Consider the following 57671-nt stretch of genomic DNA (forward strand, 5'->3'; position numbering starts at 1 on the left):
TGTTAAAGGCCTGGAAACCATAGTTTCTGAAACCACTATAGTCGGCATCAAAAGTTACTTCTTTGCCCTTATCGTTGAAGTTATGTTTGATATTGAAGTTTCCGGTTACATTCCAATTGTCCATGTCTCGATTTGAGTATGGCTCTAAAGAACTTCTAACCTGATTTCCTTCACTAATTTCCAAGATTTCAGTAAGACCGGTGTTGACCATACTCCCGTTCCAGTTATTGGCGTCCAGCATAATACCGAAGGTGGTTTTGTCGCTGGCGAAATAGTCCATACCTAGTTTTCCGGAGGTATAAAACCCTTTTCCAAAACGTTTTGAAGACTGATCAAATTCACTTCTCAGGCCTTCGAAATTGGTGCTTCTGATCAGCGTATTGTCATTATACCAAGTATTTCTACCCACATTCAGGTTGCCGAAAACGTTAACCTTTTCATTTCTGTGGTTCAGGCTCAGGTTTGAGCTGGCACGGTAAAGGTCATCTGTACTGTTCGGAATATACGCATCACCTACCGATACAGAGAAGGTTCCGTTGGTACCAAAGGCTTTATTTTTCTTCAATTTAATGTTGATGATTCCTGAATTACCTGAGGCATCGTACTTTGAAGAAGGGTTAGTAATTATTTCAATCGATGAAATCTGATCACTGGTCATATTGCTCAGCATTTGCATCAGAGCTTCATTTGAGAGATAGCTTAAACGGCCATCAATCATAATTTGGACGCCATTTTTGTTTTTCAGTTTCAAAGCGTCGTTTTGGCGATCAATAGTCACGCCCGGAGCTTTCTCTAAAACTTCCAATGCCGTATTTCCGCTGGATACAATGCTATTTTCAACATTGACCACTGTGCGGTCTACTTGCTGCTCTATGAATGGTTTCTTGGCCGTAACCGTTACTTCAGCCAGCTCATTGGTATTGAGTTGTAGTTTCAAAGGTTGAAACTGAAAGTCAGGTTGAGCATCGCTCAATTGAAATTTTGGCGAGTTGAAATCCTGATAACCCACCATGCTGATTTTTACAAAATAAGAGCCCATTTTCAGGTCTTCTAAAGCAAATGCTCCATCCATATCAGAGGCCGTGGCTTTAACCAGGCTTGAATCTGATGTGCTAAGCAAGAGGATGTTGCTGAAAGGCATGGCTACTGAGCTTTCGTCGAGCACTGTACCTTTTACGGTTCCGGTTTGTTGTGCTTTGGCCATAGCCGACAGCATAACAGTAAATGTTAAGAGTAATAGCTTTTTCATTTTTGTTTTTGTAAGTAATAGTTTTTGCTTTTGACAGTTCAAAGGTAGAGGTATTATGCATTGCAAGGTAATTGATAATACACAAGTGGTTTGAATGTCATGTTGAGTGGTTTATGAGAGTAGATGGGTAGTTGAGAAGAAACGTTGCAGCCGGGATTAAAATTAAATGTTAAAAAACGTAAAAGCCCCTGAACGGGGCCTTTGATTACGATTTTAAACTCTTCTGCTGGAAATTCCGCAGAAGCCTGTGGGTGTTTTTTCGAAGTTTTTCTTTGAAAAAAGCGGTTCCGCCGAATACTAATCCCGTGAAACCCATGGCCTGTTTTGCCCAGACTTTCAGATTAAAGCTGTCTTCGTGGTTGATAATCAACCCATTTCTGATTCTGAATTTGGCCAGAACCTTATTATGGACTTGTCGGCCTGTTCGACTAAAGGTGTATTTGGCTTCCCATTGAACAATACCTTTGTGTTCATCTTCCTGAATAATCTCATAAGTTACTTGTAGGTCTTTACCATTTTTGCACAGCATTCTCCACATATCTGCGGCATCTTTGCCGTGCAAAACACCAAATGCCGGATCCTCAAAGCGGATATCGGGATGATAATTGTCCACCATCTCTTCAGCATCTTTCTCTATGAACGCATCATAGAATTTTTGGAGCACGCTACTCATGAATTCATTAATTCGTTGGTTTCTGAAGGGCTTAGCTTTAATTGGGTAGCCAGCTTCTCTTTGGTCGGAATACCGATGATCATGACAATAACCAGAGCTAATGCGATAAACAAAAACTGGATTTCACCAGTCAAAAGAGCTGCGGCAACGGCCAGTAAACCGGGAGCCTCAAGCAAAGCCAGTTTGACAATTGAAAGGCTCTGAAACTTTTCCATTTTATTTTTAAAGCCCTTCTCTTGTTGTGCTTTCCGGAGAAGCTTGTTGCCAATCATATAAGAAGCTCCAATACCCAGAACGATGGCAACGGGCACCATTGTCTTGAAAATTTCCATAGAGCTGGTTCGCTCGGGTGTAATAACCTGATTGCTTAGCAAAAAGAAAACAACGGCCGAAAATAGGAATAGTCCGCCGGCAATGGCTAATGATATGATTCTGAATGTTTTATACATAAGGGGTTTGGGTTTTAAGACTAACCTGATTTTTAGTAACGTTCAATTCCATGACTTCTCCACAACGAACGGCTCTGTTTTCATCTTCATGACCTATGGGGAAATCATAGCAAACAGGGTAAATATATTCAGCGGTGTGTTCCTGAACAATTTCATTTGCAGTTTTTCCGAAAAGTGTGCTGTTTTCTTTAGAATTTGAAAATTGGCCTACAATTAATCCTGAAAGTTTTTCAAGCTTTCCTGCTCGCTTAAGCTGTACCATCATTCGGTCAATATTGTAGTAATACTCTCCAATGTCCTCGATAAACAAGATTTTTCCCTCAAAATCAAGATCTGCTGAAGAACCCACATTATGGGCAAGCAGACAAAGGTTACCACCAATAATTGCCCCCTTGCAGTTCCCTTCTCTGTTGAAGGAGTGGCCTCTTTCAATATAGTCTAATGGCTCTCCGAAAAGAGCATTTTTTAAGGAATCTGTAGAAAGTTGTTCGTTGGTCATTGTAACCATCATGGGGCCATGAATGCTTTGGTAGCCAATAGATTGTATTTTGGCATGAAGAGCTGTAATGTCAGAAAAACCTACCATCCATTTTGGATTTTTTTTGAAAGAAGTCCAGTCGACCTGATCAATAATTCGGGTGGTTCCGTATCCTCCTCTGCCAGCAATTATGGCTTTGATATTCGTATTATCCAGCATTTGCTGGAGGTCCTTCAAACGGACTTCGTCTTCGCCGGCATAATTGAAATGATGATCAAAAATGTGATCTCCAGCCTGTACTTTAAGGCCAAATTCTTCTTCAACAATACTTTTTCCCTGCTCAAAACGCTCTCTATCAAGCTTTGAGGCTACAGAAACTACCCCTATGGTATCACCGGCTTTTAAAAAAGGTGGGGTTTTGAAAACTTCAGTCATATCAGGAAAGAATTTGATAGAATAAATAGAGACCAATGACTACGGCGGAGCCAAAGCTTAACATAGTACCAATCAAAACATATTCTGTTTTAAGGGTATCTGTGTCTTTATATCTTAAAATAGATTTGGCCGCAATCAAAAAACCGATGGCCTCAAAGTGTTGAGTCAAAACAAAAATAAGGACAAGCCAGCGTTCAAGAGTTCCTATAAGTCGGCCACCTTTGGGTAGCTCATCGGTATCAGCGGTAGCTTCTATTTCAAAGATTTTGAAGAGCTCTCTGATGTAAACATTTGTTGGCTTGGCAGCAAAAACAAAACCTAAGGTAAGGGCTAAAATATCAGGGGAAAGTGCCCAAAGAAGCTTATCGGGCCAGAAATATTGATAAATAAGTCCAATTATGGCTATGCATAGCAAATGCAAAAACTGATCAATAAAGAAGGCATGCTTTACAAAATGTTTCCTTTGGGACCAAAGGGGTTTAAAGCCGTCTATCAGATAGTGAAGTAGGCCAATGCCCAGTGCACCAGGTATAAAAGCGAAAGAAGGAAAAAGTAGCCAGGCCAGGGCGGCAGCAATAAGAGCATGCCAGACCAGAAAACCACTTTTAAAGCCTTTTGTATTTTTATCTATCGCCAGTCTGTCATTCTGAAAAATGAAATCAGCAAGAACGTGAGCCAGCAGTTGCGACAGTATAAAATACGTAATGGTCATTGAATCAGGTTTTCAAAGTAAATAACAGCTTTGTCAATGGCATTCCAGCCTGCGGAAGTTGAATGTTGATTTACTACTGACTGGGCGACGCCGAGCTTTTTGGAAATCTCTTTTTCACTCATGCCCAGTAATTTGAAATAAACGACCTGACACTGTTTTCCTGTGGCTTTATTGAGCAAAGCGTCTATCAGGTCAATCACAGGGCTTATCTGATTTTCCCATTTTTCATTTTCTGAGACAAAAAACAGCGAGTTTTTGATGACAATACGATCTTTATTAAATGTTTTCTGATTGGCGATTTCTCTGCCCGATAGGAAAATGGCTTCGCCATCAACTCGTCCGGTTTCTCGGTCAAATTCATCAAGATTACCCACACCAATGGAAATTCGGAGCCCAATTTCTTTCAGGTATTTACTTCTTGTGCTATCCTCCGTGTATTTATCAATATCAATTTCGGTGGCTTTTAAGCCTGTTTTTAGGAGTAGGCCCAGTCGTAGTCCAAGCTCAGGTTTTTCAGAAATACATTCGATATAGTCTCCTTTGATAAGGCGGCAATAGGCCGAAAAGGCTTTTTCTAGGTCAGAAAAAAGATGCCTGACCTGACTTTCTAATTGTTGTCGACCTTCCTGATTCAGGCTGGTGTAGGCTACGATATCCCCGGAAATTGCTGCTGTAAGCATGCTGTTCTTAAATTTCTCTCCACAAATATAGGTTTAAAAACCTATAAACCATATTTATAGCCTTAAAAGACTATAAAATATATTTATAGTATTAAAGAGCTATAAATGGTTAAGTTAGAGAAGAGAGTTCAAACTTACCCACTTTGGAGAGGTCAATGCGGTATTCGCCATTTACGGCTTCCAATAAGGGTACGAATTTAGCTCCCCAAACCAACTCATTATACATATAGGATTTTTGAGAATGAACGGGGTCAGACATCGTGTCGTTTGTTGCCTGAACCGAAATCATAAATTCGCCATCACTGGCCTCCAGGCTTTCCGGAGTTTCATTAAATAGTATACTATCAGTGGTAATGGGATGTACAACAGTCCAGTCTGTGGCCATATACTTTATCTTATTTCTTTCCAGCGGTAGGGTATAATATTTCCGTTTTATTTCGCCCTTAACTTCTTCATTTCGAGTGAAAATAATGTTAACCTCTACATCCATCAGCTGGTTTGTTTTTTCATTGGCCATCCTAAACATAAAGCCGGTGATGTCTAAATAAGGGGCAATTAATGCCCGCTCTGAATACCTTATTCTAGGATTTGGCTTTGAAAATCGACCATATAGAAGGCCTGTCATAATGGCGAAGGTCATTAGTCCAATAAGTGCCTCGAGAGCAGCTACAAAACTTGTCAGATATCCTTCCGGACTGATTTTTCCATAACCAACGGTTGTTAAGGTCTGGCTTGAAAAGAAGAAAGCTTCCCAGAATGCATTCATGCCATGATTGGTAGAAATACCCTCAAGATGCTCCACACCGATGTAATAATAAATAGCAGCAAATAGAAGATTGAGCAAAAAGTAAAACAGTAGGATAAACAAGCCAAACCTTATCCAATGCATATTGATAAGCCTATGATAGATATTGAGCTGAGACTCAAAAGACTGATTCAGTTTTCTGACATTAAAACTGCCATCAGACCGAATAAGACGAGCAGTGGTACTGGTGGCTCTTGTACCAAAACCACTGTCTTCGCGGCTTCTTTCCTGTTCTACATTATTGTTTTTGGATGCCATGAGGTGAAGTTATCAAATATTTCCAGATCATAAAGCCACAAAATGCATCTGAACCATCCCGTTATCATAACTCTTGCAGCTTAATAACCTGAACCAATTTTCAAGCTGGCTGGTATCGAAAATCCGGATACCCTCACCAAGGGTTACGGGTATTATCGTAAGGATTAATTCATCAATCAGCTCTGCTTCAAGTAAAAGGCCATTAATTTGTCCGCCGCCGATTAGCCAAATGTCTTTACCTTCTTCTACTTTAAGTTTTTTGACAAGACTTGCTGGGTTTTCGTTCGTGAAGGTTGTCGATTGATTGCTTAGCAAACCTGTTTTTCTGCTAAACACATAATTCTTTTTACCTTCGTATGGGTTCTCAATTCCCATATCTTCAATAAGTTTATACGTGCTGTACCCCTGAAGTACCGTGTCTATTGACTCATAGAATTGAGCATAGCCATAATCCTGACCTTCCAATGTAAGCCTTTCGTCATGAAGCCAGCCAATATTACCATCTTTTTTGGCGATGTAGCCATCAAGACTTTGGGCAGAATAAAGGATAACCTTACGCATTGGCCTAAAAGAATATGACGTCTTCAACGGGGTAATTTCCCATTTCCTTATTGATAAGTTTGATCAGCTTTGATTTCGCCATTACTAGTTCCTGGCGAAGAGGGGAGGAAGAGATCTTAAGAAAGAGTTTGTTGTCTCTGATGTAGATTTTTTCAGTCCGAGAAGCGATTGTCTTCCCCATAAGCTTTTCCCATGATACAATGAGGTGGGTTTCACTGTACTTGGTTTGTAAATTGAAAGATTCCAGAAAACCATCAATGGCATCTTTCAACGAAACGGCTTTTGTTCTTCTGCTTGTAGGTTTCACAATGGACTCACTCAATGTCTGAAATTACAAAATTAATAGACGTGTAAAAAGAAAACCTGCCCCTTGCGGAGCAGGTTTTTCTTCATGCAGGATTAATTATGCTTTTTTTGCGATAGCAGACTTCTCAAAAGTGAGTTTAGCTCCTCCACCGGCTGCTATGGTTACTGTGGTGTCATCAGTGCTCACTACTTTACCATGAAGGCCACCAGCTGTAACTACTTCGTCTCCGGCTTTAAGCTCAGAGACCATTTTCTGCTGGTCTTTCTGCTTTTTTTGCTGTGGTCTGATCATGAAAAAGTACATGACCGCAAACATCCCGACCATCAGAATCAGGAAACTCATATTGCCGCCACCAGGGGCTGCTTGTAATAATACCATTGTATTAGGGTTTAAAGGTTGTATTAATGTTATTCTGCTTCAGCCGGTTTAACCGTGGCTGTAAAATTAAGGGTAGAAGGTACATCTTGGCCGTTTGTGATCACACCGACAGACTTACGATTTTCTCCTACCTTCCCCTTACTATTAAATTCTATGACTATTTCGTCTTCCTGGCCAACACCCACTGAGCCCATTGGCTTAGAGGCTACCGTACAGCCACAGCTTACATTCACTGAAATAATATCAAGTGGGTCTGTACCTGTATTTTTAAACTTGAAGGCATGGGAAACCACTTCACCTTCAGTGATTTCACCAAAGTCGTGACTCATTTCTTCAAATTCAATTTTTCCATTTTGTAACCCGGCGGCAGACATGGCTCCCTGCGTTTCTGATTCAGAACTATTGCAGCTCATAGCCAATGCTGACAAAAACAGAATGCTTAAAATACGCTTCATTTATGCTTTTGATTTAATTTGAGACATTAGATTTTCAACATCTTCAAGTAATTTTTCAGCCTTTTGACGGGCCTCGTTTACCACTTTTTTACCTTCAGCTTTGGCTTTGCTGTCCACGTTTTCTCCTCCGGCCATTTCTACAGCCACTTCATCGCCTCGCTCTATTAACTCAGCAATAAACTCTTCTAATTGTTCGCGGTATTTCCCAAGTTTCTCGCCCAATTTATCACGTGTAACTTCACCTTTGTCAGGGGCATATAAAATTCCTAAAACTGCTCCGGTTGCTAAACCAGCCAGAAATGAGAAAAAAGAACCTGTTGATCTGCTCATTGTGTTTTTGTTTTATGGCTTAAAATTATCTTAAAATGCCGTATTCGTCAATAAAACCGCCTATTTATTATCCAGCATTCCACGGCCGGATTTTCTTATTTCACCCGACTTTACCAATTCTTTTGAAAGGGCATCCAATACACCATTCATGAAGGTCCCGCTTTTGGGTGTACTGTAGTTTTTAGCAATTTCTATGATCTCATTGATCGTTACTTTGACCGGAATTGAAGGAAACTCCATAAACTCTACCAAAGCCATTCGCATTAAAATTTTGTCTGCATCAGCCACGCGGTCATACTCCCAGTTTTTTAGCTTTGGAAGAATGTACTCATTCAATTCGTCTTCTCGTTGAATACTTTGTTTGAAAAGCTTAGAAAGAAAGTCTTTCCTTTCCTGCCATTCTTCGTTTGCTTTAGCAACTTCCAATCCATACTCTTCATCATAGTTTTGGAAAGTGTGCGAGACCATGGCTCTCAGTGTTTCTTTATCCTCTGAGAAATAAAGGTGATAGCGTTCAAAATAGCCTCCTACAAGGTCATTTTTGAGGAAAATGTTTTTGACAAGATATTTCAATATCCCTATTTCATCCTCCAGGGTATGGTTGATTTTAGAACAATACTCCAGGTAGCGGGCATTGTCTTTCAGTACTTTTCGATAGGCTTCTTTGACAAAGTCTTTTTCGTCTTTCCAGGTGACTTCAGCTTTGAGAGAAAGGATCTCAAACTCTTTATGCTCAGCCAGTTCTTTCAGAAGTTTATTGTCAGATAACCTGCTTTTGCCTTCGTGAGAGGGGTCGTTTTGAGCCATTTCGGCCAAGGCCAAATACAGATTCAGCATTTTGAGGTAAACCACAAAAACCTTGTCGGCTTCTCTGATGGCACGCAGAGACATTTGATCAAAATCCTGCTTATTCTTATTGTTATACAGAATTTTGGCCTCTTTAACGGCTTTTTGGACAGCAGCCGGTGCCTCAAAATCTTCAGTTTGTTCTTCGATAGCCAGTTCTTCGTGAAGTACTTTAATGCTGAGTTCGGTCAAACCTTTCAGTTTGGGTCTGTCCTGCACCTCCATGGAGTTAAGGTCGGGTAAAAATGTCTCTTTTATCAGGTCCTCTGCCAGTAGTAAATTGGCTTTTCTGGATTGCTCGTAGGCGTAAAGAGCCTGCATTGCTCTTATTCTGATGAGTCTTCTATTCAGCATTATCGACAAAGAACTTTATGAATTGAGCCGCAAAGATAATTAAAAGCATCCTGAAATCAGGTTTTAAAAGGAATGGATTCCGTTACTTTGAACGTTTAAGTTCAAAAGATTCTTAAAAAAAGAATGAAGAGACTCTTTCTCATTTTTGTGGTTCTGTTTCCTTTTGCTTCATCGGCTCAGAAAAACCTTAGTGTAGAGCAAGCAAAAGAGGATGTTGCCTTCCTTTACAAACGAATGCTTCAGGTGCATCCTGGTCTTTATGCTTACCAGGATAGTAGCCATTATGCTGAAATCTATCAATCCATCTACAACTCATTTGATAGCGAAGTGGAGTATCTTACTTTTTTTAAGAGAATAGCTCCGCTAATCACTGAAATTCAGGATTTACATACCTCATATCGTCACAGCAAAAAGTGGAGTAAAACGCATCAGCAGGTTTTGCCTTTTGTACTACAAGAGGTTGAGGGTCGTTTTTTGATTCAATACAATGGTTCCTCAGATTCAACGCTGCAAAGAGGCCTGACGCTCAAAGAAATTAACGGCAAGCCTGTTGAAGAAGTTATTGACGAGGTCAAAGGATATCTGGGCACGGATAATAATAACGATCTGGCAAAAGGCTTATATGCCTCGAGGAGTTTATATGCTTATTACGGGAAATTACATCCGTTGAAGGATAGTGTTACCGTTGTTGTGAAAAACGACACATTGAATGAGTTGGAAACTCACAAATTAGCCACCTTAACAAGAAAGGAGCTAATTCCTACGGTTTTACAACGATACCCTGATAAAGCCAGAGTTAATCTTAATTACTCGGTAATCGATAGTACCAGAGCCGTTTCAGAAATAGATATTAGTTCATTTTCGTACAAAGGCGGTCCTTTGGATGTTTTTCAAGGGAAATTCACAAGAAAGCTTCGCCAAAGCTTTAAGAAAGTGGCCAAAGACAGTGTGCAGCATCTTGTGCTTGATTTAAGGCAGAATGGTGGTGGGTATATCCCAAATGTTAAAAAAATACTTAAATATGTTTCCAAAGAGCCTTTTGCAATGATAGATACGATGGCTTTCAGGCAAAGTGCCTATTTCAGGTTGTTTCCGGTGCAAGCAATTCTACCACCGCTAATGGCTCCGATCTACTTCAATAAAACTGAAGACGGTTACCGTTATCATGCCAGCGAGAGGAGGAAGAAGCCAAAAGAAAATAAGTGGCATTATGATGGTCCGCTCTATGTTTACATGGATGCCAACAGCTACTCGGCTACCGTTTTTACTATAGCCCTTTTGAAGGACATGGACCGTGCTACTTTTTTGGGTACTATACCAGCTGGTACAACCTGGGGTAGTTATGCCGGCAGTTTTCACCTTCCAAAACTACCGAACAGTAAAATTCAATTACGAATCCCTTTCTATAAAGTAGTTCATGGCCTGCAAAAAAGGCCCCAAAAATTATTTTTGGAGCCTGATATTAAAGTTGATATTTCAAAAGAGCAATTTCAAAAAGATATAGATCCCTTTGAGGAAGCTCTGCTAAATCTTATTAAAAACCAAGGTCAATAATTGACTGATTGTCATTATTAGGGAAAGCAAGACCAGTAGGCAGTTGTTCAGGCACATAGCGATCCAGATTAGGGTCCCGTAACGCGTGGTCAATAAATTCTGTCAATTGATCAATTTCCACTTCTGAAAGTCCCAAAGGTTTAAATTGACTTGAAAGTTTGTCAACAGGTACATTTGAGTTCTGTGCTACCGCTGCATTTTTATATTGAATGACTTCTTTTACACTTGTAAAAGAAGCACCATGTCCATAAAAAGGAGAATCTTTCAGGTTGTATAGCTGAGGTACTTTGAACTTGTACATATCCTCATCTCTTCCCGTAAAGCCTCCGCGACCTTTATGTTCAGGGTTCGCATCGGTAACATTAATTACCTCGTTATTCCCATAACTACCTGTCGTAAGATCGGTCATTCCTAAGGCATGGAATTCCATATTGGCCAGCGAAGGGCCATTGTGGCAAGTCGAGCATTGTCCTTTCCCAAAAAACAGTTTAGCACCCTCTTTTTCGTTGTCTGTCATGGCTCCATAATTACCTTTTAGCCACATTTGGAAAGGGGCCTGGTTTGAAAGCAATGTTCTTTCATAAGCCGCAATCGCGAGAGCACCATTATTTTTTAATTTCACGGGGTCGTTTAGACTAGCCGGATCAAAAGCCTTTTGATAAAGATCTTTGTAAGTGCTGTAATTGGTCATGAAAATTTTGTCAATGACCAATCTATGAACATCACGACCAGCGATAGCCTGAGTTTCTATACCCTCAAAGCCAAGTCTGTTGGTACCAGTTGGGTGACCATTATCTTTCCAGCTCGCTTCTGTACCAATATTGAGATGGGTACCCCCAAACTGACCGTTCCATAAAACATTGGTCTGGTATGCAATGTTCATGGCAGAAGGAGTTCTGATCGGCTGAACGTCAACATCTTTCATGTCATACTGTTCGCTTACATGTCTTGATTCTCCATTAATACCAAAACCCGAACCGCCTTCTCCCATACCTTGAGGCATGCAAGCCTGAAAACCTGCTTTAGCATGGTGGCAGCTGGCACAAGAATACGTGTTCATACCAGCTTGGTTTTTCGGGTTTTGAGCCAAACCCGTTTCGTGATAAAGCAATTTGCCGAGTTCAACTTTTTCGGTGCTTAGCGGATTCTTTGGATCCTGCGGAATGTTGCTGAAATCATTGCTCTCAGGTAACCTGTAATACTCTTTCCCAATTCCTCCTGAGGATTGAGTAAGCTGTTGTTCCAGTTCCAGGTCAAGGTTGTTAGCCTCAACAATCGGATCAGGTGTACTACATCCGCTGATAAAAGCAATTGAAGAAACGGCTAATAAATTGGTTAAATTCTTGACTTTCATTCGTAAAAAATAATCCTTTGAGGTTAGAATTGTACTCTGAACAAAAATCACTCCAAGGCGTTTTTAAACGCTTTTTTCTTATCGGGCGGTGATAAATCCTTGTTTTAGTGGTTCTCTGTTCAATCTTCGGTAATTTATTGATAGGATTTAAAATTTAGTGCCAAATTCGGTATTTCATGATTAAAAACATAAAAAAGCTTTAGTTCTTACTTCTATTAATTTATAGTTTTGTGTTTTACGAAGTTTAGTTTGGCTATTCGCAAGACCATATCACTCTTAATGTTGACACTCTTTGTTTGTCAGCTTTTCATCTATCCTCTGGTTTTATCCAAACGGTTAGATGCGGAGAGTAATATCCATACCTCTTCAATCGCCGATCAGGAAGAAGCTCCTGAAACCCTGGAAATAAAGCTTGGAATGGCTCTCCCTTACTCGTCTGATTGGGTTGAGCCTAAAGAAAGTGAAGGTCTTCTGGAACATAATGGTGCTTTTTATACCCTTGTGAGCCGTGATTACCAAAACGACTCCCTGCATTTTACGTATGTGAAAAATAGCAACGCCAGAGAAATATTCAGCTTGCTTTCAGACCACGTTGATCCTGATCAAAATAATTCGGATAAGGAAAAACCTGCCAATACTTCAGTCTTGAAATGGGTTTCGGCCAAATACTTAAAAAACAACGATCCCGAGTTGAATCCAGACTTTAGCCTTTTTGCTTTGAATGGTGCTGAGTTTAACTATTGCAATTTTTATTCTTTTGACTTCACAAGTTTGGTGTCACAACCACCACGTTTGTCATAATTCTCCTTAAAAACCCCTTTGTTTTTGAGTTGAAAGACTGAAAATGTCTGTCATCTATATACGTCTGTTTCATTTTCTGAAATCGGCGAACAGGATCATGCTTTTGGTGGACCACAAACTGGGCTATTCCTGGGTTAACCATCAGCTTATTAGAGAATTATAATCAAACGAAAAATGAAAAATTTTACAATAATTATGATTGCCTTTTTGGCAATCAGTCTGATCAACAATACGAATACAAATGCACAAGGTTGCGTAGCCATTCGTCACTTTTCAACGTGTAGCGGAAACCCAAATGCCTCTATGCAAACTGGCAAAGGTGTCACTATTCTGAGTACAAACTATCGTTATTTCAAGTCATTCAGGCATTTCAGAGGCACTCATGAAGAGCCGGATAGACTGGCGAATAACTCAGAGGTGATCAATAAATCACATTCCCTGGATATCAATCTGAATTATGGTTTAAGTAATAAGGCGTATTTGACGGCCACTCTTCCATTTGTTTATAACGACAGAAGTTCATTATATGAACATGGCCGTACCGAACGACATAATTCTTATTCAAAAGGACTGGGTGACGCCCGGGTGGGAATGGGTTTCTGGCTGAAGGATGTTACCTCCGCTCATTCAGGCAATGTATCCTTAAATCTTGGTCTGAAATTGCCGACAGGTAATTATAACGCCATGAGCACATTTTATAATGTGGGTGAAAATGGTTCTCCTGAAGAAAGACCCGTCGATCAGTCAATTCAACCTGGAGATGGCGGCTGGGCTTTGACTACTGGCTTCCTTGCTTTTAAGCAAATTGGTACAAGGTTGAGTTTCTATGGCTCTGGGTTTTACATGTTTAATCCTAAAGAAACAAACGGTACCAGAACCTACAGAGAGACGCTAAGTCCGATTCTTCAAAATGAGGCCATTATGGCTGCGACAGATCAGTATTCCATAGCTGCTGGTTTCAATTATTCTTTCTTCAAACCTTCTTTGAGTCTTGGATTAGGTGGCCGTTTTGAGGGTATTCCGGTGAAAGATGTCATTGGAGGTGATCAGGGTTTTCGTCGTCCGGGTATGGTTGGTTCTGTTGAGCCAAGTCTGATGTACATGAAAGACAGAGTCATGCTAAGTGTTAGTGTTCCTATTGCACTTTATCGTAACAGACCGCAAAGTGTAACAGATCTGGAAACAGAAATAGCGACTGGTAATCCAAGAAATGGTGATGCCGCTTTCGCAGATTACCTCATTAATGTAGGGTTGTCTTTCAATTTGACGAAGAGAAAAAATGACCTTATCGATAACCAATAGTCATAGAGGAGCCTCTTTTTGGGGGCTCCTCCTTCTGCTTTCGGTACTATTATCTTCTGTGGCTTGTGCTCAAAACAGGAGTATAGTTGTGGGAAAAGTTATATTGGAGGGTGAACCGGTGAATGGAGCCACAGTTTTAATTAAATCTTTCAAGAAGAAGACGAGTAGTAAAGAAAATGGTCAGTTTGTTTTGAGAGATGTTCCTGCCGGGGAATATGAGCTGATTCTTTCTCATGTGGGTTTAATTCCGACTTCTTTACGTTTTAAGCACGAGGGAGAATTGACCGATTTGGGTGTTATTTCTCTTAATGCGGATGTGAATCAACTCTCTGAGGTAAGTGTGAGATCAAAAACACTGCCTGAGGTTCAGGATTTAGATCCTGTAAAACAGGATTATCTAATCCGAGGAAAAAAGACTGAAGCGATTGATCTCAAACATATTGACGCTGATATTTCCCAGAAGAATGCCCGTCAGATTTTTGCCCGTATTCCCGGCATTTTTGTTTACGACATGGATGGAAGTGGCAATCAGGTTAATATCTCTTCCCGAGGACTAGACCCTCACCGAAGTTGGGAGTTCAATGTAAGGCTTGATGGAAGTATCACCAACTCTGATATGTACGGTTACCCGGCTTCTCACTTCAGTATGCCTATGGAGTCCGTTGAACGTATTGAAATGATTCATGGCACCGGAGCTTTGCAATACGGTGCTCAGTTTGGTGGCATGTTGAATTATATCTCAAAAAAAGGAGATTCTACCCGTAAAATTGGTTTTGAATCAATCAATTCAATCGGTTCTTTCGGCTTGAAAAGTACCTATAATGCCATTGGCGGTAAGGTGGGAAAACTTCAATACTATGCGTATTTCTCAAAACGTGTTTCCGATGGTTTCAGAGATAACGGATCCTCAAATTACGAATCGGAATACCTGAATCTGGAATATGCTCTCAGCTCCAGGGTAAAACTTGAAGGGGGAGTGGCCCGTTCTGTCTATACCTATGGCATTCCGGGGCCATTAACTGAGACTCAGTATTTGAATAATCCAAGACAAAGCACTCGCACCAGAAACTTCTATTCACCCGATATTTTCATCCCTTCGTTTAAGGTCTATGTAAATCTGAAAAATGGTGGATTGTTAAAATGGCAAACTTCAGCGGTTTTAGGTGAGCGAAAGAGCGTTCAGTTTACTGGTATCTCTGGAGTTCCTGATTTTCAGGGTGATGATGGACACTGGCCTGCAAGGCAGGTAGATATAGACAATTATCATTCGTATACTTCTGAGTTTTTGTATCGTCAATCCTATGACTTTTTTGGGAAGGGAGCTCAGGTTAATACCGGGGTCAGACTGATTAAAAACAATCTCTACCGCCGCCAGAAAGGTGTAAGTGCAATAGATTTTGATGCGGTTTATGAGGTGACTCAGGCTGGGTTTGGTCGTGATTTAAACTATTACACGGATAACGTTGCTGTTTTTGCTGAGCAGTCTGTAAATCTGTCGGATAAGCTTACGCTTAATACCGGTCTTCGGGTAGAGAAGGGATTAACACGAATGCGAGGAAGAATCAGAGATTATGCCGAGAACGAAGTACCGAATGATATTTCCCATTATTTTCCACTTTTGGGAGTAAGTTTTGAGTATCACATCAATGAGCGTTCCCGTTTTTATGGTGGCTGGTCACAATCGTACCGTCCGGTGATATTTGCGGATATAATTCCTGCTAATCCATATGAAAAGGCAGATAAAAACCTTTCAGATGCTCATGGTCATACTTCAGAACTGGGCTTCCAGGGGAAAAGTGTTGATGGTAAAGTCAGATTTAGCGGGAATTTATTTGAAATGCTATACCGCAACAGAATGGGGAAACAAGTTATTCAGCAAAATGGTGAAACTTTCGTTTATCGAACAAATATCGGAAACAGCATAACCTACGGGCTGGAGACATACGCCAGCTTTGGAACACGTTTCATTAGACAGACTAACCTTTCCCTGTTTAATTCAACTTCTTTAATGAGAGGGGTTTATCTCAATGGTCAGGTGACAGATGGTACCCGGAATGTCTCTATTGATGGTAACTTGCTGCAGACTGTTCCTCAGGTAATTTCAAGGAGCGGTGTAACATTGACTCGAGGAAAGTGGAGTAGTACTCTGCTTTACAGTTTTACATCTTCATTCTATTCTGATCCGCTAAATACGGAATTTGTAGAAAACGGAACGGTAGGTCTAGTCCCCTCAAATGCTATTATGGACTGGAACAGCTCAATACAATTTAACAAAACTCTGGGTGCAAGGCTCAGCGTTAACAATGTTTTCGATACCAGTTATTTCACAAAAAGGCCATCAGGCTATCCCGGTCCCGGAATTTGGCCATCAGATGGCAGGTCTGTTGTACTTACGCTATCAGTTAATTTATAGCTGAGAAAGCTCATATTTAACAAGAGTAGCTTTATCTAATTTTGACTTTAAACATTGAATAAAATGAATACTCAACATATCAACTCCTTAATTCAAAGAGCAACATGGTTTAACCGAATTTCGCTTTTTGTAGTTTATTTCTGGTTCGGCTTTTTGAAAATTATTGGAACCTCACCAGCCGAGGGTCTGGTGGCGAAGCTTTTTGATGAAACACTGGCAGGTTTCATGCCTATCGAGGTGTTTTTACCAGCCTTTGGTGTTTTTGAATGTGCTTTAGGCCTGTTTTGGCTTTCCCCAAGATTAACCAGAATTGCATTCTGGGGGATGTGCTTTCACATGTTCAGTACTTTTCTACCGATGGCCCTCCTGGAAGGAGACACATGGCAAAGTTTCATGACCCTGACGCTTACAGGGCAATATATTGTAAAGAACCTTGTCCTGATCGGTGCATCCTGGTTTGTCTACCAATTGTATTATCAAACTAATCCGGAGCCGGAGTCAACTCAGGAATTGGAGTCTGAAAGACAATACGCGAACGCTTAAGTTTTCAGTTTCTTTTTCTTGGCTGCAGGGAAAAGAACATTATTAAGAATCAGTCGATAGCCCGCAGAATTTGGATGTAGATTCAAATCTGTGGGCTCTTCGCCTACATAGTGTTGATAATCTTCTGGATCATGGCCTCCGTAAAAAGTCCAAAAGCCTTTTCCGGCTGTTCCGTGAATATATCTTGCTTCTTCCTGTTCTCTGTTCTCAGCTAAAATAACGACTTCAGGCTTTATTAAGTGCTTTTTGTAAGCAGTGGTTTGCCCCATAAAACCTTGGATCAGGTTTTTATGGTTTTGAGTTAACATAGTTGGTACCGGATCCCACTTAGCTGAGAATTCAAAGAGGTTAAAATAATCGTTTTGTTGAACAAGGCCTCTTTCCTGACCTGTATGATCAATATTGGAGAATTCCACAACGTATGGGTCATAAACCAATGAAAAGTCCTTGAAAGCGAAGGTTTGAGAATAATCCAGTTTGCTATCCGCATTTACATCCGCACCATCTCCATCATAGGGGCTTTCAACAATATCAAGTCCTTCAGCGGCCAGAGCAATATCATAGGTATCTGTAGCATTACACATGGCAAACATATACCCGCCACCCAATACAAACTCCTGAATTTTTTTAACAACACTGAGTTTTAGCTGACTCACTTTAGTATATCCGTATTTGGCGGCAATGGTTTCTGCCTCCAGTTTTTGCTGACGATACCAGCTTTGACCACGCATACGAATAAATTTGCCGAACTGGCCGGTAAAATCTTCGTGGTGAAGGTGAAGCCAGTCATATTCAGGTAGTTTGCCATCCAGCACATCCTCATCAAAAACTTTGTCATACTTTATTTCGGCATAGGTTAGAGCCATTGTGACGGCGTCATCCCAGGGTTGAGTGCTTTTAGGAGTATAAACAGCTATTTTGGGCGGCTTCTGAAGCTTTACCGCATCCATATTGGCATCAGGGTTTTTCACAAAAGATATAATTGATGCACCATCAGCATCTGAAATAACCTCATAGCTGATGTTTCTGATGACGCACTCATTTATATAGGCCTGAGTAACCGGAACCATAAAACTTCCACCTCTGTAATTCAAAAGCCAGTCTACCTCAGTATCATAATTACTCAAAATCCAGTAGACGAGCCCATAAGATTTCAGGTGATCTTTCTGGCTGTCATCCATTGGAATGAGTAGTTGATTTGCCTTAGCATGGCTCAAAAAGCTGAAAAATATGATAAGCGGTAAGATGATTCGTTTCATTGGTTTGCTTGGTGGCGTTACTCTGTCGAATTTTGTAAATATAACTCAAAGTGATTCGAAATAGTGTGTTATTTAACACATAGTCGATCAATCAAAGATTATTCCAGACGGACATAAGGCATGAATCTCACCGAAAATATAGCTGAAGGCCTGCGGGCAATACAAGGAAATCTTCTGCGGGCCATAATTACAGCTCTTATCATTGCTTTAGGCATTCTAGCCCTGGTAGGTATACTAACGGCTGTTGATGGTATTCAAAATAATGTGAATCAAAGTATGAGTGGTCTTGGTGCCAATACCTTTGATATAGTAGTAGATCAGCGTCAGGGTAGAAGGCAGGGAATGCGGGAGAAACCTAAGCCTCCGGTAGTTTACAGAGAGGCCAAGCAATTCAAACAAATTTTTACAGAACAGGAAGAGGCCGTTGTGAGTTTGTATACTTCCGTTTCAGGAGCGGTGGAGGTAAAACACGGGTCTGAGAAATCAAACCCGAATATCCAGGTTGTGGGCGTAGATCCAGATTATATTGGAATAAAAGCCTATCAACTTCAAAACGGGAGAAATATCAATGAGTCGGATATGAGTCTTTCCAGCAATATAGCTGTGATCGGTTTCGAATTAGCCACAAGACTATTTCCAAAAACCTCACCAATTGATAAAGAGATTGCCATGCTGGGCAATCGCTATAAAGTAGTTGGGGTTTTGCAGAAGAAAGGAAGCCTTAGTGGTGGGGGAGATGATCGGGTGGTTCTTATTCCTTTGTCAACCGGTCGGGAATTTGATACCCGAGGAAGATTCTCCTATGAGATAACTACATCGGTAACAAGTGTTGAAAATATAGAAGAAGCCATCGGAGAAGCGACGGCGGTGATGCGAAGAGTCAGAGGAGATGAAGTGGGTGAGGACGACAGTTTTATGGTAGAAAGAGCAGATGCTTTAATTAGAGAAACCGAAGAGGTGACCGGTGCCATGCAAATGGGCGGTTTGGTGATTGCTGTGATCACACTTCTTGGAGCTTCCATTGCTTTGATGAATATCATGATGGTATCTGTAACCGAACGTACCCGTGAAATTGGAGTGAGAAAAGCTTTGGGTGCAAGTCCGTCAAAAATCAGGCTCCAGTTTTTGATTGAGGCTATCGTGATATGCCTTTTGGGCGGTGCAGCAGGTGTTTTACTTGGGATAATCGGAGGAAATACTGTTTCTTCATTGATGTTTGATCAGTCGAGTTTTATTATTCCGTGGGACTGGATCATCGTTGGACTAATCGTATGTATCAGTGTAGGGCTTTTGTCCGGTTTTTATCCTGCCTACAAAGCAAGCAAACTAGACCCGATAGAGTCTTTACGTTACGAGTAAAAAATTACAGGAAAGTATTTGGGATTATTAAGCGTTCTTCTACTTTTGCACTCCCAATGTAAAAGACGCCCGGGTGGCGGAATTGGTAGACGCGTTGGTCTCAAACACCAATGATAGCAATATCGTGCCGGTTCGACCCCGGCCCCGGGTACACTAGCCTCCAGAAATGGGGGCTTTTTTTTGAATCTTTTCTTTGATTCATTTCTGGTTTATCGATCGCATATCCATCCTAAGTTATTATCACTTTTTGACGAGTTGTCAGGATTGTCTGTTTGAAATAAACTTTCTGTACCAGAGGTCTGTTTGTTAGTAAAAATGGAGATGCTTTGAAAGGGTTTAAGTTTACAGAATACATTCCGGATGTCAAGGGTGGGGCAGACTTTGAGAAATTGTTTGAGATTTTTCAGCAGTTGCTTCTGATTTTTGCCGGTAACGTCGCAGAAGCACTTGATTACATGAGTGAGCTTGATAGAAGGTATAACCTTACTTCCGACACCTATGCCATGGCTGACTTTATTCAGGATCTGAAAGATAAAGGCTATATCAAAGAAGAACCGGGTGAGGATGGAGGAATGATGATGACGCCAAAGTCTGAAAAGAGTATCCGTAAAAGCAGTCTCGACGAGATTTTCGGTAAACTTAAAAGAAGTAAAACTCACGGGAATCATAAATCTCCCTACACAGGTCAGGGTGGTGAAAAATCTCCGGATATAAGATCTTTCCAATTTGGAGACAGTCTTGACCAGATCAGCATGACTGAAAGCCTAAAAAATGCTCAGGTGAATAGTGGTTTGGGAGATGATTTTAGATTGACCGAAAACGATCTTGAGGTCATTGAAACCGAAAGAAATCTGCACACAGCGACAGTTTTGATGATTGATATCAGTCACTCCATGATTCTTTACGGAGAAGATCGAATAACCCCCGCGAAAAAAGTGGCTCTGGCTATGGCGGAGCTTATTAAAACCAGATACCCAAAGGATACGCTGGATATCCTTGTTTTTGGGAATGATGCCTGGACGATTCAGCTGAAGGATATCCCTTATTTGGAAGTAGGGCCATACCACACCAATACAGTGGCAGGTCTTGAGTTGGCTATGGATCTATTGAGGAGAAGAAAGACCAAGAATAAACAAATCTTTATGATTACTGACGGCAAGCCCACATGCCTGAAAGAGGGTATAAATTACTACAAAAATGCCTTCGGTCTTGATCGTAAAATTGTGAATAAAACGCTCACCATAGCAGCTCAGGCAAGAAGAATGAATATTCCGGTCACCACCTTCATGATTGCTACTGACCCCTATCTGAAGCAGTTTGTTCGCGATTTTACCGAAGTGAACAAAGGCAGGGCATACTACTCAAACCTTGATGGTCTCGGAGGTTTTGTACTTGAAGATTTTGAGCGAAACAGAAGAAAAAATGTGAGATAATTAAAGCTCCCGAAATACATTTTTTGTTCATCAACGTAATTGAGAAAACTAAAATCAATTCATGGATAGAATTTCTAGGATAGACTTGGGTCTGTCAGAGTTAAGAGAAGCCCTTAAAAATCACAAATTATATCAACAGCTTTCTGATCTCGAAGATATCAGAACCTTTATGGAATGGCATGTTTACGCGGTTTGGGATTTTATGTCTCTGCTAAAATCGTTACAGCAGAATTTGACCTGTACAGAAGTGCCCTGGAAGCCCGTAGTCAACCCCAAAATCGCAAGATTTATCAATGAGATTGTTCATGGAGAAGAGAGTGACCTCAATGTCAACGGTGAGCCTGAGTCGCATTTTGAAATGTACATTTCTGCGATGTCTGAAATAGGAGCAGATGTCACCATGATTTCCAATTTTTTGGGTCAAATATCAGATTTGAATGAAGTGCTTTCGATCATTGATCAAAGTTCTTTGCCTGTTGCTGTAAAGAATTTTCTCAATTTCACTTTTGAAACAATTCAGTCCAATGAAGTTCATAAAACAGCTTCTGCTTTTACTTTTGGAAGAGAAGATGTTATTCCTGATATGTTCCTTGAGATTCTTAACAAATCAGGAAAGGAAGCAGCTTTCCCGAAATTAAAATATTATCTCGAACGCCATATAGAACTTGATGGTGATGAGCATGGGCCACTTTCTCTTGAAATGATCAGTGAAATATGTGGTGGTGATGAGCAGAAATGGGAAGAAGTGCTTGAAACGGGCCGTTTCGCTTTACAAAAACGCCTGGAGCTTTGGGATGCAATTGCTGGGGCAATTGAGATGAAAGATTCAGTTTTCGCTCTTTAGTGTCCAAAATTTGTTCTGTTGATCAACGGGTGTAGCTTTGCTTCATGAAAAAACAAGAGCGGTATACTGGTATAGTAGATTACTTCTCAACGCACCTGCCTAATCCTGAGACTGAGCTTCAATACACAAATCCTTATGAGTTGATCGTTGCTGTGGTGCTTTCAGCTCAATGTACCGATAAGAGGGTGAATATGGTTACACCCTATCTTTTTGATGCGTACCCTACAGCAAGTGCTTTGGCATCGGCTACCCCAGATGAAGTTTTTCAGATCATCCGAAGTATTTCTTATCCTAACAATAAGGCAAAGCATTTGGTAGGCCTTGGTAAAATGTTGATTGATGAATTTAACAATGTGGTGCCGGGCGAAATTGATCAGTTGGTGAAACTGCCTGGAGTAGGTCGCAAAACTGCGAATGTTATTGCCTCAGTCATTCACAATTTGCCTACTATGGCAGTTGATACTCATGTTTTCAGGGTTTCTCATCGTCTGGGGCTTGTAAGTCCAAAATCAAAAACGCCATTGGCTGTGGAGAAAGAGTTGGTTAAAAACTTCACAGATGAACAGATCCCAAAGGCCCACCATTGGTTGATTTTGCACGGAAGATATACCTGTCTGGCCCGAAACCCTAAATGCGGAGAGTGCGGAATAACCGATTTTTGCAAATCATTTGAAAAGATTCAGAAACATGGAATTAAAGCAGTTGATGAAAAATTACCCAAAATCGGGTAAGGTTGAGTGGATAGGTTTGAGAGAAAAAAACTTTGATGCCCCTAAGGCGGTTAATCGGGCTTCTGTAACACCTGAAAAGGGTCTGGAAGGTGATCATTACAAAGGCAAGAGTCGTAAAAGACAGGTTACTTTAATCCAAAAGGAGCACATTGATGCAGTGAGTTCACTGATGGATAAAGCTATAGACCCGGCTTTACTCCGTAGAAATGTGGTGGTTTCAGGCCTGAATCTTTTGTCATTGAAGGATACAACCTTTCAGTTAGGTTCTGCCATTCTTAGATTCACAGGGCTCTGTCACCCTTGCAGCAGGATGGAAAAGAATCTTGGTGAAGGAGGTTATAATGCCATGCGGGGGCATGGAGGAATTACCGCTGAGGTAGTGAAAGATGGTGTCTTTGAGATAGGAGACGGTCTTATCATTTCGGATCAATAAAGTTTGTATTATTTTAGTAGAAAATCTTAGAATCTATGAATTACTGGTTAGTCAAATCTGAGCCTGATGCTTACTCCTGGGATGATTTCGTAAAACTTGGTCGCGATCACTGGGATGGTGTAAGAAACTATGCCGCCAGAAAACACATGATGGCTATGCAAACTGGCGACCTTGTACTCTTTTATCATTCAGGAGGTGCCAAAGAGGTGGTAGGTATTGCCAAAGTAGTTCAGGAGCATTACCCTGATCCTACTACTGACGATGACCGCTGGGTTGTTGTGGATTTAGTTCCAGAGAAAAAGCTTGACAAACCGGTTACTTTACAAGAAATAAAGGCTGATGATCGTTTATCAGGTATGCCTTTGGTTCGTATTCCTCGACTTTCGGTTCAGCCGGTTGAAAAAGAGGAATTTGATATCATCTTGAAAAAGGGCTGATTTAATTTGAAAGAATACAAATCACACGAAAAGTCTGAAAAGACTGTCAGTAGGAATAAGATTTAAGAACACATGAGGAAAATTGTTTTAGCGTTTTTGTTAGCTACTCAAATGCTTTATGCTCAGCTTGATAAAAATGTTGAAGTAGAAGTTGTAGGTCGGCCATCCTGGCAAATGATGATTCCTATGCAGGAAGAAGGCCTCGTTTTTTTGGTGAAATCAGACGTCACCAAAGCTATGGTGTTTCGTTTTGACAAAGACCTTAATAAAATCTGGGAGAAAGAAGTTTTTCTTGATGCGGAAGACCCGCCAAAAGCTTATACCATTGCCGATGATCATATAAGTTTAATGTTCTCAGAGACCAGTGGGATGTACTATCAGGTTTTCGAATTTGACCTTAGCACAGGAGAGGTAGATCAGGATGGTTTTGAGTTGAGAGACTTCTTTGTTGATCAGGATTACGTTTTTCTTGGAGACAAGGTGGTAATGGCCGGTTCAAACGAAAAAGGTGCTGCCTTTTTTATCCATGATTTTAAAAATGATTTAGGTGCTCTTAAAGAGCAAGGCGACATTACAGGGAAGGTGTCTGTCAACTTGTTTGAATATCTGCCAGAGTCAAATATTATTGAGAGTCTATGGGCCGTGAAAACCACAGGTTATGCCAATGAAAAAAAGAAGAAAGGTGAATTTGTGAAGGATGCTTACATCGTTCATGCCCTGCTAGACACAGCTGGTAATGTTATCTCAAAAACTAATATCAGGCAATCTGGGGGCAAGTTTCCAATCGATGCCCGCTTAGTCAGGCTGGATGGTGATAAGAAATTGGTCGTAGGTACCTATCAATCAAATGCCGGCGACAAAGGGATTTATGCATTCGATCTCAATGGTGAACAGCAATTGAAGACATATTCTTTCTCCTCCGTTTTAAGCGGACGCCAATCATTGTCAGTGGAAGACCTTCAGGCTCTAATGACTTCCTATCAGTTTATGGCTAATCAACCTGTAAAAGGTAATGGAAGCGTGTTTTTTGGTGGAACCTTCATAAAGGCTCAATTTCAGACTGTTACCGAAAACGATCCTAATTATAGTTACAGCCCATATTCCAGGGGATATAACAGATATAGCCCTTATTACAGCAACCGTAACTCAAGAACTACAACCCGTCAGGTCTTTCGGGGGTATCATTATCCTTTAGGTTTTGTACTGGAGCTTACAGAAAATGGAGACTTAATACAGTCTAACCGTATAGATATCAATAATGTCTCTTTTCAGGTAGAGCCGGCATTAGCCTTTAATGAAAGAGGAGCTGTAGCATACTGCCTGAAAGGGGATTTGGCTACAAATAATTTTGCCATTGGAAACAAGCCAATGTTGTATAAACTTTCAGAAGATAACCGAACAAATCTTGCACCTTCATCGCTTTCGGCTATACCGGCATATAACGGTGTAAAATATTGGTATGATAACTATTTTATCGCTGAAGGTGCTCGCAGCAAAGTGGAAGCAGTTTCAGTAAGTGATGATTTATTGAAAGAGCAACAAGCAAAGAAAAGAAAAGGGCTTTTTGGAAGAAAAAAGGAAAGTACACCATCCACTAATGCTCAGGTGAGAAAAATCATTTATTTAACTAAAGTTGCCAGTGGCGGATGATATGCAAAGCATATTCATAAAAGCTTCTTTTCGGTTCTTTTTTTTCGGAATTTTGTGGCCTAATTCAATCAGATGAGGCTGATCTTTTCTATTTCATTCCTTTGGCTTATACTTTTCTCCTGTGCTTCTTATGAGCGGGAGGGAGATTCTGTGCCTTCAAAACTATCGGATAATTTCAGAGAGGGCCGACTGCAGAAGACTTTGGCTTATCTCAAAGAATTATCTGATGAAGGAGATGCCGAAGCCGGTGATTATTATAAATTGGCCGAAATTTCCAAAGAATTAGGTGATGCTGAAAGTGGATTAAAATATATAACAAGGGCCCTGCAAATGAAAAGCAGTGATCCGGAATACTTCTTTCTCAAAGCCGAATTGCTCTCTAAACTTAAAAGGGAAGAAGAAGCCCTACAAGCTGCAGAGGAAGCCTCAGCCATGGAGCATGACACCCCGGAGTTTTACTCGTTTATAGCAGGTCTTTATCTCAAAAAAGATAGTTTATTAAAAGCTGAAGAGTACCTTAAAGAAAGTCTATTTATTGCTCCGGAGTGGAGGGAGAGTCTTCTGCTAAAAGCCCGCTTACTTTTAAAACAACAAAACCCTCTTGCTGCTCAGCAATACTTGAAAAATGCTTTTGAGCTTAATTCGCCATCATCAGAAGGTTATTATTTGTTGGCCAAAAGCTATTTGGAAATGGAGGGTCGACTAGATTCTGCTTTTGCAATCAACCGAAAAGGACTTGAAATTGACAATAATTATCCTGGCCTGCTTTATAATCAGGCTAAAATAATGGAGCGTTTGGGGCGGATAGATAGTGCCATTGCCACATACAGAAAAGTGACCTCCCTTGACATTGATGAGCCTGCTTTTGCTGATTTGGGTGAGCTTTACATAAAGTATGGCAATTTTACCCGGGCAGCTGAATCATTTGAAAAGCAGATTGAGCTTACTCCTGACAAAAAAAATTTTTACTTTCGTGCCGGTTTTTGTTTAGAGCGTCTCGGTCAGTATAAACAGGCACAGGAATTGTACCTGAAAGGCAAAACACGTTTTCCGGATGACGTTGAAATTCAAACTGCTTACGACAGGGTTTCTTCCGTATTAGAGCGGGTGTATCGAAGCGTTGAGATTTAAAGAATTAAAAATAATATGATCAATATTACTCTTCCCGATGGGAGTGTGAAAGAATTTGAAAAGGGCACTTCAGCTATGGATGTAGCTCTTTCTATCAGTGAGGGTTTGGCCAGAAACGTACTTTCGGCAAAAGTGAATGGTACAGTTGTCGATGCCAATCGCCCAATCGAAGAAGATTCAGATCTTCAGTTGCTTACCTGGTCAGATGCTGACGGTAAGTCAACATTCTGGCATTCGTCTGCTCACTTGATGGCTGAGGCTTTGGAGGCTTTGTATCCCGGTGTTAAATTTTGGGTAGGCCCACCGGTAGAAAATGGTTTCTATTATGATGTAGATACTGGAGATCATACCATATCTCAGGATGATTTTGGAAAAATAGAAGCCAAAATGCTCGAGCTCGCCCGCGAAAAAAACGATTATTTTCGCCAGCCAATGAGTAAAGCCGAGGCGGTGGCTTACTTTAAGGAGAAGAACGATGAGTACAAACTTGACCTTTTAGAAGGTCTTGAAGATGGCTCAATTACTTTTTATTCTCAAGGAAACTTTACCGACTTATGTCGCGGGCCACACATTCCTAATACAGGTTTTATTAAGGCGGCTAAAATTACAAATGTAGCCGGAGCATATTTTAAGGGTGATCAGAGCCAAAAGCAGTTAACGCGTATTTATGGCGTTACTTTCCCCAAACAGAAGGAACTAAAGGAATACCTTGAAATGGTAGAAGAAGCCAAGAAACGTGACCATAGAAAGCTGGGTCAGGAGCTTGAGATCTTTGCTTTTTCTGAAAAAGTAGGAAAGGGGTTGCCATTATGGTTGCCTAAAGGTGCCATGCTTAGAGAGCGTTTGGAGAATTTCCTTAAGAAAGCTCAGTTAAAGGCTGGTTATCTGCCGGTGGTAACACCGCACATTGGAAGTAAAAAGCTTTATGAAACTTCAGGACACTGGGATAAATATGGTGAAGACTCTTTTCAACCTATAAAGACACCAGAAGAAGATGAGGAGTTTATGTTAAAACCCATGAACTGTCCGCATCACTGCGAAATCTTTAAAACCAGACCGCGAAGTTATAAAGAGCTTCCCTTACGTTTGGCAGAGTTTGGGACGGTTTACCGTTATGAGCAATCCGGTGAGCTACATGGTCTTACACGAGTAAGAGGTTTTACTCAGGATGACGCTCACATTTTCTGTAGAAATGATCAGGTGGAGGATGAGTTCAAGAAGGTGATTGACCTTGTGCTTTATGTCTTTAAGTCTTTGGGCTTTGAAGATTACAGTGCTCAGATATCATTACGAAGTAAAGAAGACCGTTCTAAATACATTGGGGCAGATGGAGACTGGGATAAGGCCGAGGCCGCTATTATGAACGCTGCCAAAGAAAAAGGTCTTAGCACCGTTATCGAATATGGCGAAGCTGCTTTTTACGGGCCTAAACTTGACTTTATGGTTAAAGATGCTCTTGGAAGAAAGTGGCAGCTTGGAACTATACAGGTTGATTACCAGTTACCAAACAGATTTGAATTAGAATACGTAGGTGCAGATAATCAAAAGCACAGGCCGGTAATGATTCACAGAGCTCCTTTTGGCTCTATGGAACGTTTTATTGCGATACTGATTGAAAATACCGCCGGGAACTTTCCGTTATGGTTATCGCCTGATCAAATCGCCATTTTGCCAATATCTGAAAAGTATGAAGATTATGCCAATGAGGTTTATCTTGAATTACAGGATAAAGATATCAGAGGCTATGTAGATCATAGAGATGAGAAGATTGGTCGTAAAATAAGGGACGCCGAAGTAAATAAATTGCCGCTGATGTTAATTCTTGGCGAAAAAGAAAAGGAAGAAGGTAAGGTTTCTGTTCGTAAGAAAGGGGAAGGCGATTTAGGAGCAATGACCATTGCGGAATTTGTGGCCTACGCCGGAAAAGAGATAAATAAAAATATACCTAAGTTTGGTGAGTAAAGCTGCTTTCGTATACTTTTGATAATTCAAAAGAATTTAGTATTATTTAAGACAAATTTAGAAAAACAATAAAAACGCTGAATGGCAAAACACTTTAGAAGAAATTTTAGAAGACCTACAAGAGAAGAAGATAAGCACCGCATTAACGAAAGAATCAGGGTTCCTGAGGTTAGGCTCGTAGGAGAAAATGTAGAGCAGGGTGTATACTCGATTGACAAAGCTAAGGCTATCGCTGCCGAACAAGGGCTTGACCTGATTGAAATCGTACCTAATTCAAAACCACCTGTTTGTCGGGTTCTTGATTATTCTAAATTCAAGTACGAGCAAAAGAAGAAGCAAAAAGAGCTTAAGGCCAAGCAGCAAAAGACGGTAATCAAAGAAATTAGATTTGGTCCTAATACGGATGATCACGACTTTAATTTCAAGCTGAAGCACGCTGAGAACTTCTTGAAAGAGGGTTCAAAAGTGAAGGCTTTTGTTCATTTTCATGGCCGTCAGATTGTTTTTAAAGAAAAAGGATACGAGCTTTTGTTTAAGTTTTTAGAAGAACTTGAGGAAATTGGTAAGGCAGAAGCACCTCCGAAATTGGAAGGAAAGCGTTTGACCGTAATTCTTGCACCAAAGAGTTCCAAGAACTGAGAAGTTAAAAGAGATAAAAGTAGAACCCGAAGTATTTTAAAATGCTTCGGGTTTTTTATGTTCGGTTTGCTTGAAACAAAAAAGAGTCCGGAACTGATTGATTTCAATTCCGGGCACATAAATATTTTTGAGCTTGAAATTTATATTAAATTTCAGCTGATGGAGTTTCCTGAGTTTTATCTCTTACCAAAACCTCATCATTCATAAACTCTTCCAAAGCAACACTTGTAGGCTTAGGCTGACGCTCATAAAATTTAGAGATTTCAATCTGCTCACGGTTTTCAAAGATTTCCTCAAGATTGTCCACGTTTGACGCAAATTCAGCAAGCTTACTTGTTAGCTCATCTTTAGTAGAAGTAGCAATCTGCTTAGCTCTTTGAGAAGCAATGAAAACAGATTTATACATATTACCACTTTTGGCCGCCAATTTGTCGGTATCTCTCGTGATTATTGAAGGATTAACTGCCATGTCTTTGATATTGAATTTAAATTGAGGTGCAAAAATACACTTTTATTGCTAAACTACTGTAGGCCTGAACTTTAATTTTTGCCAATTACCGCCTCTTCCTTCTTCTCCAGACTTTCTTGCCTTAGTTTTTCTATTTCTTCTTCCTGCTCTACAACCTCTTTTAGCTTTTGCTGTGTATCGTCGTAGATTTTTACCAGTTCCTTAAGATAATTGCTTTCAGGATAGTCATCTACAAACTCTTCGTAAAGCTCAAGCGTTTTGGTATATCGCTCATTTTGTTTTCTAAAGAAAGAGTTCTCTGCCAGTTCATATTGAGATTTTACTTGTACATAACCTAGCTCTTCATTATACTTAGAATCAGGAAAATCACGCCTGAAGTTATCAATAGTGATTACCGCTGCTTTATAGTTTGCAATAGTAACGCCACTGGTTTTGTAGTACAAAAAGGCCTTTTCATAGGCTTTTCGCTCAAGTCGCTCTCTTAAATCTTTCAGGTTCTGGGTACAATTATCCGCGTAGTCGCTTCCCGGGTAGGTATTTAAAAAAGTTTGAAGAGCCTCAATAGCGGTCAGTGTAGTTTCCTGATCCAGATTATAAGCAGGAGCATCTTTAAACATGCTGTAGGCATACATATAGAACGCCTCTTCTGCATAAGGACTATTTGCGTAGGTGCTGTAAAATGTTTTGAAGTAATATGAGCTAAGCTGGTATTGCTGCTGATAGAAGTTACAGTAAGCATTATAAAACTGTGCCTTTTCAGCAGTGGAGTCTCCTTTAAGCAATGGTACTATTTCATCAAATAAGAGGTTGGCTCTGAAATAGTCAGCCTCGTTATAATACTTGATAGCAGCCTTGTATTTTGCTTCGGTAGTTCCGGTCTTCTGAAGTTTTGCGAATTCCTTATTACAAGCCATAAATATGGTGGCTGTTAAAAGAATAAGTGCAGGCTTAATCAGCTTTTTAAAATTCATTCGGCAAAGGTAGTAAAAGCAAGTAAGAGTAAAACGCAATGCTTAAGGTATAATTACTCCGAAGTCAAATTTTAAGGAGAATTAACAAAGCCTAGTTATGACGAACTAAAAGCTTTTTGGTAGCCACTTTTTTACCGTCTACCATAAGCTGGTAGAAATAGATGCCATTATCCCAAGTTCTGGTTTGAACCCTCAGTTTGGTATCAAACGGATCAAGCTCTTGCTCAGTCAGCGTTCCACCTAAAATATTTAGAAAGGAAACCTTAGCCTTTTGATTTCCTCTGATTCGGTAATCAAGAGTGGCGTACTCGTTAGCCGGATTAGGGTAGATATTTGATACATTCAACTCATCGCTAACGTAAAGTCTGTCTTCAGCTAGTCGTTCATTTACAAAAGTTGACTTTGCCTCATTGGCTTTTTCAGGAGTATTTGAAAGCAAAAGATCTCTGTAAAAAGATGTAAGTGCTGAATTTTTGTTAACACTGATTTCTGATGGCATATCTCTTCTCACAACAAGAGAAGTAACTGGTTTTGTTGTCGCTACTTTAGGAGCGTCCGAATTTTGTCCGATATTTAGTCGAGATTGAGTTTGTGCGGAAACACCCAGGCTTACAAAGAGTAAGGCCAGAAAGGAAAAAAGAATGTTGGTTTTAGAGTTCATTTTCCTTGGGTAGAGTTTCAATCATTCAGTTTGTTTTAGTTACTTTTTCAAATATACTCTTAATAGACGTATAAAACCCATAAAAGGTTGATTGATAGAGCGATTTTTTTAAAATTTTAACAATAATTTTTACAATTCCCTGTTGTCAAGGATTTGTTCCTCGGAATTTAGTAGAGCAAAATTTGAGCCAATGACCTCATTCTTTGAAGGTTTACGTTCAATTTCCCACGAAAAATTGTCTAGCTTCACTTGTTGTGCACCTATTTCATTCGGTGGTATCAGTTTTGATTCAGGGTTGCCCATAAAGGCGATTCTTTTCACTTTGCGATCAATAAAGTTTAAACGCATTTTACTGCACTCTACCCGGTTAAGTCCAATCAGTTTGTTATAATCATCCAGGGCAAAATAGATGCTCTCTCCATTACCGTCTACCACTACTGTTTCAATATTGGTCAGGCTGTCAAAATAGGCGACAATCTGACGCCCCTTAATCTGATTGTAGTTTTCTACTGAGTCAGAAGCAATGACGAAGCTATTTTGTTTCAGAAACATCTTATTGATCTTGTTGTTGACCATGAATGCCTCAATGGTATCACCTTCCATCTGATTATCGGTGCTCCAGATCATAGGGTTGCCTATGAAAGAAATCGTTGAGTCAATCAGGTTATAGTTCAGTGAATCGCACAGCGATTGAAAGTCATCCCGATAGATTTTGACATTACCATTGGCAATGATGAATTCCATTTTACTACCATCTCTTTTTTTTGCTAAACTGTCAGTTGAGGTTACACCAGAAACGGGGAGTGTGTCATTTTTACTGGTTACAGGAGCTTTTAATAACGAATCTGTAGGAATAGTTAGAATTGAGTCAGGTAAAACAAGGCTATCTTCAGGAGATTGGAGAACAGAGTCGATAGAGTTATAGGCAATAATATAGTCGGCACTCATGTAGAGCGTGTCTCCCTCGCTAATTGAACGCATCAGGGTATTCCCCATAATTTTGGTGTACCCTTTGCTGGATAGTTTCTCCCCGTAGGTACCATTTAGAATCAGGCTGTCTGTTTTACTAAAGAACTCAACATTTCCTCTTCCGAAGCCTTCTTCGATGGAGAGGTCAAAGTCAAGAGTATCGGCTGCGAGGGTATATTCTTCGTTTTCTAGGAAAGACCGGCCGTAGAATTTTGAAATTTTGGTATCCGTGAAATAATAGCCTTTGTTAGCCGAAAGGTTACCGTCAGGCGAATAAATAGTAGTGTATGAATTAAAATCAGCTCTTTTGGTTTCACTATTATAATCAAGGGTGTCAGTACACAGTGTAAAATCCGGGTGTAGAATTTCCACGTTTCCGATATACTTAAAAATCTTCGACTCGGTGTTATAATAGCCTCTGTCGCTGCTCAGCACTACAGAATCTTGATGGATTATGCCTGGTACAGGATAATAAGCCTCATCAATATTCAGATCATACTCCATTCGTCTGGACTGAATGGTCATATCATCGTCTTGGAGAATCACCTTACGGCCCTGAATTTTGGCTAGCCGGGTATTGCCATCGTAATAGAGTGTATCACCAGTTATGGTTAGTGTATCACCTTGATTGATCAAAATCTCTCCATAAGCCACAAGATTATTAGTGCCGGCGTTGTGGATTGCTTTTCGGCAGTTCAGATAAACACCGCGATGAAAAAACTGCACACGTCCATAAAATGTACGCCTGGGATCAAAGCCATTGACGCCAACCAGTGAATCTGCTTTAATGAGTTCTATTTTTGATTTCGGGCCTTTATCAACCGGCTCATTGAGCGGTCGCTGGGCGAATGACCCCAGACTTGCTAAACAGAAAATGAAGAAAATGAAATATCGGAGGTGTAGAGGCATTAATTACTGATGCTGTATTCTGCAGCAAAATTAGCTTAATTTTGTGGTAATCTACCGAGGAAACGGATGCTGAGATCATTTTTAACTTACCTTAAGAGTACGATTAAACTTCAGGAGCAGAATCGTCTGCTTTTAGCCATCAGTGGTGGTGTAGATTCTATGGTTATGCTCGACCTGTTTTCTCAATTGCCTTATTATTTTGAAGTAGCTCACGTTAATTTTTCGCTTCGCGGAAAAGACAGCGATGCGGATGAAAATCTGGTCAGGGATACATGTCAAAAATTAAAAATCCCGTTTCATGCACGGAAGTTTGATACTCAAAAAGAGGGAGAAGAAGCTGGTATGTCTACACAAATGATCGCACGGCAATTACGCTATCATTGGTTCGAGGAACTTCTCGAAACACAAAATTTAAACTTACTGGCTACAGCTCACCACGCCGATGATCATCTGGAAACCGCTCTGCTGAATCTGGTCAGAGGTACGGGAATCAGTGGTTTGAAGGGGATTTTACCGGTGAATGGTCATATCGTAAGACCTTTGCTGTTCGCTTCAAAAGCTGAAGTAATGGCCTACGCCAAGGGTAAAAAAATTAAATGGAGAGAGGATAGCTCCAATTCTTCTCGGAAATATAAACGCAACTTTATCAGACATGAAGTGGTGCCAAAACTTAAAGAATTAAACCTCTCTTTACTCACAACATTTGATGAAACTGCTCAAAAATTTGCGATGGATAACATGTTTATCCAAACCCAATTTGAGGAATTTAAAGAGCAAGTTTTAAGGAAAGAACCATTCGGATTTTCGGTTAAAAAGGATCTTCTGTTGGAAAAGACGAATGAGGCTTTGGTTTATCGACTTTTCGCTGAGTTTGATTTCGATTTCAAAACGGTAAAGAAAATACTGGTCGATGGATTAAATAAAACGGGGGCTGTTTTTGAGTCTGAAAGTTATGAGTTGGTTTCTGATCGAGATGAATTTTTGATTCAGATAAAAAGGTTTTCTATTGATTTTTCTACTGAGATAGATGAGAAGGGACTGTATGAAACTCCGGCTGGTCGGTTGAAAGTTAGTGTTGTTCAGAATTACCCTTCTTCAGAGGATTTAAAAGATCCGCAAAAAGCTTTTCTAGATTTTGATAAGCTTGATTTTCCACTGTTATTAAGGAAATGGCAACTTGGTGACAGGTTCCAACCTTTCGGGATGAAAGGTAGCAAGCTGGTTTCTGACTATCTGATTGACGAGAAAGTTTCTATCCCGGAAAAAAGGCAGCAAATGGTGCTGGTTTCAAATGAGGTGATTGTTTGGCTGGTGGGTAGGAGAGCTTCTGAAAAAGTAAAAATAGGCAAAAAAACTCTGCAAATTTTAAAATTAGAAATTGTTTAAGGTCTTGGTAATGTGAATATTGAGTACTTGGGGTATGGACTTGGTTTGAGTTTGGCACGGCTTTTGAATTAATCATGACGTGCATTATTCCTAATAAAATGCGATTAACCAAGACCTTAAAAATAACGTGCTCATTGCTAACCGGCATATTGATCTTCTTTCTGATCAGTATTGATGCTTCTGCTCAATTACGTGCAGGGAACAAGGCTCTGGAAAGGTTGAGTTATGTGGAAGCCCTCAAACATTATGAAGATTTTGTAGAAAGTGCTAAGCCAGAAGATGAAGATCTGCCGGAAGCTCTTTCTAAGCTTGCTTTCTGTTACAAACATTTGCAGGATTTCAAAAATGCCGAAAGAGTGTATCGTAAGCTCTTTGAGAAACATGAGAGTATCTTGGACAGCAAGGAGTTCTTATATTTTGCTCAGGTTTTGGCTTCCAATTCAAAATACAGAGAATCTCAACTTTATTATTCCAAATATGGGGAGCAACAGGCCTCTGATTTAAGGGCTAAAAACTTTACTGTCGCCTACATGGATAAATCACCTTTCTACCGTGATTCATCTTTGTACCGCATTGAATATGTAAACGCCTTAAATTCCGTTCAGGCTGATTTTAGCCCGATGTACCACGGAAAAGGACTCGTTTTTGTTTCAGCAAGAAATGATGATGGTATCATAAAGCGGGTATTTATGAATAATCAGACACCTTTTCTTGATTTGTTTGAATACCCTGATACCTCTTCGATTGTTGTAGGGGCATCGGGAGCCTCAGCTGCAAAAGTTCAGAGTGCTCCGAAAAGTAATGGGGTGAGCAGGCTCGAAGAAATGGAGATGTTCAGTAAGCGTCTGAACTCAAAATACCATGAGGGTCCGCTGGTTTTCTTCAATACAGAGAATCAAATTGTGTTTACCAGAAATAATCATATCAATGGTAAAACCCGTAAATCTGAAGACGGCATAAATATGCTGAAGCTTTATACAGCAAAGAATAATGGCAAAGAGTGGGACCATATCGAGGAATTGCCGTTTAACTCAGACGAATATTCGTGCGGTCATCCGGCGTTGAACCGTGAGAATACGAAAATGTATTTTGTTTCAGACATGCCTGGTGGGTATGGTGGTACTGATCTTTACGTGGTAGAGTATAAAAACGGCAACTGGGGTGTACCTGTTAACATGGGACGTGAAATCAACACAGAAGGTGATGAGATGTTTCCGTTCATTGATGAGAATAATCACATGTATTTCGCATCAAATGGTCATGCGGGTCTGGGTGGTCTTGATATCTTCTTTGTTGAACTTGAAGATGACAACGCCATGGGAACTCCTGAGAACTTAGGAGCACCTATAAACTCCTCAAAAGACGATTTTGGTTTGATAACAAATGGCGAGCGTTCAAGTGGCTTTTTCTCTTCTAACCGATTGAGAGGTTATTCTGATGATAATATTTATGCTTTCAACAGAAAGTGTCGTGAGTTAAAGATACTGGTATATGATGCCAATACTGAGGAGCCGTTGGCTGATGCCGAGGTGAGATTGATTAAATCCGGCGTCAATCAGGATTTACATATTACGGATGGTCAGGGAGAGATCAATGTGTGTATGTCAACAGGGCTTGACTTTGAGTTCAAAGCTTTCAAAGAAGGCTATGAAGCAAACTCTGTTAATTATGCGACCATGATCACCGATCAGGAATCGGGAGCTCAGATAAAAATTTACCTGCAGCCTTCTCAATTGCCGCTTGTAAAAGGTACTATTCGATCAGAGTTAACCAATGAGCCAATTGCCGGAGCTACCGTAATTCTGACCAATGAAAAAGACGGAAGTACTGAGACTGTGATAACAGGAAAAGATGGTAAATACGAATTTCAGCCTACCAAAAAGGGGAAATATGTAGTTTCAGCGGTTAAGCGGAATTATGCTACCAATACTGAAAAAGTGGGTAAAGTAAAGCCTAAAAAAGTTGATAATACTTCATATGAACAAAATCTTGGCATGATTGCTGAAGGAGATATATTTAGAATCGAAAACATTTACTACGATTATGGTAAAAGCTCGATTCGCCGGGATGCAAGAAAGGAATTATTAAACTCAGTTTTACCAGTTCTTGAAAAGTATCCACAGATCCAAATCGAGTTAAGAGCTCATACAGATAGCCGCTCAAGTGCTGACTTTAACCAGCAGCTTTCTGAACAAAGGGCTCAGTCAGTGGTAGACTTTCTTACCAAAAGAGGCATAGAGGCTTCAAGAATGATTGCCACAGGTTTTGGAGAAACCATGCTGGTCAATGAATGTGCAGATGGGGTAGATTGTAGCGAAAGCAAGCACCAGCAAAACAGGCGTACAGAATTTAAAATTACGAATGTGTCTGACGCCACATCAGTTAAGAATTAAGATTTATTTTTTCATAGTTTAGGGTTAAGGTTTATTGTAGAATCCGCAGAGATAACTTTTCTCTGCGGATTTTTTTCTTTCTGAAACCTGATGAAAATCTCTTTAGCAAAGGCGGCTTCTCCTTGCCTTATCCATACCTGCTGATTAGCTTTGCATCCGGTCATAAAATTCCTGATGCTAGCCCATTTACAGATTAAAAATTATGCGTTGATTCAGCAGCTTGAGATTTCTCCTGATGCAGAGTTGAATATTATAACTGGTGAAACAGGTGCCGGTAAATCTATCATGCTTGGAGCTCTGGGCCTTCTTATGGGTAAAAGAGCTGACGTGAAGGCTCTTTTTGATCAGGAAAAAAAATGTGTCGTTGAGGGCACATTTCAAATCGAAGATTACAAACTTCAGTCATTGTTTGAATCGCTCGGTATCGACTACGAAAACCCTTGCCTTATTCGGCGTGAAATCGCTCCAAATGGAAAGTCAAGAGCGTTTGTGAATGACTCTCCTGTTACGCTGGATATTTTGAAGCATTTAGCCGATCGCTTGATTGATGTGCACTCGCAGCACGATTCTATCATGTTGGCAGATTCATCGTATCAACTGAATTTATTAGATGCGTATGCTGAAAGTCAAAATGAACTTTCTGCTTTTGAAAAGGCCTATGGGGTTTATGCTCAATCTCAAAATGAGCTGAAAAGGCTGGAAGCAGAGTCTAAAGCTTTGCAAAAAGAGTTTGATTATAATTCGTTTTTACTGGAAGAACTCTCTGAAGCGAATCTTAAGGCAGGTGAGCAGGAAGAGGCTGAAGAGAAACTAGATGTCCTTGAAAATGCCGAAGAAGTTAAGCTGAAACTTTCACAGGTTTCAGGCATTATAAACCATCCTGAGCAGTCACTGATTTCTGCTTTACAAGATGCCCATGTTCAGCTGAATTCTATTTCAAAGTATTCGTCAGCTTATTCTGATTTGAAGAAACGCTTGCAAAGCGTTCAGGTAGAGCTTTCTGATATTGCTGATGAGGTGAGTATTGAGGAAGAAAAGGTAGAGTATGATCCTGAACAAATCCAGGTTTTGAAAGACCGGCTTGATTTAATTTTTCGCTTACAGCAAAAACATCAGGTTCAGGATATTGAGAGTCTTTTGACAATTCAAAAAGAGCTTTCAGTTAAAGTAGAAAACGTTCTTGACTTTGATAATAAGCTAAATAAGCTCAAGAAAAGCCTGGAGTTAGCTACAAAAGAGCTTGAAGAGGCGGGGCAAAATTTAAGGGAAAAGCGAGAGGCTATCAGTCCTCAAATGCAGAATAAAGTTGTAAATCTTCTCAAAGAACTGGGGATTCCGAATGCTGCATTCTCCGTTCAGCTAACTGAAAAAGAGCCTGCTGCTGACGGATTGGATAAGGCGGAATTCTTGTTTTCAGCAAATAAAGGTTTTGAACTTCAATCGCTGAAAAAGGTAGCCAGTGGAGGTGAATTTTCGCGTTTAATGTTGGCCTTGAAATATATTCTGGCTGAAAAAGCCGCGATGCCCACTTTGATTTTTGATGAGGTAGATACTGGTATTTCGGGCGAAGTAGCCGTAAAGATGGGTAACCTGATGCGGGAAATGAGCAAGAATCTGCAATTGATAGCAATAACCCACCTGCATCAAATTGCCGGAAAGGGTACGTCTCATTTCTTTGTTTACAAAGCTGATACTAGTGAGCGGACCATCAGCAGTATGAAAAAATTAAATCAGGAAGAACGCATTCTTGAAATTGCGAAGATGATTGGCGGTAATAACCCTTCTGAAAGCTCAATAAAGAGTGCCATTGAGCTTATGGATGCGATCTAGACGGGAAATGAACTTTTGATAAAATGAAACCGACATGATTGAAATAATCATTAATCACGCAGGAGAATTATTATTTCAATCATCAGAAGTCGCACGTGATCTTTGAAAATAAATAGAAAATAAACACATGAAAAGGGTAATTGTATTTCTATTCTCAATTCTGTTTCTAACAGCTTGTGGTGGGGCTAATTCAGAGCTCGATCAGAAACTTGAAACACTCAATAAAGAATTACTGGAAGGGCATGATCTTGTAATGCCGAAGAGCATGAAACTGCCAAAGGTGAAGGCCAGCATACTTGAGCTCATAAAGGACCTTCCTGAAGAGGATGAGCGTGTGGCCAAAGGGCGTTCAATAGCCTTTGAACTTACCAAGGCCAATGACGATATGTATAACTGGATGGATAATTATGCCAACGCCCGCTTAAAAACCGAAGACCCTAATTCCCAATTAGAGCTTTATGAAAGGTTAAAAGAAGAAATAGCCTCCATCGGAGATCATACAAATGAGGCCATGCAAAAGGCCGAACAATTTATTAGTGAAAATGAAGCAGCTGAATAAACTTCTAATTCTTTCTTTTTCCTATTTCACGCTTTGGAGCTGTAATGTTCAAGAAGCAGAACTTCCGGTTTTGGGCCCGGTTAAGGTTGGTGAAAATGGCGAAAATATCCCTCATCAAATTCCTGACTTCTCTTTTGTAAACCAATACGGTGATACTATTTCTCAGGTTGACTTTGAGAATAGTATTTATGTAGCAGATTTCTTCTTTACTTCTTGCCCCACAATTTGCCCGGTAATGAAATCTCAGATGATCAGAGTTTATGAGCACTTTCAGGATCAGCCCGAGGTTAAAATATTGTCGCATTCTATTGATCCTTATCATGACTCAGTGTCTGTTTTGAGAGATTATGCGGAGGCTTTAGGAGTGAATGACAGGAAATGGCAATTTGTGACTGGTGATCAGGATGCCATTTACGAGATAGGGGAGAAAAGTTATATGGTAACCGCAGCCGAAGATACAGTTGCGGCTGAAGAAACCGGAGGTTTTATTCATTCCGGAGCTTTTATTTTGGTGGATAAAAAGAAACAGGTCAGGGGTTTATATGATGGCACGGTAGAGAAGGATGTAAACCAACTGATTAGAGATATTGAATTACTACTCAAAGAAGATGAGGAATAGTCTGAAAGTACTTATAGTTTCAGTTTTATTGTCTGGTTGTACCAGTGCCGAAGAACTGGAATACGAGCAGTACCTTGTCAATGGTGAAATTCTATATAAACAGCGATGTGCCAATTGCCATGGCGAAAAAGGAGAAGGACTCCGTAACCTTTATCCTGCCCTGGCAGGCAATGCCGTACTAGGTAATACCTCACAGGTGATTTGTCTAATCAAAAATGGCATTAGGGCCGACCAAGCTCAAAGTAAGCAGGCTATGCCTCCAAATCCTGAGCTATTTGATTTAGATATTGCTCAACTCGTCACTTTTTTGAAAGATAAATATGCTGGTAAACCTCAGAAGGTTACTGCTAACGAAGTCAAAGAAATCCTTCTAGATTGTGCACCCTAATCTAGAACTCTTGATTGAGCCGTATCTGGCTGCGTAACAAGCGAATCAACCTGGAAATAGCCTGTAATTCCTCCGGTAAACTTATAACTGCTAAAGTCTTCTGAAGCCTCCATTCCGTTTCCGATAATTTGATCATTTGGAGTATTAACCTGAACCTTCTTATCAGTGTAGATGATTTTTTTATTTGGATCCCACACCAATTCATTTGTGGAAAGGCTCTGCTGAGCCTGGCGGTTATAAAAGAAGACGTTTCCCTGGATAATGTACCTGTTCTCTTTCTGAACATATTTTCCGCTGTCACCCCGTAATGAGCTATATTCTACGGCATTTTCATCAATAAAATTGACATAGACAGCCTTTGGGTATACCTCGTCTTCATTTTGCATTTTGAGCTGTTTGGCCGTAGACATTTTTACCCTGACCCGGCCGGAATCTGTGAAGGCCACATTGAGGTCATCAATGGTCATGACGGGCCCGAGGTAGACAAAGTTCTCTTTGGTTTCGTCCTCCTCTTCACAAGCCCAAAGTACACTGAGGGCGATAAACAAGTAGACAAAGCGTTTCATTTTGATTAGTCAATTCTCGGCTGAATGAACCATGGGCTCAATAAAGTAGCACTTATTGATAATCTAACGTAATTTTCTCTGATTAGGTTGTTAGTAATAACTCCACGGTTACCAAAGGCCACACCAAGGTTGACATAACTTGGGTTTCTGTAGCCCATCGGCACTGAGACACCCATTGAGAATTTGTTGTCCTTAATACGGGTTCCATTGATAACATAGGCGGTTTGCGAAGTTGAATAACCTAGTCTATAAAAAACCTGACTAAGATACCTTGTAGAGGAAGAGTTTGGGAGATACTCCAGACCGAATTTATATTCTTCCGTGTCATTTTTGATTCTTTCTGCCAAGGCATCCAGGTTTTGAGCCGTTGACCATTTAGTGGTATGATAGTCGGCCGCAAAGATCCATTTGAAAGGGCTTTCTAGGCTAATACCTACCCGATACTGAGTTGGTGTTTTTACTGAAATATCATTTAAGGCTAACGTATCAGGAACGCGAGTGATGAAAGGGCCGTTGCCGACATCGGCATAGCTTCCGAAAGTTCTGAGAACATCGCCTTTAAGTTCGGCAGACCGCTCTACAGCTCCTCCAATATTCACTTGCCACTTATCATTCAGTTTTTGTTGATAGGCCATTCCAAATTTCAAACCGCCACCTTTCATTGCATAGCGTGTATTGGTTCTTAATTGATTTGATGCGTTACCAAAAAGGTAGGAAGAACTGTCTTTGTTAATCGTTCCAAAATTATAGTTGGCCTCTAATCCGACATAAAGACTATTGAAGATCCTGAAAGAGTTTGTGAAAGAAGCTCTTGAAATACCACCTGTGTTATACACTTCTTTAGTGTAAACTTCATTTTCAGCACCAATGATGGCCTCATCGTATTTGGTTTTATGATCAACCATACTGTAAGGTCTGAGACTTGCTCCCATCGCCCAGTTGGTAGTCACTGGTACCGTAAGTGAAAGGTTGTCAAGATTGAAACCGAAGTCTCTTTGAGAAAGGTTCTCGGTAGTTATTGTTCTGGCATTACCTCTGAAACCTACATTAAATGCAACATATTTATAGCCCGAAGCAACACGGTTTTTAACCAAAAGGGCCGGATTAATCTGATTAATGTAAAAAGCATTTGCAAATGAAGCTCCGGTTCCCCCCATCATTTCTTGCGAAGCGGCGGTTGGCTCGGCTAATTCACCTATTCCAAAGACGGAGTAAGGAGTGTTGCCCTGACCCTGGCCAAAAGCTGTTGCAGATAGAATAAGGCTTAAAAAACTAAAGAGTACTTTTTTTGTTCTCAACATTGTGAATCAATATTCTGTATAATCCTTCCAGAACTAAATTTGAAGCCGCAAAGGTCGGATAATTAATCTGACTTTCAAAGAAGCCGGCATCTCCGCCACTTATCAAAATCTTGAGATCATGTTCTGCAAGATATCGACTTATTATCCCGTTTATTTCAGCGGCCATTCCGTTTATCACGCCACTTTTGATACAGCTCTCGGTGGTGTTTCCAATTAGCTCAGGAATTTCTTCCGCCTCTAACAACGGCAATTTTTTTGTGAAAGTGTGTAAAGCTTTGAAACGCATCTGCAGTCCGGGAGAGATGTAACCACCTTTGAAAACACCCTCTTTATCAATATAGTCCATCTTAAGAGCCGTGCCCATGTCAATGATCAGGCAATCTTCGGCTGGAAACCTGAAATGTGCTCCAACGGCCGCAGCAAGGCGATCGTACCCTAAAGTGTCAGGACTTGCGTAACCATTAATTATAGGAATCCTGGTATCTCTGTTGAGAAAAAGTGTATGTTCAAAGTCTTTAAACTTAGAGAGTAATTCCTCAGAATTGAGAGTCACCGAACATACAATCAAGGCGTCCGGCTTAACTTTTTTTAAGTCTTTTAACAGTTGACTGGTTCGTCCTCTCTTGAATTCGGTCTCGTGGCCATTTTCGTAAATGGACATTTTTCCAAATGTATTACCAATGTCTATTGCAGCGTAAATCATTGTGACATAAAAATAAAAGCACCCGCAATGTTACCATTGGGGTGCTTTTTTGAATTTTAAGATTTCTTAGTGAGCAACCGCCTCTCCTGATTTTCCTCTCTGCCAGAAGAAAAGAATAGTGAAAGCTACAATCAAAATGATTGGGAAAGTTGTCATCGTTGAAAGCGTAGCCTGCCCTGCAGCTAAGTCAAGGTCAACACCTGAGAGACCAAGGGCTTGTTGTTCCGCAATATCACTATCAATCCATCCACCAATAATTGGTTGGAAAATGGCAGTAGAGAACATACCTACACCGCCTACAATTGACATTCCCAAAGCACCACTTTTTGGGATATTAGTAGCGACAAAACCGATCATTGTCGGCCAGAAGAACGCTACACCAACCGCAAAGAAAATAGCGGCAACGTAAGCCATAGCTCCTGTTTGCGTACTGAAAAGGTAAATACCCAAAGCAGCAATAATCGCACCTCCAAGAAGAACTCCAGTTTGTCCCAGAATATTTGTTACAGGTCCTCCAAAGAAGCGTAGAACAGCCATCAGCCCTGTAGTAAGAGCAAGAATAAGCATTGGTTTAGCTCCTGAGCTCTCCATGATTAAACCTGTCCATTTTTGAGGACCAAACTCTGTGATCGCCGTTAACGCCATACAAGCAAAAATGAAAATGAAAAGGGGAGTAAGCATAGCTTTGAAATTAGCTGAAAGCGAACTCGCCTGCTCCACACTTGCTTTCGGGAAAGTTTGACCGTAGAAAAGGTAAGCGTAAACTAAAGCAGGGATAGGAATTAACCAGAACTGGCTCTGCCATGAGAAGCCCATGTTTGTCATAAGCTCAGAAAGAAGAGCTCCTACGAAGATTCCGCCGGGGAACCACATGTGGAATCTGTTTAGCATTTTATTCCTTGTTTCTCCCTGATAAGTATCAGCGATCATAGGATTACAGGCGGCTTCAGTACAGCCACAGCCTATTCCCATCAGAAGGTTTGATGCCAAAAGCAAAACATAACTCGAAGATGAAACAAAATAGATGGCAATCAATGTAAGTGCCGCACCTACGAAGTGAGAGAAAAATGCGATCTGCATAATTTTCTTTGGTCCAATAGTATGGTAAATAAGTCCACCGATGATCATGGCAATCGGGAAACCAAAGAACCAAAGAGAGTTAATGTACCCAAGTCTTTCGGCAGTGTAGCCAAGGTCAGTTCCAAGCTGCTTCAGAGTACCAGCACTGATACTGAAAGAGAAGGCCGTTGTAATCAACGCAAAACAACTGGCCAGAAATAATCTTTTATCGTTTACCATTAGAGATTTGATTAGGGTTATAATTTCGGCGGTAAAGATAAATTTTTTCGATAGTTCAAAAAACTTTCGGGCTTATTCTTGAATTCGGTTTTTACAATTTTTTCTAAAAAAAAGATAGATTTTTCTCTTTTACTCAAACAGGGCATCTTCTTCTTGGAAGAAACAAGGCTTCTGTTTAATTTCATGCCCCATTTAAGCGATTTGCGAAATGGAATGGCGACTATTCGTCTGATAAATTTCAACCTAACAATACCTATATAGAATGAACAGAAAGATAAGAATGGGCATGATAGGAGGCTCATTGGAGGGCTTCATTGGTGCGGTCCACAGAAGAGGTGCTGCTCTTGACGGAGAAATTGAGTTGGTTTGTGGAGCTTTTAGCTCAAACCCTGAAAAATCTAAACAAACAGGCGAAGCTCTTTATATGGATCCCAGCCGGGTTTATGGCTCTTATGAAGAAATGATTCTCAAAGAAAAAGAGCTTCCCGAGGGTGAAAGAATGGATTTCGTATCTATCGTAGTTCCTAACCATGTTCATTTCCCTGCGGCAAAGTGTGCTTTGGAAAATGGTTTTCCGGTGGTCATGGACAAGCCCATTACACTGACAATGGCGGAGGCCAAAGAATTAAAAGTTATTCTGGAGAAATCTGGTCAACTGTTTGCCCTCACACACAATTACACGGCCTACCCAATGGTAAAAGAAGCTCGCCAATTGGTCAAAAACGGTGTGATCGGTGATATCAGGAAAGTAATTGTGGAGTATCCGCAAGGCTGGTTATATGAATTGCTGGAGGCAACAGGCCAAAAACAAGCAGATTGGAGAACCGACCCGGAAAGATGTGGAGCTGCCGGTGGGGTAGGAGATATCGGTACTCACGCTGAAAACCTCGCTGAATATATCACAGGATTACAAATCACTGAGCTTTGTGCTGATCTTACGATTTTTGTGGAAGGCAGGAAACTGGATGACGATGCCAATATTTTGTTACGTTTTGATAACGGAGCAAAAGGTATTCTTCATAATTCACAAATATGCCATGGAGAGGAAAATGATCTTAATATTCGAATATATGGAACCAAAGGTGGCCTGAAATGGAGTCAGATGGAACCAAATACGTTGGAATTGACCAATCAGGATACTGGTTCAAGAATCATCAGAACCGGAGTCGGTAATCTCTCTCCTCATGCCCAGGCACATACGAGGCAGCCAGCGGGTCACCCCGAGGGTTATATTGAAACATTCGCAAGTATCTATAGAAACTTTGCTTATGCTTTGAGAGCTAAACACGGTGCTTCAGCCGATAAGTCTGCAACAGGCGGTTTAGGTAATGCTTCAAGTTTGGATGGTTACGATCCGGACGTATATGATTTCCCTGGCGTAGAAGATGGCCTTCGTGGAATGGGCTTCATTCAAACCGTAGTTAAATCGGCCAATGACGAAAAGAACAAGTGGACGAAATTTGAGATTTAAGATGCTGTATGACAGGTGGCCGAAAACGGGTGTTTGGCCTTGTTTAACATAGAATTGGTCTTGAGTCTTAAATCTTTCGTCTGAAAGAAATTGAACAATAACAGTAAATAAGCAACAAAACATGCAAAAAATTAAAGTAGGTGTTGTAGGTACAGGTTTTATTGGACCTGCCCATATTGAAGCCTTGAGACGTTTGCCAAATGTCGAAGTGGCAGCATTGGCTGAAATCACAAAAGAGTTGGCTGAAGAAAAGGCAGCACAGTTGGGTATTGCCGTTGGCTGCACTTTTGACGAAATGCTGAAAATGGATGACATCAAGTGTGTTCACATTTGTACACCTAACTTTCTGCATTACTCACAATCTAAAGCTGCCTTGGAAGCCGGCAAACACGTGGTTTGTGAAAAACCATTGTCTAAAGACTTGCCTGAGGCCAAAGAGTTGGTTGAAATAGCGGCGAAAAGTGGTTTGGTTAATGCCGTTCACTTTAATCTTCGCTATTACCCGATGGTACGTCAGATGAAGGTGATGCGTGAGAAAGGCGAACTGGGCGATGTCTTCTCAATAATTGGCTCGTATCTTCAGGATTGGCTATATTTTGACACAGACTACAACTGGCGTCTTGAGCCTGATAAGTCCGGGGACTCACGTGCAATTGCTGATATCGGTTCACACTTAATGGACATCATTGAATACGTTACAGGACTAAAAACGGTTGAGCTTTTAGCTGATTTCAGCACTGTTCATAAAACCAGAAAGAAGCCATTAAAAAGAATTGAGACCTATAGTGGCGTGGAGCTTGGCCCTGATGATTATGCAGAAGTTGAGATCAATACAGAGGATCACGCGAACGTGTTATTACGTTTTGATAATGGTAATAAAGGTTCTGTAACGGTATCTCAGGTTTCTGCAGGTCGCAAGAATCAGTTGAAGGTAGAGATTTCCGGATCAAAGAGAACTTTTGCTTTCAACTCTGAAAGGCCAAACGAACTTTGGCTGGGTCATCGCGAAAAGGCAAATGAGGTCTTGATGAAAGATCCTTCGTTGGTTGATCCTGCCGTAGGATCTGTAGTTTCTTTCCCTGGTGGGCATAACGAAGGTTTCCCGGATACCTCAAAGCAATTATTCAAAGAAGTTTATGCTGCCGTAGAGGCTGGTAAACAACCAGAGAATCCAACCTTCCCGACTTTCGCTGATGGATATCGTGAACTTCTGGTTTGCGAAAGAATTCTTGAAAGTCATAAAGCTCAGAAATGGGTGAGAGTGTAAGATAAAACTTCAAATGCGGAGCTTGAGAACTCCGCATTTTTTTTCAACCTTAAATCTATAGATAAATGAAAAGTATAAAAGGACCGGGTATTTTCCTGGCACAGTTCATGGGTGATGAGGCCCCTTTTAATTCATTGGATACCATTGCTGATTACATGGCTGGAAAAGGCTATAAAGGTATTCAGTTACCTGCGTGGGATGGTCGCATCATTGATTTGAAGAAAGCGGCTGAGTCAAAAACCTATTGTGATGAGCTTAAAGGGAAACTTGCCGATAAAGGTCTTGAAATTACAGAGCTAAGCACACACTTGCAGGGGCAGTTGGTGGCATCTCACCCTACATATAATATGATGTATGACGCTTTCGCTCCAAAAGAAGTGCATGGCAATGAGCAGGCAAGGAGAGAATGGGCAATAGAGCAATGCAAACTTGCGGCTATAGCTTCAAAAAATCTTGGCCTTACTTCTCATGTTGGATTCACCGGAGCTTTGGCATGGCCATTTTTGTATCCTTGGCCGCAGAGGCCTGCAGGTTTGATAGAGTCTGCTTTCAAAGAGTTAGCTGCCAGATGGAAGCCAATTCTGGATGTTTATGATGAAAATGGTGTAGATTATTGTTATGAGTTACACCCGGGAGAGGATGTTTTTGACGGAACGACGTTTGAAATGTTCCTGGATGCTCTTGATGGCCATTCCCGAGCTAACATCAACTACGACCCCTCACACTTTGTGCTCCAGGCTTTAGATTATGTACAGTTCATTGATTTCTATCATGAAAGAATCAAGGCTTTTCATGTTAAAGATGCTGAGTTTAATCCTACTGGTAAGCAAGGGGTTTATTCAGGTTATGCTGGTTGGGCAGACAGGGCTGGTCGTTTCCGTTCATTAGGAGATGGTCAGGTTGATTTCAAGTCAATTTTTAGTAAACTTTCTCAATACGATTACGATGGCTGGGCAGTCTTAGAGTGGGAGTGCTGTATCAAGGATTCTGATCAGGGTGCTTCTGAAGGTGCTCCGTTTATAGAGGATCATTTAATACAGGTGGTAACCAGAGCTTTCGATGATTTTGCCGCGACAGGGGCAGATGAAGAGGTGAATAAGAAAGTTTTAGGAATTTAAAGAAAAAATTTTCTTTCAATATTTTATTTGGTCAGCAAATTTTTGATTGACTCTTAAAAAGGTATCCAATTCAGGGATACCTTTTTTAGTATTAAACGAAGTATTCTTTGAATTTAAAGGGCATTTGTGCCTGTGTTAGAATTTGTTTAATTCCTAAAAAGAAACGTTCTTTGATGTTAGAAATCTGAATAAAATTTGGCGATAAGCCAATATTGAAATGCTAAACAGAATTATATTTTGAAATGATATTAATTTGAGAATATATTATGGGGTGTTTTGGATTGGTTCGCTTTGTACGTTTTGACAAATAATGCTTCTTTGACATAAATGAGTTCTATTGTATTTTGAGGAGTCAAAGTTGTACTATTTAATTCAAAACTGCATCGAAATAAAATTGGCAAATCGTAATTTTGAACATTCGAAAATTTTTTCTTTAGATTTAAACGCAAAATAAAATTCTATCAAAATTAAAAGAAGGAAACATGAAAAAAATTGAAGCCATTATTCGGAAATCAAAATTCTCTGAAGTTCGTGATGCACTTCATGCCGTTGAGGTAAATTTCTTTAGCTACTGGGATGTAACGGGTGTTGGCAACGAAAAGGAAGGACATGTTTACAGGACTATCAGCTATAGTACTACTGATATCCAGAGAAGATGTGTTTCTATTGTAGTCTCTGACGAGTTTGAAGAAAGAACCATTGAAGCTATTTTAAAAGCTGCTTACACAGGTAATGTAGGTGATGGAAAAATCTTCGTTTCTGATATCAATGAGACGTACAGGATTCGTACGAGTGAAAAAGGCTCTCCTGCGATCAACTAATCAAGTACATCAAAGCAACGGAATTGAAGCCGGGTCAATTGACCCGGCTTTTTTTGTGAATAGACTTCAGAATAAAATTTGGCCTTGGTTCGGAATTATCTACGGTTTTGGTGATATTTTTCGATTAAATATTTCTGGAAAATATTCAAAATTAAATTGTGTGTTATCAATATAAGGCGGAAATAAATCTTGATATATTATCAATAAGTGCTCATTGTGGGCTTTGTTTGAGTATTTTGTCGTGATAAACTTAGAATAATGCAATTATATTTAATAAAAATAATATTTGTGTAAAGTCAAAAAAAATAGAAGAAAATTTTGTCTGTATATTTTATTGCCATATACTTGCATCGTGAATCAGATGAATGGTCGGTGGTCAGACAATTAATCTTTGTACTTGATCCCAAACAAGATCTCCGGCCCGGATTCTATTCGTCTTTTTAAGGAAGTGTATCTAAAAAAGTATTAAAACTAAACCAATTAATTGTTATGGATAACGGACTCTTTACCGCCAATAATGTATGGATGATGATCTGTACGGGTCTGGTGTTTTTTATGCACCTTGGCTTTTCTTTCCTCGAGATCGGGTTAACCCGTTCTAAAAACACTGTAAACATTCTTTTCAAAAACGTATTTATCATCACTATTGGCCTTTTGCTTTATGCACTTTGTGGTTTCAATATGATGTACCCTGGCTTCGAAGAGGGTTCTTCAGGATTCTTTGGTTTTGCCGGATGGGGTATCGCTGCTCCTGAAAATGGTATGACACCTGATTATGCTGACGGTGGTTATACATGGTGGACAGATTTCCTTTTCCAGGGAATGTTCGCTGCTACAGCTGCCACTATTGTATCGGGAGCGGTAGCTGAGCGTGTTAAGCTTAGCAGCTTTATGATTTTCACGATACTTTATGTAGGTATCGTTTACCCAATCGCCGGTTCATGGAAATGGGGTGGTGGTTTCCTTGATATGATGGAGACTCCATTCTACGATTTCGCAGGTTCTACTCTCGTTCACTCCGTAGGTGGTTGGGCTGCAGTTGTTGCCGTTGCTCTACTTGGGCCAAGAATCGGTAAATATGGAACAGACGGATCTGTTAAGCCAATTCCGGGACATAGCTTGCCATTCGCCGCTGCCGGTGTTTTGATTCTTTGGTTGGGCTGGTTTGGATTTAACGGTGGTTCAGTTCTTTCTGCTGATCCTGAGTTGACGTCACTTACTTTGGTGACAACTTGTCTTGCCGCTGCTGCAGGTGGTGTTGGTGCATTTGTGTTTGATCTGATTCTTTACAAGAAGTATGACCTTACTATGTTCCTGAACGGTATTCTTGCAGGTCTTGTAGGTATCACCGCGGGTGCTGACCAAATGTCGCCAATGGACGCTATCATTATAGGTGTAATTGCTGGTGTATTAGTAGTATTGGCAGTTGGATTCGTTGACAAATTGAAGCTTGATGATCCTGTTGGTGCTATCGCAGTACACCTTATCTGTGGTATCTGGGGTACATTAGCCGTGGGTATTTTTGGAGCTCTGGCTGGTATGGATCAGTTCATTTCTCAGCTAATCGGGGTGGCGGCATATGCTGTGTTCTGTCTGGTGACTGCTTTCGTTATTCTTTACGCTTTGAAAGCTACTTTAGGTTTGAGAGTGTCTAAGGAAGAGGAAATTGAGGGTCTTGATCTTCATGAGCACGGCATGACTGCATATGGTGATTTCAGTACGAAATAACTAAAAAAACTTTTAATTAAAAGGCGAGCCATAGGCTCGCCTTTTTTTGTTTTTGGTCAGCTGTAAGGAGTATGATAAAACCGCAAAAAGTCGATTACAGACTATGATTTTCATTGAGAAATATAATTTTGAATATTATAAAAAATAAAGGATAAAATACTGCATAAATAATAATTGCACTATTCTTATATTAGTTTTTATCAATAAAAGAAAATGCGTCAAAAATGATAAATAAAAATATATAATTTGGTTGATATGTATTTAAGGCGAATATTTGCACAGGATCGAGTGCAAAACAAAACTGTAAATTAAACCAAAGAAAATAATGAAAAAGATTTATTTAGCCGTACTATCTATCATGGCTGCCTTTTCTGCTACCGCTCAGGATTCTGACAGTCCTCTAACTTTGTCGGGCTATGTTGATACTTATTATTTTGCCAATTTTAATGGTGTGTCAGGGCAAGGTGCAAACCTTGGTGCTTCTGGTTTCGAGAGAATTTTTGATCACAACGCAAACTCATTCCAGGTTGGTTTGGCTCAAATGATGGCAACTTACGAAGCTGGTCCGGTGACTGGTGTTATTGACCTTGTATTTGGTAACCATGCTGACCTTGGGAACTACGGTAACGTTTCTGGTCCTCTTGGAGGAACCGGTACTGCACTTGCAATCAAGCAGGCTTTTGCAAGCTGGGCGATGACTGATAAAGTTTCATTAACGGCTGGTCAGTTTGGTACAAACGTAGGTTATGAAGTTATAGATGCTCCAGTGAACTATAACTATTCATTGTCCAATCTATTCGGTAATGGACCTTTCTACCATACTGGAATTAAATTGGATGTTGCTCCTTCTGATGGTTTCGCTTTCATGGTTGGAATAAACAACGGTTTGGATAGCAAAGATGACAATAACGCTGCTAAAGGTGTTATGGCTCAGGTTTACCTGGCACCAACTGATGGCTGGGATCTTTACCTAAACTACTTCGGTACTAACGAAGGAACTAAGGATGATCCTTTCACTTATACTTGGTTTGATATTACAACTTCTTATCAGGTGACTGACAAGTTCCTTGTAGGTTTGAATGCTGTTCCTTACGGTGCTGCAAAAGCCGGAAGTGCTGATCCTTTGACTTGGTGGGGTGCTGCTCTTTACTTAAACAGCGATTTCACAGACAAGTTTGGTCTTGGTCTTCGTGCTGAGCGTTTTGATAACTCTGAAGGTGGTATCTATCTTATCAATGGTGATGGAGCTGGAGCTGCAGTAACTTCTTTGACTCTGACGGCCAACATCAACATCACAGATCATCTAATGCTTAAGCCTGAAATTCGTATGGATAGCTACTCTCCAAGTGACAACAGTTCTTGGTTAGTTGACGGAGATGGTGCTGGTACTAACAGCCAAACGACTGCTGGTGCTGCCATGATCTTCCATTTCTAAAATCGCAATAGACTTCTTTTAACAAACTATAACCGAATATGGGGTTTAGGGTTTCGGCTCTAAACCCCTTTTCTTTTGAAAAATAGCGGTCTGGCTCATGATGAGGGCAAAAGCCTTTTATTACCTTTGCAAAAATTCTTTAAAAACTGGCTATGGCAAATTTTGAACTTACCAAAGAATTTCTGGATGAAATAATCGAAGCAATAGACCAGCAAAACCGGGAAAAAATCATTGATGAAATTGTCAATCTTTACCCGGCTGATATCGCTACTATCCTATATGAACTTGATGGTCCTCAGGCTCATTATATTTTTCAATTCCTCGATACAGAAAAAGGAGCTGACGTACTATCTAGTATAGACTCTGATGATAGAAAGAGATTTATCAAAGAGCAGTTTGATGTTGAGGAAATTGCCAAATATGTAAATCTTTTTGACTCTGATGATGCCGTGGATTTGCTGAATGAGCAACCCATAGAAATCAGAGAACGAGTAATTGCTATTCTCGAAGACCGCGAGCATGCTCGTTTTATACTTGACCTACTTCACTATCCCGAAGACGTTGCTGGTGGATTGATGCAAAAAGAACTTGTGAAAGTCTATGAAGATCAGACCGTTAGCGAGTGCGTGGAGCAGATCAGAGACCAGGCCGAAACTGTCGATAAAGTTTTTGCGGTTTATGTGGTAGACAAGGATAACAAGCTGAAAGGGATTGTTGCTCTTAAAGAAATCGTGCTGGCTCGTAAAAATACGAAAATAGAGAATGTCGTTCAGGAGGATATTGTCTATGTCGAGACAACATTACCTGGTGAAGAAGTGGCAGAAGTGATGCAGCGATATGACCTTGAAGCCGTTCCGGTGGTCAATACCACAGGGCGATTGCTGGGGCGAATTACTATCGATGACGTTGTTGATTTTATTACTGATCGTGCTGAAGAGGATTTTCAGGCGATTACTGGTATTACCGGTGAGGCAGAAGAAGATGATTCGGTTTGGATGCTTGCAAAATCACGGTTGCCTTGGCTGGTTGTTGGGGTAATTGGTAGTTTACTGGCAGCTACGGTTATCAAAGGTTTTGAGGGGCAATTAGCCCGGGTGACCGCCTTAGCCATGTTTATTCCTATTATGGGTTCTACCGGCGGTAATGTTGGGATTCAGACGTCTTCTTTAATTGTGCAAAGTCTGGCTGAGCGAACAGCCTTGGCCATTGGATTGGGGGAAAGGTTGATGAAAATTGCTAAGGTGGCACTGGTTAACGGGCTGGTTATAGGTATGTTAGCGGGTGGCTATGTTTTTCTAACCGGAGATTCGCAACTTTTTTGGGTGGTTTGTCTCGCTCTTCTTTCGGTTGTTTTTCTGGCATCTTTTATGGGAACAATTACCCCGCTTTTATTAGATAAATTTGGAATTAACCCGGCAGTTGCTTCCGGCCCTTTCATTACCACTGCGAATGATTTGGTGGGAATTGGAACCTACTTTTTAATTGCAAACTGGTTATTATGATTGCTGTAATTCAAAGGGTAAAAGAAGCTTCAGTTAAAGTTGACAACAGTGTAATTGGAGAAATTGATTTAGGTTTCATGATTTTACTCGGAATTGGTCATGAAGACGACGAGGAAGATATTCAATGGCTTGCCAGAAAGATATCCGGAATGCGTTTGTTTTCAGACTCTGAAGGGAAAATGAATCTTGATATTAATCAAGTTGACGGTAACATTCTTTTGATAAGTCAATTCACACTTCACGCTTCAACAAAAAAAGGAAACAGACCGTCTTTTATTGATGCAGCCAGGCCGGAAATTGCGATTCCGTTATACGTAAAAATGATTGAAGAACTCAGTGGTTTGATTGGCAAACCAATAGCCACCGGTGAGTTTGGAGCAGATATGAAAGTCTCTTTGATCAACGATGGGCCAGTTACCATTGTAATTGACTCTAAGGAGCGAAAATAAAAAAGCCTTTTCGATGCTTAGAAAAGGCCTTTGAATTTCATAAAGATTTTTTAGTCAAGAGCTCGGAACGCCATAATTCCTCCCAGTACATTATGAACCTTATTAAAGCCCTGGCTTTCCAAATAATCTTTTGCCCGGCCGCTACGAGCTCCGCTTCGGCAATGAATATAAATGTCTTCATCCTGAAGGCCGTCAAGCTCATCAACTCTCTCTACAAACTCCCCTAATGGAATTAGTTTGGCTCCAAGGTTATCTTCATCGTATTCGTCCTGGTTTCTGACATCGATAAAGTTAATCTCTGCTCCGCTGTCAAGCAGATCTTTCAATTCTCCTGCTGTTATATCTTTATTCTCCATAAATCTTTATTATTAATTACTTCCTGATAACCATATGTTTACTTCATCACCTATTCGAAGGTTAGTGCCCGCCGCCGGTCTTTGTCTCACCACCGTTCCTTGTGGTTGATCGGAGGCATTATCATAAAGGATATTTCCAATATTTAGTGATGAGCCAGCTACTAAAATGTCAGCTTCATCATATGACATACCTGTCAAGTCAGGTACAGCCACGGTAGTATTTCCAAAACCATCGCCAGCCACTAATGTGATTTTAGAACCTTTAGGGACACTCTTGCCCGTGCTTACCTCTGCACCATCATACTTTAAACGTAAAACTGTATTTTTCTCGATAGCCGGGATAAACTCGGTCTGACCCACCTGAAGACCAACACTTGAGAGTAAATTGGCGGCGGAGTTGACTGATCTGCCTACTACATTCGGTATGCTTACTTTTGGAACCTGATCAGTAATAATGGTTAAAAAGATTTTCCGTCCTTTTTTTACAGGAGATTCCGGTTTTGGGTAATGAGAAAATACTGTCAGGGGCTTTTGGCCAATTACAAAAGTAGAATCGCTGACTTCATATTTAAGATCATTGTCATCCAGAACAGATTCAACTTCATCAAGGGTAAGTCCTTTCAAATCGGGTACTTGAACTGATTCTCCATGGTTGGTTGTCCATGGTAAGTAAATGAAGAAGAATGCAAAAAACAGAACTAAGGCCGTGGCCAGAATAATTCCGATATGGGTAAGGAGGTCTGTTTTTGAATTTGTGCTTAGTTTAGGCATAAATCTTTGGGTTCTGAGCAAATTAATAGCTTTTCAAAGCATTCTGCAAAGGTTAACTTCTAAAAGGGAAATCTTAGTGCTTTACTCTCAGAATTTTTTGCATGTATTTGCCCAGTATATCAAACTCCAGATTAACAGAATCCCCTTCTTTTAATAATCCAAGGTTAGTGTTTTCCCAGGTGTAAGGAATGATTGCTACTGAGAAGCCATTATCATTGGAGTCAACAACGGTAAGACTGATTCCATTAACACAAATTGAGCCTTTTTCTACTGTTACATGACCGGTTGAGTTGTCATATTCAAAGTAAAGAATAAAGGAGCCGCCCTCATTTTTAATACTTTTTAGAATCCCTGTTTGATCTACATGACCCTGAACGATATGGCCGTCAAAGCGACCGTCAGCCTTCATGCATCTTTCCAGGTTTATTTTGTCACCAATGTTAAGATGCCCGAGGTTTGTTCTTTTAAGGGTTTCATCAATCGCGGTCACCTGATAAGAATTTCCTTCAACCGATTCTACGGTAAGGCAAACACCATTATGGGCTACACTTTGATCTACTTTGAGCTCATTTGCTATAGTAGATTCAAAAGTGAAACTAACATTGGTGCCATTGGCCTTTTTGTCCTTCAGAATGGCCATGTTTTCTATAATCCCGGTAAACATTGGATTTCGTTTTTTGGTGTGCCGCAAATTAAAAGGGTATAATGTTTATTTTTGTCCAAAAGTTTAGAAAGTATGCTCAAAAATAAATTTGTGAAGTGGGGGGTAGCCCTGGTCTTTCTCGTGGCTGCGGTGTATTCATTGACTCAAAATCAGAAAAGTTATGAGCAGATTATGCAGGAAGATCGGGAGGGTTATCTAGAGACTATGCTCTCCATGGAAGAATCTCCTATTGCCGGGATTGATGGTTTTACGGATTTCAATTATTACCCAATCAATGAAGATTACAATGTAACAGCTGATTTTGAAGAGGTGATTGGAAGCAAGGGGTTTACGATTTTTATGACTGACGGTTCTCAGGAGCAGCTTGATATGGTCGGTACTGCTACTTTTGAGCTGAATGGAGAGCAACAAAAGGTTACTGTCTATGATGAAGGAGAGACTCTGCTACTGCCTTTTAGGGATCCTACTAATGACAAGGGAACCTACGGTGGGGGACGTTATATTAACATAGAGCGAACAAATACAAATAAACTCTTCATTGATTTTAATAAAGCCCATAACTTTTATTGTGCCTATAATGAGGCTTTCGTTTGTCCGGTTCCACCACAGGAAAATACTTTGACTGTAGCAGTAGAAGCAGGGGAGAAAGTGCTCAAATAGGAATCTCCGTTGTACTTTTAACTTCAGACATTACAAAATAGCTGTTAATTAATGATACCCCCGGTATTACGGAGAGCTTCAGCTGGTGAAACTTGTGATAGGTTTCCATATCGGGGACGATAATCTTAAGCAAATAGTCGAACCCTCCTGAAACGAAACTGCACTCCACGACTTCAGGTAATTTTTTGACTGCATCATCAAAACCTTTGGAAACTTCGACAGTTTGTTTGGTAAGGGTAACCTGATTAAAAACAGTTAGTGAGTTGCCCACTTTTTCTTTGTTCAGAATAGTGACATACTTCTCAATAACCCCTTCTTTTTCCAATCGTTTTATTCTGTCAAAAACGGGAGTCTGCGTCAGGTTTATTTTGTCTGCGATTTCTTTATAGGTGTATTGTGCATTCTTTTGGAGTAGAGATAGAATTTTTCTGTCCGTTTGATCCATAGTTTGAAATATTATTTGGAGGAGAATACTCTTTTTGTTTACCCTTCAGGTTCTCAAAATAGAATTTTATTCTTTTAATGGTTGGTCAAAAATAATATTAATCTGAATTAATGGCTTGGTAAGTAAAATATTTCTTTTAATTCTATCTTTGCCACACAGTTACACTTCATCAATACAATATACTTCACCTGAAGTAAAGACAATGCTCATAGGCGTTCCGGCAGAAATAAAGAATAGCGAGAATCGTGTGGCTCTTACTCCTGCCGGAGTTGCCGAGCTTGTTAAAAATGGTCACCAGGTACTTATCCAAAAAGGTGCAGGCTCTGGAAGCGGTTTCGAAGATTCAGAATATCTTTCTGTTGGAGCTTCTCTTGGTAATTCAATTCAGGAGGTTTATGATAGGGCAGAAATGATCTTAAAGGTCAAGGAGCCTATTGAATTGGAATACAATCTCGTTCGAAAAAATCAGCTCGTTTTTACTTACTTTCATTTTGCCAGTTCTCAAGCTCTCACCGAGGCAATGGTGAAGAGTGGTGCCGTGTGCATAGCGTATGAGACTGTTGAAGCCAGTGATGGTTCTCTTCCTCTATTAATACCCATGTCTGAAGTGGCCGGACGAATGGCTGTTCAACAAGGAGCCAAATACCTTGAAAAACCACTGAAAGGAAAGGGTGTTTTGCTTGGTGGTGTTCCTGGTACTCCCAGAGGTAAGGTTTTGATTTTAGGCGGTGGCATCGTGGGTACTCAGGCCGCTAAAATGGCTGCTGGTTTGGGTGCGGATGTGACTATCATGGACATTGATTTGCAGCGTCTTCGTTATTTGGCTGATATCATGCCGGCTAATGTTACGACAATGATGTCTAGTGAGCATAACATTGCTCAATCTATTCAGAGTGCGGATCTAGTTATAGGTGCTGTTCTCATTCCCGGAGCTAAAGCTCCGCGTCTTATTCGAAAAGAAATGCTGAAAAGCATGAAGCCAGGAACGGTTCTGGTTGACGTGGCAGTTGATCAGGGAGGTTGTATAGAAACCTGTAGACCAACGACTCATGAAGAGCCGACTTTTATAATTGATGATATTGTGCATTACTGTGTTGCTAACATGCCCGGAGCAGTGCCATACACCTCAACAATTGCCTTGACAAA

58 protein-coding genes and 1 tRNA gene (2 of these 59 only partly in view) are annotated in these 57671 nt (G+C 40.4%); 32 read left to right on the top strand and 27 right to left on the bottom strand.

All coding sequences use genetic code 11. From position 1 onward, the window contains the following. The 13 genes from AFM12_RS01205 to nusB all read right to left on the bottom strand — a co-directional run. A protein-coding gene (locus AFM12_RS01205) for an outer membrane beta-barrel protein (RefSeq protein ID WP_131458152.1) crosses the window boundary here: on the bottom strand, nt 1–1249 show its 5' portion. Its footprint begins 1220 nt before the window's first position; 1249 of the gene's 2469 nt are visible here — the first part of the coding sequence; the start codon lies at nt 1247–1249; its stop codon lies off the left edge, out of view. A 205-nt stretch (nt 1250–1454) separates the two neighbouring features. Next, nucleotides 1455–1922 carry a nuclear transport factor 2 family protein gene (locus tag AFM12_RS01210; protein WP_055143353.1) on the bottom strand — a complete coding sequence of 156 codons (468 nt, stop codon included), beginning with the start codon at nt 1920–1922 and terminating at the stop codon, nt 1455–1457. After that, nucleotides 1919–2371, bottom strand: coding sequence for a hypothetical protein (locus AFM12_RS01215; RefSeq protein ID WP_055143354.1), 453 nt, complete (start codon nt 2369–2371; stop codon nt 1919–1921). Before AFM12_RS01215 ends, AFM12_RS01210 begins: the two co-directional genes overlap by 4 nt. Continuing rightward, nucleotides 2364–3284 carry a S66 peptidase family protein gene (locus AFM12_RS01220; RefSeq protein ID WP_055143356.1) on the bottom strand — a complete coding sequence of 307 codons (921 nt, stop codon included), beginning with the start codon at nt 3282–3284 and terminating at the stop codon, nt 2364–2366. Before AFM12_RS01220 ends, AFM12_RS01215 begins: the two co-directional genes overlap by 8 nt. Nucleotide 3285: 1 nt before the next feature. Next, nucleotides 3286–3996 carry a DUF3307 domain-containing protein gene (locus AFM12_RS01225; RefSeq protein ID WP_055143358.1) on the bottom strand — a complete coding sequence of 237 codons (711 nt, stop codon included), beginning with the start codon at nt 3994–3996 and terminating at the stop codon, nt 3286–3288. Beyond that, complete coding sequence (locus AFM12_RS01230; protein ID WP_055143360.1) at nt 3993–4676, bottom strand: hypothetical protein; 684 nt, start codon at nt 4674–4676, stop codon at nt 3993–3995. The genes AFM12_RS01225 and AFM12_RS01230 overlap by 4 nt, the downstream gene beginning before the upstream one ends. Before the next feature lie 109 nt (nt 4677–4785). Beyond that, complete coding sequence (locus AFM12_RS01235) at nt 4786–5739, bottom strand: ion channel (RefSeq protein ID WP_055143362.1); 954 nt, start codon at nt 5737–5739, stop codon at nt 4786–4788. A gap of 27 nt (nt 5740–5766) precedes the next feature. After that, nucleotides 5767–6300 (bottom strand): dihydrofolate reductase family protein, encoded by a 534-nt coding sequence (locus AFM12_RS01240; RefSeq protein ID WP_055143366.1) that lies wholly within the window; start codon nt 6298–6300, stop codon nt 5767–5769. Between the two features lie 4 nt (nt 6301–6304). Then, on the bottom strand, nt 6305–6622 hold the full coding sequence (locus AFM12_RS01245) for a DciA family protein (protein WP_055143368.1): 318 nt from the start codon (nt 6620–6622) through the stop codon (nt 6305–6307). 81 nt (nt 6623–6703) lie between these two features. Further along, complete coding sequence (yajC, locus tag AFM12_RS01250; RefSeq protein ID WP_055143370.1) at nt 6704–6985, bottom strand: preprotein translocase subunit YajC; 282 nt, start codon at nt 6983–6985, stop codon at nt 6704–6706. Between the two features lie 29 nt (nt 6986–7014). Further along, on the bottom strand, nt 7015–7440 hold the full coding sequence (locus tag AFM12_RS01255; RefSeq protein WP_055143372.1) for a DUF1573 domain-containing protein: 426 nt from the start codon (nt 7438–7440) through the stop codon (nt 7015–7017). After that, nucleotides 7441–7770, bottom strand: coding sequence for a YtxH domain-containing protein (locus AFM12_RS01260; protein WP_055143374.1), 330 nt, complete (start codon nt 7768–7770; stop codon nt 7441–7443). Between the two features lie 60 nt (nt 7771–7830). Next, nucleotides 7831–8970, bottom strand: a complete 1140-nt coding sequence (gene nusB, locus AFM12_RS01265) for a transcription antitermination factor NusB (RefSeq protein ID WP_055143376.1) — start codon at nt 8968–8970, stop codon at nt 7831–7833. Nucleotides 8971–9093: 123 nt separating this feature from the next. On the opposite strand from nusB, the gene AFM12_RS01270 reads away from it, so the two are divergent. Continuing rightward, a complete protein-coding gene (locus AFM12_RS01270; protein WP_055143378.1) occupies nt 9094–10524 on the top strand; it encodes a S41 family peptidase in 1431 nt (476 codons plus the stop codon). Here AFM12_RS01270 and AFM12_RS01275 read toward each other — a convergent pair. Then, a complete protein-coding gene (locus AFM12_RS01275) occupies nt 10505–11878 on the bottom strand; it encodes a cytochrome-c peroxidase (protein WP_055143380.1) in 1374 nt (457 codons plus the stop codon). The two genes, AFM12_RS01270 and AFM12_RS01275, sit on opposite strands and share 20 nt — an antisense overlap. A 279-nt stretch (nt 11879–12157) precedes the next feature. Between AFM12_RS01275 and AFM12_RS01280 the strand changes: the two genes are divergently transcribed. From AFM12_RS01280 to AFM12_RS01295, 4 genes are all read left to right on the top strand, one after another. Then, nucleotides 12158–12679, top strand: a complete 522-nt coding sequence (locus AFM12_RS01280; protein ID WP_055143382.1) for a hypothetical protein — start codon at nt 12158–12160, stop codon at nt 12677–12679. A gap of 174 nt (nt 12680–12853) precedes the next feature. Continuing rightward, nucleotides 12854–13981, top strand: coding sequence for a transporter (locus AFM12_RS01285; protein ID WP_055143384.1), 1128 nt, complete (start codon nt 12854–12856; stop codon nt 13979–13981). Then, nucleotides 13959–16394, top strand: a complete 2436-nt coding sequence (locus AFM12_RS01290) for a carboxypeptidase-like regulatory domain-containing protein (RefSeq protein ID WP_055143386.1) — start codon at nt 13959–13961, stop codon at nt 16392–16394. The genes AFM12_RS01285 and AFM12_RS01290 overlap by 23 nt, the downstream gene beginning before the upstream one ends. Nucleotides 16395–16457: 63 nt before the next feature. Further along, complete coding sequence (locus AFM12_RS01295; RefSeq protein WP_055143388.1) at nt 16458–16937, top strand: hypothetical protein; 480 nt, start codon at nt 16458–16460, stop codon at nt 16935–16937. Here the strand turns inward: AFM12_RS01295 and AFM12_RS01300 are convergent. Next, entirely contained in the window at nt 16934–18196 is a 1263-nt protein-coding gene (locus AFM12_RS01300; RefSeq protein ID WP_055143390.1) for a hypothetical protein, read from the bottom strand. The genes AFM12_RS01295 and AFM12_RS01300 overlap by 4 nt on opposite strands. Nucleotides 18197–18316: 120 nt before the next feature. Here AFM12_RS01300 and AFM12_RS01305 point away from each other — a divergent pair, with 120 nt between their 5' ends. The 11 genes from AFM12_RS01305 (at nt 18317) to infC (ending at nt 28815) form a co-directional block, all read left to right on the top strand. Continuing rightward, nucleotides 18317–19555 carry an ABC transporter permease gene (locus AFM12_RS01305; RefSeq protein WP_055143391.1) on the top strand — a complete coding sequence of 413 codons (1239 nt, stop codon included), beginning with the start codon at nt 18317–18319 and terminating at the stop codon, nt 19553–19555. A gap of 67 nt (nt 19556–19622) precedes the next feature. Then, a tRNA-Leu gene (locus tag AFM12_RS01310) sits at nt 19623–19706 on the top strand. Nucleotides 19707–19881: 175 nt separating this feature from the next. Continuing rightward, nucleotides 19882–20988 (top strand): vWA domain-containing protein, encoded by a 1107-nt coding sequence (locus tag AFM12_RS01315; RefSeq protein ID WP_055143393.1) that lies wholly within the window; start codon nt 19882–19884, stop codon nt 20986–20988. A gap of 61 nt (nt 20989–21049) precedes the next feature. Next, the gene (locus AFM12_RS01320) at nt 21050–21832 is read left to right on the top strand and encodes a DUF3050 domain-containing protein (RefSeq protein WP_055143395.1); all 783 of its coding nucleotides are present in this window, start codon (nt 21050–21052) and stop codon (nt 21830–21832) included. A gap of 44 nt (nt 21833–21876) precedes the next feature. Continuing rightward, on the top strand, nt 21877–22563 hold the full coding sequence (nth, locus tag AFM12_RS01325; RefSeq protein ID WP_055143397.1) for an endonuclease III: 687 nt from the start codon (nt 21877–21879) through the stop codon (nt 22561–22563). Then, nucleotides 22538–22996, top strand: a complete 459-nt coding sequence (locus AFM12_RS01330) for an MOSC domain-containing protein (protein ID WP_229308444.1) — start codon at nt 22538–22540, stop codon at nt 22994–22996. Before nth ends, AFM12_RS01330 begins: the two co-directional genes overlap by 26 nt. A 35-nt stretch (nt 22997–23031) precedes the next feature. Next, nucleotides 23032–23433: an EVE domain-containing protein gene (locus AFM12_RS01335; protein WP_055143401.1), complete on the top strand. Its 402-nt coding sequence runs from the start codon at nt 23032–23034 to the stop codon at nt 23431–23433. Between the two features lie 72 nt (nt 23434–23505). Further along, nucleotides 23506–25083 carry a hypothetical protein gene (locus tag AFM12_RS01340; protein ID WP_131458154.1) on the top strand — a complete coding sequence of 526 codons (1578 nt, stop codon included), beginning with the start codon at nt 23506–23508 and terminating at the stop codon, nt 25081–25083. A 72-nt stretch (nt 25084–25155) separates the two neighbouring features. After that, complete coding sequence (locus AFM12_RS01345; RefSeq protein WP_055143405.1) at nt 25156–26214, top strand: tetratricopeptide repeat protein; 1059 nt, start codon at nt 25156–25158, stop codon at nt 26212–26214. A 15-nt stretch (nt 26215–26229) separates the two neighbouring features. Next, a complete protein-coding gene (gene thrS / locus AFM12_RS01350; protein ID WP_055143407.1) occupies nt 26230–28176 on the top strand; it encodes a threonine--tRNA ligase in 1947 nt (648 codons plus the stop codon). Between the two features lie 81 nt (nt 28177–28257). Further along, nucleotides 28258–28815, top strand: coding sequence for a translation initiation factor IF-3 (infC, locus tag AFM12_RS01355; protein ID WP_055143409.1), 558 nt, complete (start codon nt 28258–28260; stop codon nt 28813–28815). A gap of 145 nt (nt 28816–28960) precedes the next feature. Here infC and AFM12_RS01360 read toward each other — a convergent pair whose 3' ends face one another. The 4 genes from AFM12_RS01360 to AFM12_RS01375 all read right to left on the bottom strand — a co-directional run bounded on the left by AFM12_RS01360 (nt 28961) and on the right by AFM12_RS01375 (nt 32794). After that, on the bottom strand, nt 28961–29284 hold the full coding sequence (locus tag AFM12_RS01360) for a DNA-directed RNA polymerase subunit omega (RefSeq protein WP_055143411.1): 324 nt from the start codon (nt 29282–29284) through the stop codon (nt 28961–28963). A 71-nt stretch (nt 29285–29355) separates the two neighbouring features. Then, on the bottom strand, nt 29356–30255 hold the full coding sequence (locus AFM12_RS01365) for an outer membrane protein assembly factor BamD (protein WP_055143414.1): 900 nt from the start codon (nt 30253–30255) through the stop codon (nt 29356–29358). A 91-nt stretch (nt 30256–30346) separates the two neighbouring features. After that, the gene (locus AFM12_RS01370; protein ID WP_131458156.1) at nt 30347–30916 is read right to left on the bottom strand and encodes a T9SS type A sorting domain-containing protein; all 570 of its coding nucleotides are present in this window, start codon (nt 30914–30916) and stop codon (nt 30347–30349) included. A 129-nt stretch (nt 30917–31045) separates the two neighbouring features. Further along, on the bottom strand, nt 31046–32794 hold the full coding sequence (locus tag AFM12_RS01375) for an OstA-like protein (RefSeq protein ID WP_055143421.1): 1749 nt from the start codon (nt 32792–32794) through the stop codon (nt 31046–31048). A gap of 66 nt (nt 32795–32860) precedes the next feature. Here AFM12_RS01375 and tilS point away from each other — a divergent pair, with 66 nt between their 5' ends. The 6 genes from tilS to AFM12_RS01405 all read left to right on the top strand — a co-directional run bounded on the left by tilS (nt 32861) and on the right by AFM12_RS01405 (nt 39969). Then, nucleotides 32861–34180: a tRNA lysidine(34) synthetase TilS gene (tilS, locus tag AFM12_RS01380; RefSeq protein ID WP_055143426.1), complete on the top strand. Its 1320-nt coding sequence runs from the start codon at nt 32861–32863 to the stop codon at nt 34178–34180. 98 nt (nt 34181–34278) lie between these two features. After that, nucleotides 34279–36573, top strand: a complete 2295-nt coding sequence (locus tag AFM12_RS01385) for an OmpA family protein (RefSeq protein WP_055143430.1) — start codon at nt 34279–34281, stop codon at nt 36571–36573. Nucleotides 36574–36747: 174 nt separating this feature from the next. Beyond that, on the top strand, nt 36748–38403 hold the full coding sequence (recN, locus tag AFM12_RS01390) for a DNA repair protein RecN (RefSeq protein WP_055143437.1): 1656 nt from the start codon (nt 36748–36750) through the stop codon (nt 38401–38403). Nucleotides 38404–38530: 127 nt separating this feature from the next. Then, on the top strand, nt 38531–38962 hold the full coding sequence (locus AFM12_RS01395) for a hypothetical protein (RefSeq protein ID WP_055143438.1): 432 nt from the start codon (nt 38531–38533) through the stop codon (nt 38960–38962). Beyond that, nucleotides 38946–39581: an SCO family protein gene (locus AFM12_RS01400; protein ID WP_055143442.1), complete on the top strand. Its 636-nt coding sequence runs from the start codon at nt 38946–38948 to the stop codon at nt 39579–39581. Before AFM12_RS01395 ends, AFM12_RS01400 begins: the two co-directional genes overlap by 17 nt. Continuing rightward, a complete protein-coding gene (locus AFM12_RS01405; protein WP_055143444.1) occupies nt 39571–39969 on the top strand; it encodes a c-type cytochrome in 399 nt (132 codons plus the stop codon). Before AFM12_RS01400 ends, AFM12_RS01405 begins: the two co-directional genes overlap by 11 nt. Here the strand turns inward: AFM12_RS01405 and lptC are convergent. The 4 genes from lptC to AFM12_RS01425 form a co-directional block, all read right to left on the bottom strand. Further along, nucleotides 39966–40535: an LPS export ABC transporter periplasmic protein LptC gene (gene lptC, locus AFM12_RS01410; RefSeq protein ID WP_082391150.1), complete on the bottom strand. Its 570-nt coding sequence runs from the start codon at nt 40533–40535 to the stop codon at nt 39966–39968. The genes AFM12_RS01405 and lptC overlap by 4 nt on opposite strands. Before the next feature lie 5 nt (nt 40536–40540). After that, nucleotides 40541–41836, bottom strand: coding sequence for a BamG family beta-barrel-assembly machinery protein (bamG, locus tag AFM12_RS01415; protein WP_055143450.1), 1296 nt, complete (start codon nt 41834–41836; stop codon nt 40541–40543). Next, nucleotides 41808–42539, bottom strand: a complete 732-nt coding sequence (locus AFM12_RS01420; protein ID WP_055143452.1) for a type III pantothenate kinase — start codon at nt 42537–42539, stop codon at nt 41808–41810. The genes bamG and AFM12_RS01420 overlap by 29 nt, the downstream gene beginning before the upstream one ends. Nucleotides 42540–42605: 66 nt before the next feature. After that, nucleotides 42606–43838, bottom strand: a complete 1233-nt coding sequence (locus AFM12_RS01425; protein ID WP_055143454.1) for an MFS transporter — start codon at nt 43836–43838, stop codon at nt 42606–42608. Nucleotides 43839–44118: 280 nt separating this feature from the next. Between AFM12_RS01425 and AFM12_RS01430 the strand changes: the two genes are divergently transcribed. The 8 genes from AFM12_RS01430 to dtd all read left to right on the top strand — a co-directional run bounded on the left by AFM12_RS01430 (nt 44119) and on the right by dtd (nt 53629). Continuing rightward, nucleotides 44119–45309: a Gfo/Idh/MocA family protein gene (locus AFM12_RS01430; protein ID WP_055145037.1), complete on the top strand. Its 1191-nt coding sequence runs from the start codon at nt 44119–44121 to the stop codon at nt 45307–45309. Between the two features lie 121 nt (nt 45310–45430). After that, nucleotides 45431–46576, top strand: a complete 1146-nt coding sequence (locus tag AFM12_RS01435) for a Gfo/Idh/MocA family protein (protein ID WP_055143457.1) — start codon at nt 45431–45433, stop codon at nt 46574–46576. Nucleotides 46577–46641: 65 nt separating this feature from the next. Next, the gene (locus AFM12_RS01440) at nt 46642–47694 is read left to right on the top strand and encodes a sugar phosphate isomerase/epimerase family protein (protein WP_055143459.1); all 1053 of its coding nucleotides are present in this window, start codon (nt 46642–46644) and stop codon (nt 47692–47694) included. A 482-nt stretch (nt 47695–48176) separates the two neighbouring features. Further along, nucleotides 48177–48515, top strand: a complete 339-nt coding sequence (locus AFM12_RS01445) for a P-II family nitrogen regulator (RefSeq protein WP_055143461.1) — start codon at nt 48177–48179, stop codon at nt 48513–48515. Nucleotides 48516–49004: 489 nt separating this feature from the next. Next, nucleotides 49005–50243 (top strand): ammonium transporter, encoded by a 1239-nt coding sequence (locus AFM12_RS01450; RefSeq protein ID WP_055143463.1) that lies wholly within the window; start codon nt 49005–49007, stop codon nt 50241–50243. Nucleotides 50244–50568: 325 nt separating this feature from the next. Next, nucleotides 50569–51678, top strand: a complete 1110-nt coding sequence (locus AFM12_RS01455) for a porin (RefSeq protein ID WP_055143465.1) — start codon at nt 50569–50571, stop codon at nt 51676–51678. Nucleotides 51679–51830: 152 nt separating this feature from the next. After that, entirely contained in the window at nt 51831–53180 is a 1350-nt protein-coding gene (gene mgtE / locus AFM12_RS01460) for a magnesium transporter (protein WP_055143467.1), read from the top strand. Continuing rightward, nucleotides 53177–53629, top strand: a complete 453-nt coding sequence (gene dtd, locus AFM12_RS01465) for a D-aminoacyl-tRNA deacylase (protein WP_055143469.1) — start codon at nt 53177–53179, stop codon at nt 53627–53629. The genes mgtE and dtd overlap by 4 nt, the downstream gene beginning before the upstream one ends. A 50-nt stretch (nt 53630–53679) precedes the next feature. On the opposite strand, the gene AFM12_RS01470 is transcribed toward dtd, so the two are convergent. The 3 genes from AFM12_RS01470 to AFM12_RS01480 all read right to left on the bottom strand — a co-directional run bounded on the left by AFM12_RS01470 (nt 53680) and on the right by AFM12_RS01480 (nt 55420). Beyond that, the gene (locus AFM12_RS01470) at nt 53680–53985 is read right to left on the bottom strand and encodes a rhodanese-like domain-containing protein (RefSeq protein WP_055143471.1); all 306 of its coding nucleotides are present in this window, start codon (nt 53983–53985) and stop codon (nt 53680–53682) included. Nucleotides 53986–53997: 12 nt separating this feature from the next. Then, a complete protein-coding gene (locus tag AFM12_RS01475; protein WP_055143473.1) occupies nt 53998–54756 on the bottom strand; it encodes a PASTA domain-containing protein in 759 nt (252 codons plus the stop codon). Between the two features lie 73 nt (nt 54757–54829). Further along, a complete protein-coding gene (locus tag AFM12_RS01480; protein ID WP_055143476.1) occupies nt 54830–55420 on the bottom strand; it encodes a riboflavin synthase in 591 nt (196 codons plus the stop codon). A gap of 72 nt (nt 55421–55492) precedes the next feature. Here AFM12_RS01480 and AFM12_RS01485 point away from each other — a divergent pair, with 72 nt between their 5' ends. Continuing rightward, nucleotides 55493–56080, top strand: a complete 588-nt coding sequence (locus AFM12_RS01485) for a DUF1684 domain-containing protein (protein ID WP_055143480.1) — start codon at nt 55493–55495, stop codon at nt 56078–56080. Here AFM12_RS01485 and AFM12_RS01490 read toward each other — a convergent pair. Further along, complete coding sequence (locus AFM12_RS01490; RefSeq protein ID WP_055143485.1) at nt 56073–56525, bottom strand: Lrp/AsnC family transcriptional regulator; 453 nt, start codon at nt 56523–56525, stop codon at nt 56073–56075. The two genes, AFM12_RS01485 and AFM12_RS01490, sit on opposite strands and share 8 nt — an antisense overlap. 202 nt (nt 56526–56727) lie before the next feature. Here AFM12_RS01490 and ald point away from each other — a divergent pair, with 202 nt between their 5' ends. Next, nucleotides 56728–57671 carry the 5' portion of an alanine dehydrogenase gene (gene ald, locus AFM12_RS01495; protein ID WP_055143487.1) on the top strand. 151 nt of this gene lie beyond the right edge of the window, so only the first 944 of its 1095 coding nucleotides appear in the window; its start codon is at nt 56728–56730; its stop codon lies off the right edge, out of view.

Origin of the sequence: Jiulongibacter sediminis (assembly GCF_001306455.1) — a bacterium.
GTDB classification, from domain to species: domain Bacteria; phylum Bacteroidota; class Bacteroidia; order Cytophagales; family Spirosomataceae; genus Jiulongibacter; species Jiulongibacter sediminis.

Excerpts from the sequence above, each read along its gene's own strand:
- AFM12_RS01210 (WP_055143353.1), bottom strand. The coding sequence starts at position 1,922 with ATGAGTAGCGTGCTCCAAAAATTCTATGATGCGTTCATAGAGAAAGAT.
- AFM12_RS01215 (WP_055143354.1), bottom strand. The coding sequence starts at position 2,371 with ATGTATAAAACATTCAGAATCATATCATTAGCCATTGCCGGCGGACTA.
- AFM12_RS01220 (WP_055143356.1), bottom strand. The coding sequence starts at position 3,284 with ATGACTGAAGTTTTCAAAACCCCACCTTTTTTAAAAGCCGGTGATACC.
- AFM12_RS01225 (WP_055143358.1), bottom strand. The coding sequence starts at position 3,996 with ATGACCATTACGTATTTTATACTGTCGCAACTGCTGGCTCACGTTCTT.
- AFM12_RS01230 (WP_055143360.1), bottom strand. The coding sequence starts at position 4,676 with ATGCTTACAGCAGCAATTTCCGGGGATATCGTAGCCTACACCAGCCTG.
- AFM12_RS01235 (WP_055143362.1), bottom strand. The coding sequence starts at position 5,739 with ATGGCATCCAAAAACAATAATGTAGAACAGGAAAGAAGCCGCGAAGAC.
- AFM12_RS01240 (WP_055143366.1), bottom strand. The coding sequence starts at position 6,300 with ATGCGTAAGGTTATCCTTTATTCTGCCCAAAGTCTTGATGGCTACATC.
- yajC (WP_055143370.1), bottom strand. The coding sequence starts at position 6,985 with ATGGTATTATTACAAGCAGCCCCTGGTGGCGGCAATATGAGTTTCCTG.
- AFM12_RS01255 (WP_055143372.1), bottom strand. The coding sequence starts at position 7,440 with ATGAAGCGTATTTTAAGCATTCTGTTTTTGTCAGCATTGGCTATGAGC.
- AFM12_RS01260 (WP_055143374.1), bottom strand. The coding sequence starts at position 7,770 with ATGAGCAGATCAACAGGTTCTTTTTTCTCATTTCTGGCTGGTTTAGCA.
- nusB (WP_055143376.1), bottom strand. The coding sequence starts at position 8,970 with ATGCTGAATAGAAGACTCATCAGAATAAGAGCAATGCAGGCTCTTTAC.
- AFM12_RS01270 (WP_055143378.1), top strand. The coding sequence starts at position 9,094 with ATGAAGAGACTCTTTCTCATTTTTGTGGTTCTGTTTCCTTTTGCTTCA.
- AFM12_RS01275 (WP_055143380.1), bottom strand. The coding sequence starts at position 11,878 with ATGAAAGTCAAGAATTTAACCAATTTATTAGCCGTTTCTTCAATTGCT.
- AFM12_RS01280 (WP_055143382.1), top strand. The coding sequence starts at position 12,158 with ATGTTGACACTCTTTGTTTGTCAGCTTTTCATCTATCCTCTGGTTTTA.
- AFM12_RS01285 (WP_055143384.1), top strand. The coding sequence starts at position 12,854 with ATGAAAAATTTTACAATAATTATGATTGCCTTTTTGGCAATCAGTCTG.
- AFM12_RS01290 (WP_055143386.1), top strand. The coding sequence starts at position 13,959 with ATGACCTTATCGATAACCAATAGTCATAGAGGAGCCTCTTTTTGGGGG.
- AFM12_RS01295 (WP_055143388.1), top strand. The coding sequence starts at position 16,458 with ATGAATACTCAACATATCAACTCCTTAATTCAAAGAGCAACATGGTTT.
- AFM12_RS01300 (WP_055143390.1), bottom strand. The coding sequence starts at position 18,196 with ATGAAACGAATCATCTTACCGCTTATCATATTTTTCAGCTTTTTGAGC.
- AFM12_RS01305 (WP_055143391.1), top strand. The coding sequence starts at position 18,317 with ATGAATCTCACCGAAAATATAGCTGAAGGCCTGCGGGCAATACAAGGA.
- AFM12_RS01320 (WP_055143395.1), top strand. The coding sequence starts at position 21,050 with ATGGATAGAATTTCTAGGATAGACTTGGGTCTGTCAGAGTTAAGAGAA.
- nth (WP_055143397.1), top strand. The coding sequence starts at position 21,877 with ATGAAAAAACAAGAGCGGTATACTGGTATAGTAGATTACTTCTCAACG.
- AFM12_RS01330 (WP_229308444.1), top strand. The coding sequence starts at position 22,538 with ATGAAAAATTACCCAAAATCGGGTAAGGTTGAGTGGATAGGTTTGAGA.
- AFM12_RS01335 (WP_055143401.1), top strand. The coding sequence starts at position 23,032 with ATGAATTACTGGTTAGTCAAATCTGAGCCTGATGCTTACTCCTGGGAT.
- AFM12_RS01340 (WP_131458154.1), top strand. The coding sequence starts at position 23,506 with ATGAGGAAAATTGTTTTAGCGTTTTTGTTAGCTACTCAAATGCTTTAT.
- AFM12_RS01345 (WP_055143405.1), top strand. The coding sequence starts at position 25,156 with ATGAGGCTGATCTTTTCTATTTCATTCCTTTGGCTTATACTTTTCTCC.
- thrS (WP_055143407.1), top strand. The coding sequence starts at position 26,230 with ATGATCAATATTACTCTTCCCGATGGGAGTGTGAAAGAATTTGAAAAG.
- infC (WP_055143409.1), top strand. The coding sequence starts at position 28,258 with ATGGCAAAACACTTTAGAAGAAATTTTAGAAGACCTACAAGAGAAGAA.
- AFM12_RS01360 (WP_055143411.1), bottom strand. The coding sequence starts at position 29,284 with ATGGCAGTTAATCCTTCAATAATCACGAGAGATACCGACAAATTGGCG.
- AFM12_RS01365 (WP_055143414.1), bottom strand. The coding sequence starts at position 30,255 with ATGAATTTTAAAAAGCTGATTAAGCCTGCACTTATTCTTTTAACAGCC.
- AFM12_RS01370 (WP_131458156.1), bottom strand. The coding sequence starts at position 30,916 with ATGAACTCTAAAACCAACATTCTTTTTTCCTTTCTGGCCTTACTCTTT.
- AFM12_RS01375 (WP_055143421.1), bottom strand. The coding sequence starts at position 32,794 with ATGCCTCTACACCTCCGATATTTCATTTTCTTCATTTTCTGTTTAGCA.
- tilS (WP_055143426.1), top strand. The coding sequence starts at position 32,861 with ATGCTGAGATCATTTTTAACTTACCTTAAGAGTACGATTAAACTTCAG.
- AFM12_RS01385 (WP_055143430.1), top strand. The coding sequence starts at position 34,279 with ATGCGATTAACCAAGACCTTAAAAATAACGTGCTCATTGCTAACCGGC.
- recN (WP_055143437.1), top strand. The coding sequence starts at position 36,748 with ATGCTAGCCCATTTACAGATTAAAAATTATGCGTTGATTCAGCAGCTT.
- AFM12_RS01395 (WP_055143438.1), top strand. The coding sequence starts at position 38,531 with ATGAAAAGGGTAATTGTATTTCTATTCTCAATTCTGTTTCTAACAGCT.
- AFM12_RS01400 (WP_055143442.1), top strand. The coding sequence starts at position 38,946 with ATGAAGCAGCTGAATAAACTTCTAATTCTTTCTTTTTCCTATTTCACG.
- AFM12_RS01405 (WP_055143444.1), top strand. The coding sequence starts at position 39,571 with ATGAGGAATAGTCTGAAAGTACTTATAGTTTCAGTTTTATTGTCTGGT.
- lptC (WP_082391150.1), bottom strand. The coding sequence starts at position 40,535 with ATGAAACGCTTTGTCTACTTGTTTATCGCCCTCAGTGTACTTTGGGCT.
- bamG (WP_055143450.1), bottom strand. The coding sequence starts at position 41,836 with ATGTTGAGAACAAAAAAAGTACTCTTTAGTTTTTTAAGCCTTATTCTA.
- AFM12_RS01420 (WP_055143452.1), bottom strand. The coding sequence starts at position 42,539 with ATGATTTACGCTGCAATAGACATTGGTAATACATTTGGAAAAATGTCC.
- AFM12_RS01425 (WP_055143454.1), bottom strand. The coding sequence starts at position 43,838 with ATGGTAAACGATAAAAGATTATTTCTGGCCAGTTGTTTTGCGTTGATT.
- AFM12_RS01430 (WP_055145037.1), top strand. The coding sequence starts at position 44,119 with ATGGGCATGATAGGAGGCTCATTGGAGGGCTTCATTGGTGCGGTCCAC.
- AFM12_RS01435 (WP_055143457.1), top strand. The coding sequence starts at position 45,431 with ATGCAAAAAATTAAAGTAGGTGTTGTAGGTACAGGTTTTATTGGACCT.
- AFM12_RS01440 (WP_055143459.1), top strand. The coding sequence starts at position 46,642 with ATGAAAAGTATAAAAGGACCGGGTATTTTCCTGGCACAGTTCATGGGT.
- AFM12_RS01445 (WP_055143461.1), top strand. The coding sequence starts at position 48,177 with ATGAAAAAAATTGAAGCCATTATTCGGAAATCAAAATTCTCTGAAGTT.
- AFM12_RS01450 (WP_055143463.1), top strand. The coding sequence starts at position 49,005 with ATGGATAACGGACTCTTTACCGCCAATAATGTATGGATGATGATCTGT.
- AFM12_RS01455 (WP_055143465.1), top strand. The coding sequence starts at position 50,569 with ATGAAAAAGATTTATTTAGCCGTACTATCTATCATGGCTGCCTTTTCT.
- mgtE (WP_055143467.1), top strand. The coding sequence starts at position 51,831 with ATGGCAAATTTTGAACTTACCAAAGAATTTCTGGATGAAATAATCGAA.
- dtd (WP_055143469.1), top strand. The coding sequence starts at position 53,177 with ATGATTGCTGTAATTCAAAGGGTAAAAGAAGCTTCAGTTAAAGTTGAC.
- AFM12_RS01470 (WP_055143471.1), bottom strand. The coding sequence starts at position 53,985 with ATGGAGAATAAAGATATAACAGCAGGAGAATTGAAAGATCTGCTTGAC.
- AFM12_RS01475 (WP_055143473.1), bottom strand. The coding sequence starts at position 54,756 with ATGCCTAAACTAAGCACAAATTCAAAAACAGACCTCCTTACCCATATC.
- AFM12_RS01480 (WP_055143476.1), bottom strand. The coding sequence starts at position 55,420 with ATGTTTACCGGGATTATAGAAAACATGGCCATTCTGAAGGACAAAAAG.
- AFM12_RS01485 (WP_055143480.1), top strand. The coding sequence starts at position 55,493 with ATGCTCAAAAATAAATTTGTGAAGTGGGGGGTAGCCCTGGTCTTTCTC.
- AFM12_RS01490 (WP_055143485.1), bottom strand. The coding sequence starts at position 56,525 with ATGGATCAAACGGACAGAAAAATTCTATCTCTACTCCAAAAGAATGCA.